Source organism: Bacteriovorax sp. BAL6_X (genome assembly GCF_000443995.1).
Taxonomy (GTDB): Bacteria; Bdellovibrionota; Bacteriovoracia; order Bacteriovoracales; family Bacteriovoracaceae; genus Halobacteriovorax_A.
Map to the genome: position 1 here is coordinate 807,399 of NZ_AUMC01000003.1, position 57,671 is coordinate 865,069.

General features: G+C 36.6%; 54 protein-coding genes (2 of these 54 cut by a window edge). 22 read left to right on the forward strand and 32 right to left on the reverse strand.

What is annotated here, in order from left to right:
• Together M902_RS04030 and M902_RS04035 are read right to left on the reverse strand one after the other, a co-directional pair.
• Positions 1-1,407: the 5' portion of a TolC family protein gene (locus M902_RS04030; RefSeq protein WP_021266472.1), read on the reverse strand. It extends 36 nt beyond the left edge of the window; 1,407 of the gene's 1,443 nt are visible here — the first part of the coding sequence; it begins with the start codon at positions 1,405-1,407; the stop codon falls past the left edge of the window.
• A 99-nt stretch (positions 1,408-1,506) separates the two neighbouring features.
• Complete coding sequence (locus tag M902_RS04035) at positions 1,507-1,866, reverse strand: hypothetical protein (protein WP_040313865.1); 360 nt, start codon at positions 1,864-1,866, stop codon at positions 1,507-1,509.
• Positions 1,867-1,935: 69 nt separating this feature from the next.
• Between M902_RS04035 and M902_RS04040 the strand changes: the two genes are divergently transcribed.
• The 6 genes from M902_RS04040 to M902_RS04065 are packed head-to-tail and all read left to right on the forward strand — an operon-like array spanning position 1,936 to position 6,980.
• Positions 1,936-2,700 carry a 3-deoxy-manno-octulosonate cytidylyltransferase gene (locus tag M902_RS04040; RefSeq protein WP_021266005.1) on the forward strand — a complete coding sequence of 255 codons (765 nt, stop codon included), beginning with the start codon at positions 1,936-1,938 and terminating at the stop codon, positions 2,698-2,700.
• The gene (locus tag M902_RS04045; RefSeq protein ID WP_021265867.1) at positions 2,690-4,294 is read left to right on the forward strand and encodes a CTP synthase; all 1,605 of its coding nucleotides are present in this window, start codon (positions 2,690-2,692) and stop codon (positions 4,292-4,294) included. The genes M902_RS04040 and M902_RS04045 overlap by 11 nt, the downstream gene beginning before the upstream one ends.
• The gene (kdsA, locus tag M902_RS04050) at positions 4,284-5,090 is read left to right on the forward strand and encodes a 3-deoxy-8-phosphooctulonate synthase (protein ID WP_021265921.1); all 807 of its coding nucleotides are present in this window, start codon (positions 4,284-4,286) and stop codon (positions 5,088-5,090) included. Before M902_RS04045 ends, kdsA begins: the two co-directional genes overlap by 11 nt.
• Positions 5,091-5,093: 3 nt before the next feature.
• On the forward strand, positions 5,094-5,669 hold the full coding sequence (locus tag M902_RS04055) for an HAD family hydrolase (protein ID WP_021266398.1): 576 nt from the start codon (positions 5,094-5,096) through the stop codon (positions 5,667-5,669).
• Between the two features lie 13 nt (positions 5,670-5,682).
• Entirely contained in the window at positions 5,683-5,937 is a 255-nt protein-coding gene (locus M902_RS04060) for a DUF493 family protein (RefSeq protein ID WP_021266116.1), read from the forward strand.
• Positions 5,934-6,980, forward strand: a complete 1,047-nt coding sequence (locus M902_RS04065) for an NAD(P)H-dependent glycerol-3-phosphate dehydrogenase (RefSeq protein WP_021266217.1) — start codon at positions 5,934-5,936, stop codon at positions 6,978-6,980. The genes M902_RS04060 and M902_RS04065 overlap by 4 nt, the downstream gene beginning before the upstream one ends.
• Here the strand turns inward: M902_RS04065 and M902_RS15730 are convergent.
• From M902_RS15730 to M902_RS04110, 9 genes are all read right to left on the reverse strand, one after another.
• Positions 6,977-8,611 (reverse strand): ATP-binding protein, encoded by a 1,635-nt coding sequence (locus tag M902_RS15730; protein ID WP_156979709.1) that lies wholly within the window; start codon positions 8,609-8,611, stop codon positions 6,977-6,979. The genes M902_RS04065 and M902_RS15730 overlap by 4 nt on opposite strands.
• A 28-nt stretch (positions 8,612-8,639) precedes the next feature.
• Positions 8,640-9,335, reverse strand: coding sequence for a response regulator transcription factor (locus M902_RS04075; protein WP_021265936.1), 696 nt, complete (start codon positions 9,333-9,335; stop codon positions 8,640-8,642).
• An 8-nt stretch (positions 9,336-9,343) separates the two neighbouring features.
• Positions 9,344-9,961 carry a phosphate signaling complex protein PhoU gene (gene phoU, locus M902_RS04080; RefSeq protein ID WP_021266416.1) on the reverse strand — a complete coding sequence of 206 codons (618 nt, stop codon included), beginning with the start codon at positions 9,959-9,961 and terminating at the stop codon, positions 9,344-9,346.
• Between the two features lie 10 nt (positions 9,962-9,971).
• Positions 9,972-10,739: a phosphate ABC transporter ATP-binding protein PstB gene (pstB, locus tag M902_RS04085; RefSeq protein ID WP_021266530.1), complete on the reverse strand. Its 768-nt coding sequence runs from the start codon at positions 10,737-10,739 to the stop codon at positions 9,972-9,974.
• Positions 10,739-11,599 (reverse strand): phosphate ABC transporter permease PstA, encoded by an 861-nt coding sequence (gene pstA / locus M902_RS04090; RefSeq protein ID WP_021265869.1) that lies wholly within the window; start codon positions 11,597-11,599, stop codon positions 10,739-10,741. The genes pstB and pstA overlap by 1 nt, the downstream gene beginning before the upstream one ends.
• A complete protein-coding gene (pstC, locus tag M902_RS04095; RefSeq protein ID WP_021266296.1) occupies positions 11,596-12,537 on the reverse strand; it encodes a phosphate ABC transporter permease subunit PstC in 942 nt (313 codons plus the stop codon). Before pstC ends, pstA begins: the two co-directional genes overlap by 4 nt.
• On the reverse strand, positions 12,537-13,532 hold the full coding sequence (pstS, locus tag M902_RS04100) for a phosphate ABC transporter substrate-binding protein PstS (RefSeq protein ID WP_021266113.1): 996 nt from the start codon (positions 13,530-13,532) through the stop codon (positions 12,537-12,539). Before pstS ends, pstC begins: the two co-directional genes overlap by 1 nt.
• 102 nt (positions 13,533-13,634) lie before the next feature.
• Positions 13,635-13,850, reverse strand: a complete 216-nt coding sequence (locus tag M902_RS04105) for a hypothetical protein (protein ID WP_021266044.1) — start codon at positions 13,848-13,850, stop codon at positions 13,635-13,637.
• Between the two features lie 118 nt (positions 13,851-13,968).
• Positions 13,969-14,979: an HD-GYP domain-containing protein gene (locus M902_RS04110; protein ID WP_021265938.1), complete on the reverse strand. Its 1,011-nt coding sequence runs from the start codon at positions 14,977-14,979 to the stop codon at positions 13,969-13,971.
• Positions 14,980-15,203: 224 nt separating this feature from the next.
• Between M902_RS04110 and M902_RS04115 the strand changes: the two genes are divergently transcribed.
• Entirely contained in the window at positions 15,204-16,097 is an 894-nt protein-coding gene (locus M902_RS04115) for a hypothetical protein (protein WP_156979710.1), read from the forward strand.
• Here M902_RS04115 and M902_RS04120 read toward each other — a convergent pair.
• Together M902_RS04120 and M902_RS04125 are read right to left on the reverse strand one after the other, a co-directional pair.
• The gene (locus M902_RS04120; protein WP_021265835.1) at positions 16,094-17,101 is read right to left on the reverse strand and encodes a DUF4340 domain-containing protein; all 1,008 of its coding nucleotides are present in this window, start codon (positions 17,099-17,101) and stop codon (positions 16,094-16,096) included. The two genes, M902_RS04115 and M902_RS04120, sit on opposite strands and share 4 nt — an antisense overlap.
• A 17-nt stretch (positions 17,102-17,118) precedes the next feature.
• Positions 17,119-17,796: a hypothetical protein gene (locus M902_RS04125; protein WP_021266435.1), complete on the reverse strand. Its 678-nt coding sequence runs from the start codon at positions 17,794-17,796 to the stop codon at positions 17,119-17,121.
• Between the two features lie 148 nt (positions 17,797-17,944).
• Between M902_RS04125 and M902_RS04130 the strand changes: the two genes are divergently transcribed.
• Positions 17,945-19,639, forward strand: a complete 1,695-nt coding sequence (locus tag M902_RS04130; RefSeq protein ID WP_021266470.1) for a S8 family serine peptidase — start codon at positions 17,945-17,947, stop codon at positions 19,637-19,639.
• Between the two features lie 77 nt (positions 19,640-19,716).
• Here M902_RS04130 and rpmB read toward each other — a convergent pair whose 3' ends face one another.
• The gene (gene rpmB / locus M902_RS04135) at positions 19,717-19,953 is read right to left on the reverse strand and encodes a 50S ribosomal protein L28 (RefSeq protein ID WP_021266376.1); all 237 of its coding nucleotides are present in this window, start codon (positions 19,951-19,953) and stop codon (positions 19,717-19,719) included.
• 233 nt (positions 19,954-20,186) lie between these two features.
• Here rpmB and M902_RS04140 point away from each other — a divergent pair, with 233 nt between their 5' ends.
• Positions 20,187-21,140 carry a hypothetical protein gene (locus M902_RS04140; RefSeq protein WP_156979711.1) on the forward strand — a complete coding sequence of 318 codons (954 nt, stop codon included), beginning with the start codon at positions 20,187-20,189 and terminating at the stop codon, positions 21,138-21,140.
• Here the strand turns inward: M902_RS04140 and M902_RS04145 are convergent, their stop codons facing one another.
• Both M902_RS04145 and M902_RS04150 read right to left on the reverse strand, forming a co-directional pair.
• Positions 21,141-22,142 (reverse strand): radical SAM protein, encoded by a 1,002-nt coding sequence (locus M902_RS04145; protein ID WP_021266133.1) that lies wholly within the window; start codon positions 22,140-22,142, stop codon positions 21,141-21,143. It abuts the gene before it with no gap.
• On the reverse strand, positions 22,139-23,173 hold the full coding sequence (locus M902_RS04150; protein ID WP_021266073.1) for a hypothetical protein: 1,035 nt from the start codon (positions 23,171-23,173) through the stop codon (positions 22,139-22,141). Before M902_RS04150 ends, M902_RS04145 begins: the two co-directional genes overlap by 4 nt.
• Before the next feature lie 74 nt (positions 23,174-23,247).
• Here M902_RS04150 and M902_RS04155 point away from each other — a divergent pair, with 74 nt between their 5' ends.
• Positions 23,248-24,171, forward strand: a complete 924-nt coding sequence (locus M902_RS04155) for an aldo/keto reductase (RefSeq protein WP_021265712.1) — start codon at positions 23,248-23,250, stop codon at positions 24,169-24,171.
• Positions 24,161-24,982, forward strand: coding sequence for a glycosyltransferase (locus tag M902_RS04160; RefSeq protein WP_021266465.1), 822 nt, complete (start codon positions 24,161-24,163; stop codon positions 24,980-24,982). Before M902_RS04155 ends, M902_RS04160 begins: the two co-directional genes overlap by 11 nt.
• Here M902_RS04160 and M902_RS04165 read toward each other — a convergent pair.
• On the reverse strand, positions 24,967-26,088 hold the full coding sequence (locus M902_RS04165) for a saccharopine dehydrogenase (RefSeq protein ID WP_021266351.1): 1,122 nt from the start codon (positions 26,086-26,088) through the stop codon (positions 24,967-24,969). The two genes, M902_RS04160 and M902_RS04165, sit on opposite strands and share 16 nt — an antisense overlap.
• A 171-nt stretch (positions 26,089-26,259) precedes the next feature.
• Between M902_RS04165 and M902_RS04170 the strand changes: the two genes are divergently transcribed.
• Positions 26,260-27,228, forward strand: coding sequence for a histone deacetylase family protein (locus M902_RS04170; protein WP_021266308.1), 969 nt, complete (start codon positions 26,260-26,262; stop codon positions 27,226-27,228).
• On the opposite strand, the gene M902_RS04175 is transcribed toward M902_RS04170, so the two are convergent.
• The 6 genes from M902_RS04175 to M902_RS04200 all read right to left on the reverse strand — a co-directional run bounded on the left by M902_RS04175 (position 27,218) and on the right by M902_RS04200 (position 33,596).
• Complete coding sequence (locus M902_RS04175; RefSeq protein WP_021266178.1) at positions 27,218-28,594, reverse strand: HAD-IG family 5'-nucleotidase; 1,377 nt, start codon at positions 28,592-28,594, stop codon at positions 27,218-27,220. The genes M902_RS04170 and M902_RS04175 overlap by 11 nt on opposite strands.
• Before the next feature lie 140 nt (positions 28,595-28,734).
• Positions 28,735-30,681: a bifunctional 2',3'-cyclic-nucleotide 2'-phosphodiesterase/3'-nucleotidase gene (locus tag M902_RS04180; RefSeq protein WP_021265989.1), complete on the reverse strand. Its 1,947-nt coding sequence runs from the start codon at positions 30,679-30,681 to the stop codon at positions 28,735-28,737.
• Between the two features lie 8 nt (positions 30,682-30,689).
• Positions 30,690-31,106 carry a hypothetical protein gene (locus tag M902_RS04185; protein ID WP_021266110.1) on the reverse strand — a complete coding sequence of 139 codons (417 nt, stop codon included), beginning with the start codon at positions 31,104-31,106 and terminating at the stop codon, positions 30,690-30,692.
• 10 nt (positions 31,107-31,116) lie between these two features.
• Entirely contained in the window at positions 31,117-31,818 is a 702-nt protein-coding gene (locus M902_RS04190) for a phosphorylase family protein (protein WP_021265944.1), read from the reverse strand.
• A 66-nt stretch (positions 31,819-31,884) separates the two neighbouring features.
• The gene (locus tag M902_RS04195; protein ID WP_021266460.1) at positions 31,885-32,646 is read right to left on the reverse strand and encodes a glutathione S-transferase C-terminal domain-containing protein; all 762 of its coding nucleotides are present in this window, start codon (positions 32,644-32,646) and stop codon (positions 31,885-31,887) included.
• Between the two features lie 50 nt (positions 32,647-32,696).
• Complete coding sequence (locus M902_RS04200) at positions 32,697-33,596, reverse strand: DMT family transporter (protein WP_040313869.1); 900 nt, start codon at positions 33,594-33,596, stop codon at positions 32,697-32,699.
• 149 nt (positions 33,597-33,745) lie between these two features.
• Between M902_RS04200 and M902_RS04205 the strand changes: the two genes are divergently transcribed.
• The gene (locus M902_RS04205; RefSeq protein ID WP_021266403.1) at positions 33,746-34,108 is read left to right on the forward strand and encodes a c-type cytochrome; all 363 of its coding nucleotides are present in this window, start codon (positions 33,746-33,748) and stop codon (positions 34,106-34,108) included.
• Positions 34,109-34,146: 38 nt separating this feature from the next.
• On the opposite strand, the gene M902_RS04210 is transcribed toward M902_RS04205, so the two are convergent.
• The 5 genes from M902_RS04210 to M902_RS04230 form a co-directional block, all read right to left on the reverse strand.
• Positions 34,147-34,743: a hypothetical protein gene (locus M902_RS04210; protein WP_021266063.1), complete on the reverse strand. Its 597-nt coding sequence runs from the start codon at positions 34,741-34,743 to the stop codon at positions 34,147-34,149.
• Positions 34,744-34,889: 146 nt separating this feature from the next.
• The gene (locus tag M902_RS04215) at positions 34,890-37,931 is read right to left on the reverse strand and encodes an efflux RND transporter permease subunit (protein WP_021266086.1); all 3,042 of its coding nucleotides are present in this window, start codon (positions 37,929-37,931) and stop codon (positions 34,890-34,892) included.
• An 11-nt stretch (positions 37,932-37,942) separates the two neighbouring features.
• Positions 37,943-38,611, reverse strand: coding sequence for an efflux RND transporter periplasmic adaptor subunit (locus M902_RS04220; protein WP_021265726.1), 669 nt, complete (start codon positions 38,609-38,611; stop codon positions 37,943-37,945).
• A 2-nt stretch (positions 38,612-38,613) separates the two neighbouring features.
• Complete coding sequence (locus M902_RS04225; RefSeq protein ID WP_021265856.1) at positions 38,614-39,909, reverse strand: TolC family protein; 1,296 nt, start codon at positions 39,907-39,909, stop codon at positions 38,614-38,616.
• A gap of 49 nt (positions 39,910-39,958) precedes the next feature.
• Positions 39,959-40,411, reverse strand: coding sequence for a MarR family winged helix-turn-helix transcriptional regulator (locus M902_RS04230; protein WP_021265740.1), 453 nt, complete (start codon positions 40,409-40,411; stop codon positions 39,959-39,961).
• A gap of 108 nt (positions 40,412-40,519) precedes the next feature.
• On the opposite strand from M902_RS04230, the gene M902_RS15735 reads away from it, so the two are divergent.
• The gene (locus M902_RS15735; RefSeq protein ID WP_021266395.1) at positions 40,520-41,041 is read left to right on the forward strand and encodes a TetR/AcrR family transcriptional regulator; all 522 of its coding nucleotides are present in this window, start codon (positions 40,520-40,522) and stop codon (positions 41,039-41,041) included.
• A gap of 1 nt (position 41,042) precedes the next feature.
• Here M902_RS15735 and M902_RS04240 read toward each other — a convergent pair whose 3' ends face one another.
• Positions 41,043-42,317 carry an acetyl-CoA hydrolase/transferase family protein gene (locus tag M902_RS04240; protein ID WP_021265974.1) on the reverse strand — a complete coding sequence of 425 codons (1,275 nt, stop codon included), beginning with the start codon at positions 42,315-42,317 and terminating at the stop codon, positions 41,043-41,045.
• Between the two features lie 113 nt (positions 42,318-42,430).
• Here M902_RS04240 and M902_RS04245 point away from each other — a divergent pair, with 113 nt between their 5' ends.
• Positions 42,431-43,759: an MATE family efflux transporter gene (locus M902_RS04245; protein ID WP_021265857.1), complete on the forward strand. Its 1,329-nt coding sequence runs from the start codon at positions 42,431-42,433 to the stop codon at positions 43,757-43,759.
• On the opposite strand, the gene M902_RS04250 is transcribed toward M902_RS04245, so the two are convergent.
• Positions 43,756-44,139: a response regulator gene (locus M902_RS04250; RefSeq protein WP_021266499.1), complete on the reverse strand. Its 384-nt coding sequence runs from the start codon at positions 44,137-44,139 to the stop codon at positions 43,756-43,758. The genes M902_RS04245 and M902_RS04250 overlap by 4 nt on opposite strands.
• Positions 44,140-44,391: 252 nt before the next feature.
• Here M902_RS04250 and M902_RS04255 point away from each other — a divergent pair, with 252 nt between their 5' ends.
• The 7 genes from M902_RS04255 to M902_RS04285 all read left to right on the forward strand — a co-directional run bounded on the left by M902_RS04255 (position 44,392) and on the right by M902_RS04285 (position 55,650).
• Positions 44,392-44,811 (forward strand): CBS domain-containing protein, encoded by a 420-nt coding sequence (locus tag M902_RS04255; RefSeq protein WP_021265711.1) that lies wholly within the window; start codon positions 44,392-44,394, stop codon positions 44,809-44,811.
• A 450-nt stretch (positions 44,812-45,261) separates the two neighbouring features.
• Entirely contained in the window at positions 45,262-46,695 is a 1,434-nt protein-coding gene (locus tag M902_RS04260; protein ID WP_021265794.1) for an MBL fold metallo-hydrolase RNA specificity domain-containing protein, read from the forward strand.
• 102 nt (positions 46,696-46,797) lie between these two features.
• Positions 46,798-46,944 carry a type IV pili methyl-accepting chemotaxis transducer N-terminal domain-containing protein gene (locus tag M902_RS16810; protein WP_369793799.1) on the forward strand — a complete coding sequence of 49 codons (147 nt, stop codon included), beginning with the start codon at positions 46,798-46,800 and terminating at the stop codon, positions 46,942-46,944.
• Between the two features lie 30 nt (positions 46,945-46,974).
• Positions 46,975-47,808, forward strand: coding sequence for a sensor histidine kinase (locus M902_RS04270; RefSeq protein WP_021266322.1), 834 nt, complete (start codon positions 46,975-46,977; stop codon positions 47,806-47,808).
• A 228-nt stretch (positions 47,809-48,036) separates the two neighbouring features.
• Complete coding sequence (locus M902_RS04275; RefSeq protein WP_021266027.1) at positions 48,037-49,812, forward strand: S8 family serine peptidase; 1,776 nt, start codon at positions 48,037-48,039, stop codon at positions 49,810-49,812.
• A 223-nt stretch (positions 49,813-50,035) separates the two neighbouring features.
• Positions 50,036-50,515 (forward strand): response regulator, encoded by a 480-nt coding sequence (locus tag M902_RS04280; protein WP_021266392.1) that lies wholly within the window; start codon positions 50,036-50,038, stop codon positions 50,513-50,515.
• A gap of 23 nt (positions 50,516-50,538) precedes the next feature.
• Positions 50,539-55,650 (forward strand): ATP-binding sensor histidine kinase, encoded by a 5,112-nt coding sequence (locus M902_RS04285; protein ID WP_021266479.1) that lies wholly within the window; start codon positions 50,539-50,541, stop codon positions 55,648-55,650.
• A gap of 121 nt (positions 55,651-55,771) precedes the next feature.
• Here the strand turns inward: M902_RS04285 and ric are convergent, their stop codons facing one another.
• Together ric and M902_RS04295 are read right to left on the reverse strand one after the other, a co-directional pair.
• Positions 55,772-56,461 (reverse strand): iron-sulfur cluster repair di-iron protein, encoded by a 690-nt coding sequence (gene ric / locus M902_RS04290; protein WP_021265783.1) that lies wholly within the window; start codon positions 56,459-56,461, stop codon positions 55,772-55,774.
• 18 nt (positions 56,462-56,479) lie between these two features.
• Positions 56,480-57,671 carry the 3' portion of a nitric-oxide reductase large subunit gene (locus tag M902_RS04295; RefSeq protein WP_021266481.1) on the reverse strand. It continues 1,082 nt past the right edge of the window, so the window shows 1,192 of its 2,274 coding nt (coding positions 1,083-2,274); its start codon lies beyond the right edge, outside the window; its stop codon occupies positions 56,480-56,482.

A 57,671-nucleotide genomic window follows, 5' to 3' on the forward strand; every position in this document is an offset into this window, starting at 1 on the left:
AGCTTGATCAGGGAGATTCTCGATACCGACAATTTGAGCAAGCTCAACTCTTTTAGCTAGGTATTGAAATTTTATAATAGACTCTCTTGTTAGTGAGTCAAAGTAGTCCTGCATGGCCAGCTGGTATTCTAAGTAGCGAGTTTTTCGATTTGTATACTGGTAAAGGGCCGTCTCCATTCTCTTCTTTAATGAATCGTTACGGGACTTGATAATATTAAGTTGTTCAACCGAAGAATTTAGGAAGTTGAATATATTAACAATGGCCTCTTCAACTTTCCTTCTTGTTAGGCTTAAGTCATACATGGCCTTCTCTTTTTCGAGCCTTGCATTTGCAAGCTTTCTGCGATTGAAAAGCCCGCCATCTCCAAATAGAGTCCAACTAGCGTTTAAACTTGCTACAAGATCAATATTTGAGTTACCCGGCGAAGTTGTGTAGTAGTCGTTTGTCACAGAGCTGCCATCAAATATTTGAGAGTAAGTTCCAAAATTTACAGTGATCTTTGGTAGAGGTAGGTTATCTCTAACAGCAATTTCGTATTCACGGTTTTTGATATTTCTTTCAACCTGCTTATCGAGTATAAAAGGTGAAACTTTTCTTGCTGTCGCTATGGCATTATCTCTACTATAAGTTGATTTTTCATATTGATAATCATCTTTAATGAAGTAGAGAGTCCCTGGGGGGTCATTTAAACGCTTTGCCATATTTTCAGATGCAATATTTTCATTGGTCTTTGCATTTGTATAAGCTTCTTGTGCTCTTAGATATTCAGAACGTGATTGGTAGTACTCATGTTTTGTGACCTTCTTTTGAAGAACTTTTTCACGATTCATTCGATACACAAGAGTTGTTCTTTGTAGATATTGACGAGCAATGATCTTTAAATCCTTTGCATGAATCAGTTTTACATATTCACGAACAAGTTCTTGTTTGAATTCACGAAGTGTTTCCTTGTCGCGATCGATTTGGCGCTCAAGTGATTCCTTTTCATTCTTATAATTTAAGTAATCCTTGCCCCAGTTAAATAGAGTATATTCTCCAAGCTCTAGACCGACGCTTCCACTTGCGCTACGAGATGTTCGAGTAAGATCATTACCACCGCTCTTAAGTGTGCCAATTCGCTGTGGATTTAACTGAAAATTAATCTTAGGGTTTGGTGTCCAAAATTCTTCTTTTGTATCCTTAAGACGATTTTTAAGGATCTCAATATTCTTTCGTCGAATGATATTGTCTTGATAGCTACGCATTCCTTGTTCAATCACTGTTCCTATATCAAGTGGGCGGTAAGCACTTTCGTCAACTTTGTCTTCGCTGGCCTCTTGAATAAAGATCTCTGGAGATTGTTCTATTGCATAAGAAAAGGTTGTTATAAATAGGTAGGCGCAAACAAAGCCTATTGTTTTAGTCATAAATGAAGTCCCTCTCGTTTAGCTAATTGCTAATTTTGTGCGTCTACTAAAATTATGACTTGCGTGATATGAGATGGCAACAGTTGCTAAATGGGAATTCTAGAGAGTTAGTCCTGGGCAGCCACGACGTACAATTTGTTCTTCGAGTTTGATAACTTTTAGATTTGTAATCTTTAATTCTTGAATGACGCGGTATTGATTTTCTCTTAGCTTAGTGGAGATCGACTTTTTGTTCTCAGGTGTCGACTTTAAAAGATTTTTATTTCGATCAAGTAGGAAGAGAAGTCTTTGACGATGTTCAACTTTTTCTTGTCGTTGATTCATCAGTGAGTCACATCGTCTGGAAATACTTGGGTCTGTAATTATGGAATCTGAAATAGTTTGCGCATTAAGTCTATGCTCAATTAAGGCCGTATAAATAAAAGTAATGGCACTGAGTGTTAAGGCGAAGTATTTCATAGATTTATGATATCACACTTTGCAAGTAGCACAGGTATTTGTTATTATTTACTGTCAAAAAGGTAAATAATGAACTTAAAAACTTTGGTATTAATACCATCAAGATTCGCCTCGACTCGTTTCCCTGGAAAACCTCTAGCAAATATCGCCGGCAAGGCAATGGTCTCTCATGTTTATGATGGATGTGCTGGTATTGTTGAAAATTTTCCTGGATCAAAAGTTTGTGTCGTAACGGATAATGATGAAATTGAAAAAATGTTAACAGACTCGGGCCGTAATGTAGTTCGTATCGATGATGATGTGCCTTCGGGAAGTGAAAGAATTTTCTTGGCCTATGATCGTTTCTTTAAAGACGAGAATTATGATTTTGTTATCAATGTGCAAGGTGATGAGCCTCTGATTCAAGCAGATCTACTGAGTGAGCTTCTTAGAATTCACAGTTCTCAAGATTTTGATGTCGCCACGGTAATTAAGGAGATGTCGATTGATAATGATCACGAAGATTACTTAAATCCAAATAAAGTAAAGGCCGTTTTCTCAAAAGAAAAGAATATTTGTCATTACTTTACAAGGAGTCCGCATCCATTCAATCGACAAAATACTCCAGGACTTAATTGGTACCTACATATTGGTATTTATTCATTTAAGCCTGAAGTTTTAAAAAGTTTTTGTTCTCTAGGTGAGTCGACTAATGAAAAGATCGAATGCCTTGAGCAACTAAGGTTACTAGATAACGGCTACACTATTGGTGCAGCAATTACAGATATGACATTATGTGGAGTTGATACTCCAGAAGATATTCCATTTGTGGAGGGAGTGATAAATGGCAAATAGCCAAAAGAAGTACATTTTCATTACTGGTGGTGTGGCAAGTTCTCTTGGTAAGGGACTAGCTGCTGCATCCATTGCATCTTTACTTGAGAGACGAGGTATTCGTATCAATATGTTAAAGATGGATCCGTATATCAACGTTGACCCAGGAACAATGAGTCCTACTCAACACGGGGAGGTTTTTGTAACAGATGATGGTGCCGAAACTGACCTTGATTTAGGTCATTATGAAAGATTTACTTCGCTAACACTTTCTAAACAATCAAACTTCACAACTGGACAGGTTTATCTAGAGGTAATTGAGCGTGAAAGAGAAGGGAAGTACTTAGGAAAAACAGTTCAAGTTGTTCCTCATATTACTGACGAAATTAAGCGCCGTATTCATATAGCAGCAGATGATGCGGATATTCTTATTGGTGAAATAGGTGGAACTATTGGAGATATTGAATCTCTGCCTTATGTTGAGTCAATTAGACAATTTGCACATGACGTTGGACAAGAGAATGTTTTATTTATTCACCTTGTTCTTATTCCTTATTTGACAGCTGCTGGAGAGTTAAAGTCAAAGCCGGCCCAACACTCGGTAAAAGAGTTGCGCTCACAAGGTCTCTTCCCACATATTATTATTTGTCGAAGTGATCGAGAGATTGATCAATCGATTATGGATAAGATTTCTCTTTTTTGTAACGTTCCAAAAGACAATGTATTTCAATCACTCGATTTGGATTCTATTTATAAGGTACCTCTAAATTTTCATTCACAAGGATTAGATGAAAAGATCACAAAAATATTAGGAATCTGGTCTTCTTCACCGAAAGTTGATGACCTCGAGAAGGTCGCATACAATTTTGATCATCCGTTAAGAGAAGTGAAAATTGGTATTGTTGGGAAGTATACAGAATTAGTCGAGTCATACAAATCACTTGATGAGGCGCTTAAGCACGGAGCTCTTGCTCACCAGCTTAAACTTGTTCCGGTCTATGTTGATTCAGAGGATATTGAAAAAGAAGGTGCTGCAAAGCTATTAGAAGATGTACAAGGAGTTCTTGTTCCTGGTGGTTTTGGAGAACGTGGAACAGAAGGTAAAATCTCCGCTATACAATACGCTCGAGAAAATAAAGTTCCATTCTTTGGGATCTGCCTTGGTATGCAGTTAGCAATCGTTGAGTATGCACGAAATATTTGTGGATTGAAAGATGCAACATCAGAAGAATTTAATAATGGTGGTGATCTATTAATTCATTATATGGAAGGCCAAACTCGTGATGGTGCTAAAGGTGGAAGTATGCGCCTTGGTAGTTATGAGTGTGAGCTTCTTGATGGAAGTCATGCCTTCGAAATGTATGGTGAAAAACTTATTCATGAAAGACATCGTCATCGTTTAGAAGTTAATAACTTCTACGTTGAGTTATTAAAAGAAAGTGGGCTAGTTATTAGTGGAAAGAATCCGGAGCTTGATCTTGTTGAAACGATTGAGATTAAGGATCATCCTTTCTTCTTTGCGTGTCAGTACCACCCAGAATTTAAATCGAGGCCATATGCGGCCCACCCAGTATTTAGCGAATTTATTAAAGAGGCAGATAAATATGGAAAATAAAAAATTAGATCTATTCATGGGGACTTGTGTAATCGAGTCTGAACAAATGTGTATGGACGTTTGCGGACGTCTATTAGAAATGCTTGAGCCTGTTAAAGATCAAATCAACTTTTCTTATAAAGGTAGTTTTGATAAGGCCAACCGCTCTTCGATTGATTCATTCAGGGGCCCTGGACTTGAAAAAGGTCTACAGATTCTAGAAAAGGTTAAGAAGCAATACGGTGTCCAACTTATAACTGACTTTCATACTGCTGATCAAGCTGATGCTGTCGCAAGTGTTGTTGACACAATCCAGATCCCAGCTTTCCTTTGTCGCCAGACAGATATGATTCTTGCAGGTGCAGAAGCTTGTAAGAAGCACGATGCTCAACTGAAAATAAAAAAAGGTCAGTTCTTATCTCCAGAAGAGACTGGAAATATTGTTAAGAAGGCCGAAGAATTTATTACGAAAGATAAAATCCTTCTTACAGAAAGAGGTACTTCATTTGGTTACAATAATCTTGTTGTTGATATGGCAAGTTTCCAAATTATGAAGTCATTTGGTGTTCGTGCAATTCACGATGCAACTCACTGTGTACAAAGACCAGGTGGACTTGGGACTTCAACTGGTGGGAAGCGTGAGCAAATTTTAACTCTTGCTCAAGCTGCCGTAGCTGCTGGTGCAGATGGGATCTTTATGGAAGTTCATCCTAACCCAGCTGAAGCGAAGTCTGATGCAGCAACAAGTTTACCGCTTGATCAAGCAGGAGCGATTATCCAAAGACTATTAAGAATCAAAAACGCAATTACGGAATAATTAATGGATTTATTTACAAAAGCACAAAAGTACAAAGAAAAATTAAAAGATATCAAAGTTCTTGCTTTTGATATTGATGGAGTACTCACTCCTGGACATGTATGGTACCAAGATGATGAGATGGGCTTTAACCGCTCATCACATACCTCAGATGGTTATGCATTGAAGCTGCTTATGAGAGCAGGTTTTAAAGTAGGAGTCATTTCTGGCGGTGCTTCAAAAGGTGTTCAAGAGCGCTTTGTGAATAACCTAAAACTTGATTTCGCCTTTCTTGGTGACGAGGATAAGAGAGTTGCATTCAAGAAAGTTCTTGATCTTGGCTTTAAACCAGAGGAAGTTCTTTTCATGGGAGATGAATTCTTTGATGTTCCACTTTTAAAGGCCGCTGGCTTTGCAGCGACAACACCTCATGCATCTCATGAGATTCAAGTTTATTGTGACTATGTCACGCAAAGAGAAGGTGGCCATGGTGCTGTAAGGGAAGTAATTGATATCTTCCGTTATGTGCATGGTATTGTTCCAGAAGTCTTAGACTTTGATGGGAACCCTATTGATTTTAAACATTCATGGCCAAAGTAGGAGTAAATTAAAAATGGATTTAGCAAAACTTAAGTCACTTCTAGATGATCAGTACGAGTGGCCAGCAGTCTATAATTTTAAATTTATTGGAAATGATTCAAACCGTGATGAGTTAATTATGGCCGTAGGTGAAAAACCTCACCATGAAAAACCATCAAAAACAGGTAAGTATATTTCTTTTACATTCAATGTAACATGCAATAGTTCAGATGAAGTGTTAACGATTTATGAACGAGTCGGACGCCTACATGGTATACTTGCACTATGATAAAAGAAAAATTCAAATATAAGACTGCACTAGTCGTTGGTGCCGGTGCATTTGGTACTTCTATTGCATCAATTTTGGCGCATAAGTTTGAAAACGTAATTCTTAAGGTACGTTCTGAGGACATATACAAAGATATAAATGACGATCGTATCAACTCTGTTTACCTTCCAGGAATTAAGCTAGATGCTAATATTAAGGCCATTCTAGACTGGAGTGAGCTGGAGACTAAAGAAGAAGAGAGCTTAGAGCTTATTGTTTCAGGTTTGCCTACTCATGGTATTAGAACTTTCTTTAGTGAAAATCTCGTTCGTTTTAATAGCTATCTTGGAAAAGGGATTCCATTAATCAGTCTTTCAAAGGGGATTGATCCTGATACACTTGAACTCAGCGATGATTTATTAAATGATTTCTTCCCACAATATCGTGATAATATCACATTCTTATCTGGTCCTAGTTTCGCGAAAGAAATTATGGAGAAGCAGATTACTCTTGTGACAATTGCCGGTCGTTCTAAAAGTGTCTTAATGGATGTTGCGGCCAAGCTTGAAACGCCATATTTTAAGGCCCTACCTAATTATGATATTAAAGGAGTACTCTTAGGTGGTGCTCTTAAGAATGTTTTGGCCATTGCTGGCGGTATTGTCGAAGGTCTTGGCTATAATCATAATACACGTGCGGCCATGATTACTCGTGGGATTGTTGAAATGCTACGTTTCGGTAAAGTATTTAATGCACGTCCTGAAACATTTTATGGCCTAAGTGGGATGGGGGATCTTATCCTAACGACTACAGGTGGCCTCTCTCGTAACAAGACTTTTGGACTTGAGATCGCTAAGGGAAGAAAACCCCTCGAAATCATTAATTCTCAACGAACTGTTGTAGAGGGTTATAAAACAACGAAGGCCGCTTTCTTACTCGCCCAAAAGTATGATATCCGCGCAAGAATCTTTACTGGACTCTATGATGTTCTTTACAATGACGCTAATGTTGAAGAAGTGTTAAAGAAGCTAATGGATGCACCAATAAAGTTTGAAATAGACTAAGGCTTAATTGGGAAGAGAACTGTAAAAGTTGTACCCTTATCAATCATACTTTCAACTTCTATTGTAGCTTTCATCTTTTGAGCAGAGTGTTTTGCAATAGCAAGACCTAGGCCCGTTCCACCTGTATTAATACTTCGTGATTGATCGACTCTGTAAAATCTTTCAAAAATTCTAGCAATCTTATCATTCGGGATCCCAACGCCTTCATCAGTAATGGCAATATACTGATGATTATCCCTTTGACCACTTTCAATTGTAATTAAGGTGCTTTCTTTTGAGTACTTGATTGCATTTGAAACTAAGTTTGAAATACAGTGGTAGAGTAGCTTTCCATTGGCCATGATTGTTTCAGGGCCAGCTTGAGTATAGTTGACACTCATATCCTTAGCATTGATCTTGAGTTGCTGATCGTTAATAAGAGCGTTAATAAATGAGGGAAGATTAATTTTTTCTACTTCAATTTTTCCTTCATTCTCAATTTTTGAAAGAGAGAGGATCCCATTGATTAACTCATCAAGACGATCAACATTTTGAATAACAATATCCATAATCTCTTGCTGATCATCATCAGTATTGATGGACTTTAGAGTTTGCGTGTAGCCCTTTATAGATGTTAGGGGTGTTTTAATTTCATGAGAAACATTTTCAAAAAAATCTCTTCTCATATTATTAACATCTTGAAGTTTTGTGATGTCACTAAAGTAGAAAAGAATTTCTTTATTCTTGTTCTTCGATTCTATATCACTAATCTTAAGTTGGAATGAGTTTGTCTTGCCGCTTACTTTTGTCAGAGCAATTTGAGTGTTATGGATAAGATTTGCTTGATAACCATACTTCTTAATAAGGTTGATAAAGTCATAGTCTCTAATAATACTAATGAGATCAGCTCCACGGTAGCGTCCATTAAATGATGCAAATGACTTTCTAAAAGCATTATTACAGAAGATGATTCTTCCTTTGCTATCTGTAACAACGACAGGATCATCAATTGAATTGATAATTACGGAATAGTATTGTTTAGTATTAAATAGATCTCTTTGTAATTTTCTTCTTTTATTGAAGCTTTTAATCGATTTTGATTCGATATAGTCCCAGTAGTCACGGCTATCTGTAGTATCGATAACACCTTTCATTCTAAAAATATGAAAGAGATTATATAGAGGCGTGAAATAGTGACGAAAGAGAAAAAACTGGCCAGCAATAAAGATAATCCCAAGAATTCCCATTGCCATAAAGAGCTTTGAAAATACTTCCGATGAAATTAATTTTAGCGCGTCCGATTCAATTCTTAAAAATAAGGTATAACTTTTACCTTGTGAGTTAAGAACACGATGGTGATAGATATACTTATCATCACTGTCATAACCACCAATTACAATATTTTTGAAGTCTTCAATTTTAAAGCTGGGCGCAGCGCACCTGATTGTGCGATTTGCGTTTAAAATGTAAAATTGCGTACGTTTTGATTGTTTGTCACATATCTGAGCAATACCATCTTGGCGAATCGAATCTAATTCTTGATCAACAATTGAGTGGATAAAACTATCTTTAAAATTAATGATAAAGAATGACCCTAAAAAGAGTAGGGATATACAAAAAATTATTGTTTGATAAAAAATAATATCATTCAAAAACTTTATTTTTAAAAAGTTTAAAAAGTTATTCTTCACTCTTTACTCGATATCCAATCCCACGAACTGTTTCGACCACTTTTGATTTACTCCCAAGCTTCTTCCTTAAGGCAAAGACGTGAGTATCAACAGTTCGATCAGTAACGTAGATATTTTCACCTTTTATTAGGTCAACAATTTGTTTACGTGTAAAAACCTTTCCTGGAGAAGAAATTAATACACAGAGAATTTTGAATTCTGAAACTGTGAGTTTAATTTCCTTATCATCAATAAGTGTTTTTACTCCGTCGACATCGACTTTGATGCCCATATGATTGTAAGAATTCTTATTATTGATAGGTGAACTATCGCGATGGCCTTCAACTCGTCTTTTTAGACTACTAACTCTTGCCTTAAGAATACCGATATCAAACGGCTTTGTAATATAATCGTCAGCTCCCGCATCGAGTCCTTCAATGATTGATTCGCTTGAAGTTAATGCTGTAACAAATAGGATACCGACACTTTTTAATTTCTTAGTATTTCGAATATATTGGCATATCTGAACACCACTTAAATCCGGTAACATTCGATCCAGAACAAAGAGGTCATACTGATTGTTCTCAATGGCGTTAATGGCATCATTTCCTGTATTTGCCATGTCGTAATCAATTCCAATGGCCTTAAGATTAACCCCAATTAATTTTGCAATAGATTGTTCGTCTTCTACGATAAGTGCTTTCATTACTTGCCTTACTGTTCCTCTGTGTGCCTTACGTCTTTACCTGACTCTAGGAAGATAATATCTTCACAAATATTTGTTGCATGATCACCGCATCTCTCAAAGATCTTTGAGACGCGAATGACTGCAAAGCCTTCATCTACTTCTGCTTTTCCATCTTTTAAAAGTTGGTAGAACTTCTTAACAAGATCTCTGTGGAGAGAGTTAACTTCGTGGTCGGCTTTGATAACATCTGTTGCCATTTGAATATTATTTGAAGCAAAGGCAATTAAGCTCTTTCTAACCATTTCAAAGACTTCAGCTTGGATGATACTACAGTGTTTCTCTTGGTTTGAAATTCGCATTAGGTAGCGTTTTAAGTTAACGGCTTCATCACCAAGTCTTTCTAATTCGGAATTGATTTTCATAATAGCAAGGGCCGTTCTAAGGTCAATTGCTGTAGGGGATTTGAGAGCAATAAATTTAAAGACATGATCATCCACAAGCTTATGAAATTCATTAATCTCATTTTCAAGCTCATAAAGATTTTCTATTTTTGATTTTTCATCTACTGCAACGTGGAGAATCTTTTCCACAACTGCTGCCATTTCTGTAATATCTTTTCTTAGTGTTTCAACAGTTAATTCCATTGAATGCTCCTTAGCCAAAACGGCCAGTGATATAATCTTCTGTTTTCTTTTCTCTTGGATTTGTAAAGACATCGCTACTTAGGCCATGCTCAATAAGTTCGCCTAGGATAAAGAAGCTTGTATAGTCAGCAATACGGGCAGCTTGTTGCATATTGTGAGTTACGACAATTACCGTGTAGTCCTTTTTAAGCTCACTCATAAGATCTTCAATCTTTCCAGTTGCAATCGGATCTAGTGCTGATGTTGGTTCATCCATTAAAACGATTGGAGGATTTGTTGCTAGTGTTCTTGCAATACAAAGCCTTTGTTGCTGACCGCCTGAAAGAGAAGTCCCTTCTTGGTGTAGCTTATCTTTTACTTCATTCCAAAGTGCAGCCTTTGAAAGACAGTTGTAGGCTATTTCATCAAGTTCGCTTTTTTTCTTTTTACCCCAAAGTCTTGGGCCAATGACAACATTGTCATATATACTCATGGCGGCAAATGGATTTGGCTTTTGAAAAACCATTCCGATTTTTCTGCGAATTTCAACGGGGTCTGCTGAAGGTGCATAAATATCATTCCCTTCAAGTAGGACTTCTCCAGAAACACGCGCGCCTTGAACTTCTTCGTGAATACGATTTAGAGTTCTAATATATGTTGATTTACCACACCCTGAAGGACCAATTATCGCATTGACCGTATTTTTATGATACTTAAGATCAATTCCTTTCACGGCGTGAAAGTCACCAAACCATGCTTGAATATTATTAACTTCTAAAATGATATCGTTATTAGACATTATGATTTCCTCGCAAAGAATTTCTTAAGTTTCTTTGAATTGAATAAAAACTTAGCACTTAAATTTAGTCCTAGAACAATAATAATAAGTGTAAATGATCCGGCCCAAGCTTGCTGTTGCCATTCTTTATACGGACTAATTGCATAGTTATAAATTTGTACTGGAAGAGAGGCCATTGGGCCCGCTACATTATAGCTCATGTACATACTTCCAAATGCTGTAAAAAGTAGGGGAGCTGTTTCGCCTGCCGCTCGAGAAATGGCCAGAATAACTCCTGTCATAAGAGAGTTTCTAGAACCTTTAAGAATAATATTATAAATCACTCGCCATCTTGGAAGTCCAAGAGCAAGGCCAGCTTCTCTGACGTGTCTAGGAATAAGCTTTAAGATCTCCTCAGTTGTTCTCGTTACAATCGGTAGAATTATTATACTAAGTGCAAAAGCACCGGCCAGTGCCGAGAATGATTTGAAGCTTACAACAAAGATTAAATAAGAAAAAATACCAACAACAATTGAAGGTACACCTGTTAGGAGGTCTATTGTAAATCTAAGAGAAGTTGCAATCTTACCTTTTCCGTATTCGCTTAAGTAGACACCACATAGTGTCCCAACAGGGACCGCTATGAGAGAGCCAATTGAAACCATAATAAGTGTTCCTAAAATGGCATGTCTCATTCCGCCACCAACTTCACCAACTGGTTTTGGATCATTTAAAAAGAAATCGAGGCTAATTGAAGTAGATCCCTTTTGCAGAAGAAAAATAAAGACGAGAATTAAAGGAAGAATGACAAGTAGAGCAGAGAGAACGAGTAGTCCCTTGAAAACTTGATTTTTTATAATTCGACTTTTTGAGATTTTCATTTAGAAACTCCCTTCGTTTGTTTCCATACAATTGTTCGTGCAACAAGGTTAACGACAAAAGTAACAACAAAAAGAAGTAGTCCAACTAGGCATAGAGCTGAAAGGTGTAGATCACTTTCTGCTTCTGCATATTCATTTGCCATAACGGAGGCCATTGTTGAGGCCGGGGCAAAAATTGATTTTGAAATTTGTGGAGTATTTCCAATTACCATAGCAACGGCCATTGTCTCTCCAAGTGCACGTCCTAGACCTAGAACGAGTGCTCCAACAATTCCTGAAAAACTTGGCCTTAATACTGCGATCTTGATCATTTCAAACTTTGTTGCACCTAGACCTAAGGCCGCTTCCTTGTGGAGAATATTAATTGAACGAAAGACTTCACGAGCAACTGAAGTAATAGTCGGAATAATCATAATTGCCAAAATAATTGAGGCCGTAAGAATACCAATTCCAAAGCTTGGACCTTGAAAGAGAGGTAGAAAACCAAGTGTTGCTTTAAGTGCCGGAGTAAGCATTTCTTTTACAAATGGAGCGAGATAGTATAGGCCCCAGAGTCCAAAGATTATACTAGGGACGGCAGCGATTAGTTCAACGAAAGTTCCTAGAATACCCGAAATACCTTTTGGAAGATATTCTGTAATAAACAGTGCCACTGAAATACTAACTGGACCTGCAATAAGTAGAGCTAGTAGAGAAGTAACTACTGTACCAAAGATAAATGGTAGTGCACCAAATTCATCATCAATAGGATTCCAAAAGTCATCTGTGATGAATTTAAAACCAAATTCACTAAATGCCTCACGACTAGCGTAGAATAGCTGACCAACCATAAGTATTAGCAGAACAATGACAATAAGAGAAAAGAATCGAAGTGTTATATAGGCCAACTTATCCTGTTTTGAAGGAGAAGCTGGCCTTAATTTTTTAAGTATGTTCATTAAAGAGATTTTACCCTTTCTAATACCTTTTTGGAAAGTTCTGTAGGTAGTGGAGCGTAGTAAAGTTCTTTTGCATAACTTTGACCTTTGCTGATTGCCCATTCGACAAATTTATATATCTCAACCTGTTTTAGATCTTTTTCTACCATCGGAAGAAGAATATAAGTAAGGGCACTAATAGGGTACGAGTCTTTGGCACTGCTGTTGATTAGTGAACCAGTTAATTCTTTTCCTTCAGTTTTGAATTCTTTGGCCGATGCCGAAACTGCCTCAACTGTTGGATTGATATAAAGACCAGCTTTGTTTTTAAGAGCAACTGTTTTTATATTATTCTTTCTTGCGTGGGCAAGGTCCATATAAGTGATTGAACCCTTCGTGTTACTTACAATTGAAGTTACACCATCATTTCCTTTGGCCCCAACTCCTGTTGGCCAGCGAAGTGACTTTCCTGTTCCAACTCTTTGCTTCCATTCTGTGCTTACTTCCACAAGGTAGTCAGCAAAATTCTTAGTTGTTCCTGAACCATCTGCACGACGAACAACAAGGATGTCGTCTGAAGGAAGTTTGACTCCAGGGTTCAGAGCTAATATTTGAGCAGCATTCCACTTAGTTATTTTACCTAGGTAGATATCAGCAAGTGTTGGCCCATCTAGCTTTAGTTGGTCAGGTACTTGAGGATGGTTATAAGCGATAGCAACGGCTCCTAGAACCATTGGTACGTGAAGAACTGGCCATTTTGCTTTCTTCTTATCCTTTGCTTTCATTGGAGCATCTGAAGCACCAAAATCAACTGTTTCTTTTAGAAGCTGGCGAATACCTCCACCTGAGCCAATTGGTTGATAGTTAAATTGAACCTCTGGATTAATTTTTGAATACTCTGAAAACCATTTTGAATATATTGCGTATGGAAAAGATGCTCCAGCGGCATTAATCTTTAAAGCGAATGTGCTTGTACTTGCCAGTAACAGGCAGAGTGCAACTATTCTCTTAATCATGTGTGTCTCCTAAACTCAGTGTTTTATTGAATTTAGCACATGGTAAATATGGTGTTTATTAAGATTTTGTTAAAAAATGGGCGACGTTGTCGCCCCGCGTGATTATTGTAATGTATTTGAAACGTAAAGTCGGAAGGACTTGTCTTGATTACGACGGATCGTACAGATTCCTTCTTCTCTTTTGTTTATGAGAAAATCGTAGTACTCAGGTAGAGTGTCTTGAATTTCTAAAATTGATTTACCTTCGTGTTCACCAAAATCGATAAAGACGTTTTCTTCTGCGATAATTCCCGTTACCGGGCTTACTTCGTTGGCCATGTTCCCTCCCTAGAATCTGGCAAATGTTGAATTTAAATATATGTAATAAAAATATATTAACCTTAGTCCTTGGTTACTTATAATTGTGAAATATTTAAAACGTTATGAAAAGTTTTTTTTACTTGACTGAAGTTGTAAAGAAATTACGAAAATAATTAATGATAATCTTAAACTCGTGAGGGTAATCCTTACCAATATGTGAACGCACTTTCTCTAAGGCATCAAAGATTGTAAGGGCCTCTCGGTAGGGGCGTGGAGAGATCATTGCCGCTACAATATCACAAATATTTACCATGATTGTTTCAAAACCTGTAACAGTTAAATTTTTTAAGTACTGGTTGTCTGAGTCGTACTTATCTAAAATACTGAACGTGTGATGATTTTCAATAACCTTCATATGGGCCGGACTTAATTGAATTCTTCCTTGTAGTATACGGGCCGAAATAATCGGGTGTTTTGCAAGAAGTACCTTATCCATTTCTGAAAGATTTTCCTTATCGTACTTATCAATTGGAATGGCCGACATTCCAATATCTTTAAAGTAGCTCGTGATAAAAAAATTCTCGATATCCTTATCATTATATAGTTGTGACGTCTTTAAAATCCCCACAAGAAAAATAGATGAAAGTAGGGGCTGTGCAAAAATATAGTGGTGGCCCTGGGCCGCAAAATATCGATAAAGTGCCTCGTGCATTTTTGTATTCTTAATCAAGAAAGACGCCAAAACTTTTAGACTTTGGTATTGCAAATTAAGTGCACTATCATCTGTAGGGTCTTCAAAGAGATAACGAAGATTGATAGTTATAAGATTTAATTGATTCTTACAATTTTGGTAAGTATCACCCATAGAAAATGAGCGAGTTACTTGTCTAAGAGAGTCTTGTTGTAATTCTTTAAGCTCTTGTCTTTGCTCTGTTGTAGCGAAAACAATAGTATGACCTTTTTCAATCATCTCTTTAAGTGTGTCATTTGATACATATGTTCCACGGTAGAGATTGTGCTTAAATTTTCCATCCTCGAAGATATAGACATCACATGGTGTTGTTGGAATATTAAACAGCTCCCTAATAGTAAAAGGGGTTAAGTTTAAGGCCAAATGTGATTTACGGAAGATATCCTCTGCTTTCATAGTTCATATTATAGCTTAAGTCGCTAAAATCATTAAATACCAAGAATAATAGGCAATATTTCGCAATTTTTTTAATTAATAGAAAAAGCCTTAGCTTATAAGTTAAGCACTCGAAATTAATAGAAATTAAAGGCTATTTTGAATAAGTCTCGAATTAATTAACTAAGTTGCTATATTGAATTGATAGAACGAATGTTGAGCTAATTTTGACAAGTGAGAAGGCCATGAGTGCGCTAAAGAATCTAGAAGATTATATTGCTGACCCGAAATTATTTGAATCAATTCAACTATTTGATGACAGTTCGTACAGCCTACATTGGTCGAATTGGTCAAAGTTAATTTGTGCAATGAAAGAGCGACATTTAAATGGTGATTCTTCAATGAGTATTGAGGAAGTAAAAGAAGAACTCGAGACTTTTAAAGAAATACCAGTTTGGCTTGTTAATAAGAAAGGAGAGATGGAGACAACACTCTTTGATCTATATAACTTCTATATTGATCCTAGGCTTAAGCACCTGTGGTTTGATGTGAATAAGCAAACCCTTATTTCTCTTAAGCATAAGGCCGGCCCATTTATGCATCTTCATTCAATGAGATGGGTTGATTATGATATCTATAAATTATTTGTCTATGATCGTCTGCTTAATAATCTTTCTCTAAGTCATCGTGACTTTAGAATGAATACAAGTTTAAAAGCTAAATTTTCATTTTGGAATTCTATTTTAAAACCTGTTGATGGACAGATTGTGCAATTGAGTCGCAAGGGAATCCTTGTATCGATTGAAGGTCATAAGAACTTCTTAAGTCTATCGCAGTCCGACCAAATATCTCTTAGTGCTGAGGTTGGGGGACTCCTCAGTGCTACAGGGAAAAAGTTCGAAGAGTTTGATGAAGTTATTGGAAATTGTACAAAAGCAAAATCTGTAAAAATTGACTTTGATGAAAATATTTTTAAGGATTTAAATGCTCTTGAGACTTGCAAAGGGGAGACCTACTATATGTTCATTCCTTTCGCAAAATTTCCAATCAAACATCATCGCGTAGGTAAGGCCGTTCAACACGTTATTGATGAAGTTGAAGGAGCTGCCTCTAATATCCTAAATAAGCTAATTGCCTAGTAAATAATTTTATTCAAAGGGCTTGGTCTAAAAGATCTTAGCCTTTTGTATAAAACATTTAAGTACTCTTTACTCACTAAGAAAGGGTGCTCTCTATTTGATGCTCGAATAATAAAATTCTCTTTTTTCTCAATGTTTAGATCAGGTAAGCTTGTTAAAACCCAAGAGAGGTCATACTCAATTTCTTCACCTGTTTTGATCTTAACGATGACTTTAAAGTATGGCTTGGCCAGATAGCGCTCAATTGCCTTATCCATTTTATCTGTTCGTTTATCAAGGATAGAGTTGGATTTAAAACTTGTAAGCTTTACTAAGAACTCTTGTACGGCCTCATCATCGAGGGCCTTATTTCCTGAAACCCAGATATCTTTATCATTTCGACTGAATTCAAAGCGTAGTTTTCCAGAATTAATAACTGTAACTCCTCTAATATCACTTGGAGCATAACTAAAGACTCGTGAATCAATAAGAGAGGGAAGATCAATCTTTTCAAGAGAGAACTTTACTGCATTAACGTGATAGATGGCATTGTCCTTATCACTCACGACATAGGTTGAGTTATCAATTGGGTTAATTAAACCAAATGAGATGGTTTCATCAGATCCATCTTCACCTTTTAGCGTGATAATTGAAGTAGGATTATCGAGAGAGAAGTTTGAAAGGTTAATTGGATCCTTTGGAAAAATCTTCTTGATTTTAACATTTTTAAGCGAGTCCAAAAGTTTATTAATGATTGTTTCATTGGCATTAATTCTTCTTGGTTTCGTAATAATCCATTGGTTCTTATTTTTAGCAAGACTAAAGCGTCCTAGGTTTGATTGAAGGGAGATATTATCAACCTTATCAACTTGATCACTTGTGAATAGAAACTGAAGATTAGACAGTTCTTTTGATGTAATAACTGGAGCTTGAAAAAATTCACTAATAACTGCTCCAAAAAGGAGAGTAATAAAGAGTATTGAGACGAGGCTAGCTGAAAAGTAATTACGTTTAATATTTTGCATAAGAAATTCTAGAATTCTTATTCGAGATCGTCAAAGAGATCGAAGTCATCTTCAGCATCTGAGCCTTTTTCTTTGGACGCCGCCGGAGCAGTTGGTTCCTCTCTAACTTCTGGCTCAATAGACTTGATGAAATTTCTAAGTAGGGTACGTTCACCTTCTTTTAGGAATGTAAACTTGATACCTGTTCGGAACGGCATACTCGTTTGGGAAATAATACGGCTCTTCATATTGTAGGTACGTGAGAAGATGACGACGCCATTTAGAATAATTCGATTTGGTATTTGAATATCAACAACAATCGATTGACCTTGAGTAAATTGTTTCTCACAAAAGAAATACATACCATCCATGTAGAGTTCAGATAGGAGAATATTTCCCACATAGACTTTGCCTGCAGGTAAATCAGGAATAAATTGCTTGATAATTTTTGTTTCTTTGATTGGCGTAACGTTGTCTCCAGACATGGCCGCGTCGGCCAAAGCCTGTGGATCAAGAGCAGACTCTTCGTCTTCAATACTATCGTTGATTGGTAGTTCGCCTTTATCCTTGTAAATCTCGATAAGGTCGTCAATATTAGGCTTCTCACCATTTTTATATCGTAGTTTTACAGCTGCTTCCACTTCATCTCGAAGTGTCCAAACGTTAACTTTGATTCTCTTTATTAGGACTGGGTCGCTACTTTTACCGTGTATCATTAACTAACATTTTCTCACATTTTCAATATTTTGTATCTTTTGAAATTTTTGCCTCTGAAAGAGTGTTAAACTAGTTGGTAGACAATTATTCAAAAGTCTTAGCATAGGGTCTCCCATGGAAGGGAGATAAAAAGATTAGGAGGATCTAATGAGATTAAAAGCATTTTTAGCACCCGCTGTTGTTTCAGCAATGGCCCTTTCTCCACTAGCTGCTGATTACGTTCCAGGTGAACTAATTGTAAAGCTAAAGAAAGATGTATCTGTTGAAAGCTTTTTTGGACAATCATTACATGGAAGTTCGCTTGACCGACGTATCGAATTAACGTCTGGTGACTTATATGTAGTTAAGTTTAATGAGTCTCTTGTGTCAATTGATGCAATTGCAAAGCAAATGAATGAAAGAGCAGAGGTAGAGTATGCAGAGCCAAACTTTATCTATGAAATCGTTAAGCCAATCGTACACACAAATGTATTAGAAGAAATCTTAAGCTATAGCACTTCTTCAGATGAAGGTGTTTACTACACGCCAGCTGATGAAAAATTTGGTCAACTATGGGGTCTGAAAAACACTGGTTCAAATGCTCCAAGAGGTGTTTCTGGTGTTGAAGGTGCAGACGTAGATGCACTTAGAGCATGGGAAATTACTCAAGGTGATCGTGCTATTAAGATTGCTGTTATCGATACTGGTATCGATTATAATCACCCAGATCTAAGAGATCAAATGTGGACAAACGAAGGCGAGATTCCAGGTAACGGAATTGATGATGATGGTAACGGGTATGTAGATGATATCCACGGATATGACTTCGCAAATAATGATGGTGATCCAATGGATGGTCACTCTCACGGAACTCACTGTGCTGGTACAATCGGTGCTTCACACAACGCTATTGGTGTTGCTGGTGTTATGAGAGATGTACAATTTGTAGGTATTAAATTCCTAACAGATAGCGGTTCAGGTTCAACTGAAGCTGCAATTAAATCAATTGATTACGCAACGAAAATTGGTGTTGATATTATGTCAAACTCTTGGGGAGGCGGTGGCCGCTCAGAAGCTCTTAAAGAAGCAATTGAAAGAGCTAATGAAGCAGGGATCGTATTTACAGCGGCTGCTGGTAACTCTTCAACAGATAATGATTCACGTCCACACTACCCATCAAACTACAACGTTGATAACGTAATCTCTGTTGCTGCAACAACTGCTGCTGATGAACTAGCAAGCTTTTCTTGTTATGGACGCTCAACAGTACATATCGGTGCTCCAGGACACGAGATTCTTTCAACTGTTAAAGGTGGACGTTATGCATCTTACTCAGGAACTTCAATGGCAACACCACATGTTTCTGGTGTAATTGGTCTATTCCTTTCTGAAAATAAAGGACTTACTCCACTAGAAATTAGAAATAAGGTAATGGTTACTTCTGATCCTGTAGCAGCTCTAAGAGGTAAGACAATCAACGCTGGTCGTATTAATGCTTATAATCTTCTAACTGACACAGTTCCTGAAAGAAATGAGCCAAATCCAGAAGATTGGGAAACTGTAAATGTTTCTTCTTTTGAATCAGAGCATCCATATTTAGAGAACCAAACTCTTGAGACGACTTACACTGTTGAAGGTGCAAAATTTATGAGAGTCAGAGTTCGTAAATTTGATCTTGAGAATCGTTATGACTTTATCGAAGTTAGAGATGCCAGAGGTGTACTCGTTGAGAAGATTACTGGTTCAGGTGAGAACTATACTTCTTTCTTCGCTGAAGGTGATACGCTTAAGCTTGTTTTCAAGTCTGATCGTTCAGTTCAGAAGTGGGGATTTGCTATTGATCAAGTAGATGTTCAATACTAAGAAATATTCAAACTACCCAAATAAAAAGGCCAGCAATATGCTGGCCTTTTCTTTATCTTAAATCGATTTTAATCTAATTAAGCGTTCCAAAGGTGCTTGTACTTCTTAAGGAACTTAGAAAGTGAACCAACTTTATCTAGAGTTCTGATTGCTCTAGTTGAAAGTCTAAGCTTGATTGTTTCACCTGTTACAGGATCAAAAACTCTCTTCGTTTGAAGGTTTGGTTTTTGAGTCATTTTTGTTCTATTTTTAGCGTGAGAAACTTTGTTACCAACAAGTCTTCTTTTTCCAGTTAAATCACATGTACGTGCCATCACTTCATCCTTATTTATTTATATAAACTCTACATTAACATATGGGTTATTAGGTTGTAGAATATAAACATAACGTCATAAAAGTGCAACTACTTTTGTACAAATTGCGTAATATCCTACGGATTTTACTGCAAAAAACCAAAGTTATTTGGACATAGCAGCGGAATATCGTTATCATATACTTATTATTAAATGTAATTCTAGATAGTTAGAACTTTTTTGAGGGAAGAGATTTGAAAAAACGAATATTATTGTTTTTATCAGTCTTGGTCTTAATGGCCCTCGGTTACTATTTCTACACATATTATAATGAGCAATACCATCCTGAGGCCTTGAGAGAACAATATTCTCAGAGCTCATCAATAACGTTTACAGATCGCGCACTACCTAAGAAGAAATTCGTTCCACGAAAGCAATTCCATGAACAAGCAGACTATAAGAGGTCTGATGACCAGGTTGTGGTATTGAGTAATTTTGGCCCAGATGGAGGGGCCTTTTCAGAGCTAAGTGCTAATATTGAAGACCTAAAGAAGAGTAATTCTGACTGTGAGCAGGCTTATAATTCCGTGATGCCACCGACACAAATCATTGACCCTAATTCGGGCTATTATGCACAAGAGAGTAATATCGCTAATCTTGTTAGTGGAGTTCTCGATCAGTTCGTTGGTAATGATGGGAGAGCGATGGCCAGGAATTTTCCTGAACTTGCTCAAGAGGCCCTTGATAGTGTTGATGAGATAAGTGAAGAGGATATGGCCACGATTATGCGAGCACCTCTAATTTGTCGCCAGTCTAATATTACAGTGCTATTTGAGACTATTATTGAAATGTCGAGTGAAGATAGAATTACACAAGCTCAAAGGGCCCAGATAATTGATAGCACAGTTAATAAACTTGTTTCTAGTCTAGAAATAGATAGCCTACAAGATAATATCCTAGTGTCTTTAACTCTCTTAAAGGCCGTAGGGAGTTTATCAAACAAAGATAGTGAGTACTTTTCTGAGCTTGAGTCAATCTATGATGAGATGTCCACATCTCAAACAGGTTTTGAACAGGCATCGGCAAAGAATGCTAAAATCGTAAACCCTGGCGAATTTTATCGTAATTATCGGGAAAGGCAGCGCGGCTTTTCTTCTTCTGTCATTGAGATTCTCTATCTTAATTTTCCAGAATACTTAGACGAGTAACTACTCTTCCATACAGAGATAGGTACTCTTTTCAGATGCACCTGCTCTTAGACAGAGGTCTTTTATCTTGCCCAAAATCCACATTCTCATTGGTCTTGGATAGCGAATTTTTCCGTCTTCACCCTTGGTTAATTCAGAGTGAAAGTAAGTTGTTTGTGGGTAGTTCTTCTTTACTTGTGAATAAACATCTTTGGTAAAGCGTACAACACCAATGGAAATATACTCAACTTTACTTAAGGGGATGACTTCACATAACTCATTAATTAGCTCTTGATATTCACTCTCAAAATCCTCACTGTGAATCACTGGATCAAAGTGAATACCAATAGGGTGACCAGCTTCATAAAGGCGTTTAATGGCCTTAAGACGGGCCGAGAGACTCGGAGTCTTAAGGTCATGAGACTTAATCTTATTCTTTGGTGAAAGAGAAAATGATGTAATAAAATTTGGCAGTGGTGCAAGCTTTAGAAGCTCTTTAATATTTGCGGATTTTGTTCTTAGCTCAATATAGCAGTGAGGATTTTTCTTCGTAAACTCGTGATAGAAATTTAGCTCACCAGTAAGGTGGGTCAGGGCAAGAGAGTCACTAAATTCTCCCGCATGAAACCACATATTTTCATCCGACTTATCTGCCAGCTTCTGCATTTCACTAATAATCTCTTGATGATTTACAAAGAGCACTAGATCTGGAGTATTGAAATACCCTTGCAGATAGCAGTAGTCACACTCATAAATACAATTGTACGCGTGAATAAAATAGTAGTGTGGCTCTCCGGAGATACCGTAAGCATTAGGGGCCTCTTTTATGAGTTGGCCTTGCTTTCTAGCAATAAAGAGGTTTAGTGAGTCTCTCTTTTGTAAGTAAGGTTTTTTTACTCTGCCCCAAATATCTGCATAGTTAGAAATAATTTCAATTTGTGCTTTTGGAAACTTAAGAGGAAGCTGACTTGAGATCAAGGTATCCTTGATTGAGTCTTCAATAAAGATCTTCTCTATTTTCAAAGTTCTTCTCCATTCATGAGAGAATTAAATCTATTCCAATCAATCTTTGAAAGTTTCTTTTGAATACTCATGAGTTCTGTTTCAGAAGTTATTTTTGATCGTATAAAGAGGATAACTTTCTCCAGTGAAGGATCGTAAGTTAGCTCATTTTTTTCTAGGCCTGTATCTTTAACAAAGTTATCAAGTTGTTTAATTATTTTTGTTCGAGTTGGATAGAGCTTTTCTTTCAAGAAGTCTCTAAGCTCTAAGGCCTTCTTCTTTGGAGTTACTTCATGGGCCTTAATATCTTTTATAGCACTTAAGTTTAAAAGTTCTTCCTGATTCATTTCATACTTTACTAGGATTTGCTTTATTAAGTTTGTAACTTCGCGCTCTAGAGAAAGAGTAAAGTAAAAGTTTTTATCATCAAGAAAAGAAAGATCTGCATTGGGTGGCTTCTCTTTTTTCGAAACAGAAGTTAAAAAGTAGCGATACAACTCTTGCGAATAGTCCTGTGCATGTTCTTTTATATATTCACAAATTGGTGCATCTGTAACGTGATCAGAGATTAATTTAAAAGCTCTTAAAGGAATCTGGAATTTTTTTGACACTAACCCAATGGCCCAGGCCTCACGATCAGCAAGTGGTGCAAAATGAGAAAGTGAGTTTGCAAGCTTTGAATCAAGAATTCGTTCATTTGCAGTAATTAGATCTAACTTTGAAGATTCGCAAAGGCACTGAAAGCTTTTAAATTCACCTTGTCCATAGATGGTTCTAATCTCAAATATTTCACCTAGTCGAAGTTCTTTATTAAAAGAAGCACAGATTCCAAGATTAATGAGCTGATTTAGCTTTATTCCTTGTGTTTTTAGAAGGCCCATCGCATAGGTTAGTGCCATCATTACATTCTGTGGGCCTTCTCCTGTTAGGACTAAACCTAAACTTTTATCACCACTTAGATAAAGATCGTTAAATTCAGGATGGGACTTAAGATCCATCTCTTTTAAAAATGTTTGGGCCTCGCCGCGGTGGGCAAATACAAGTAAATCCATAAGTAGGAGATAACGCTTATCTTGTCGGTGCGTCAAGTCTTTACGCATTTAGGCGAAATAGATATTCATGACTTATGAAAATATTAGATCAATTTGGACAATTTGCATTTGGTGGCGCCAGCATCTCAGGAGAGGGCGCAGGTTATGGATTTGGTGATATTAGTAAAGAGGATTCAATTAGTCTTCTTCAGTACGCCTTTGATCGTGGAGTTAAGATCTTCGATACTGCACCTATTTACGGTTTTGGTGAGAGTGAAAAGAGAATTGGTGAAGCATTTAAGAATAACCGTGAAAAAGTTTTTATTGTCTCTAAGTCTGGTGTGACTTGGCATGAGAATAAACGCGTGGATATGACTAATGATCCAGTTGTCACTAAAAAAATGATTGAGCAGTCTCTTAGGGACTTAAATACAGACTATATTGATCTGTATATGGTTCACTGGCCTGATGAAAAAGTGGATATTAGAAAAACACTTGAGGTCATTGCGAAGGCCAAGCATGAAGGGAAAATTAAGCATATTGGATTATGTAATACAACACCTGAAGAGTTTAAGTTAGCTTCTGAAATTGATAAGATCGAAGTGATTCAATCTCAATTTAACTTCTTTGAACAAGACGTAAAAAATGACATCTTTCCAATTGTAAAAAGTGAAGACATAAGCTTCATGAGTTGGGGAACACTTGATAAGGGGATTCTTACTGGAAGAGTGACAAAAGATCGTAAGTTTGACAAAAGTGATTGCCGCTCATGGGCACCATGGTGGAAGGCCATGGATAAAGACAGTCGCTATGATATTGTTGCAAGAATGCAGCCGGCACTTGAAGAGCATGGGCTTAGCGGATTAGACTTTGCAATTCATTTTAATCTTTCTCATGATGAGCTAAGTACTATTCTTTGTGGTGCTAGAAATCATGATCAGCTAGATGGAGTTCTAAATTCTCTTGAAAAAAAGGTAACCAAAGAGATGCTGGAAGGTATCATTAATAGTGTTAGTTAGTGTCATCATTCCTACATACAATCGGGCCAATTTCTTGGCCCGTGCAATTGACTCTGTTTTAAAACAAAGTTTTCAAAGTTTTGAGCTGATCATTGTTGATGATGGCTCTAGTGATAATACAAAAGCTATCGTCGATTCTTTTTCAGATGAGCGTCTTAAATATATCTTTCAAGAAAATCGGGGAGTCTCTGCAGCTCGTAACCTTGGCGTCATCCAATCATCTGGAAGCTATATTGCATTTCTTGACTCAGATGATGAGTGGAGAGAGAATAAACTTCAACATCAGCTAAATCTACTAGAAAGCTCTAAGCTACGTCTGTGCCATACAGGAGAGCATTGGCTAAGAGATGGTGAGGTTGTAAAACAAAGGAAAGCTCATCAGAAAGTTGGAGGGGATATGTTTATTCGCTCATTAAAAAACTGTGTGATCTCACCATCAAGTGTCTTAATGGAGCGTAGCTTATTTGAAGAGATGGGTGGCTTTAATGAAGATTTTGTTGTTTGTGAAGACTACGACCTTTGGCTTAAGATAACGTCTCTATATGAGATTGGTTTCATAGTTGAGGACCTTGTTATTAAGCATGCTGGACATGATGATCAATTGTCATTTAAATTCTTTGCGATGGACTACTGGAGAGTTAAGGCCATGGCCTGGACCAAGGCAAATCGCCAGCTTTCGCAAGAAAGAATAGAAGCGCTATCACAGCTTTGTTTAAAGAAGTGCCAATACCTTATTAAAGGGTATGAGAAATACGAGAATTATGAAAATTACGATGAAGTGAGAGCGATCGAAAATTACATCAGTAATTGAGGCCCATCGACTAATCTCTTTTCTAAACCTAGTTCAATTGTTTTTTGATAGAAAGTTTCTAGAGCATTCTCCCATGGAGAGCCTTCAATATCACCATTAAGTAAATCAATTAGATAAGGTAGTAGTTGCTCAACATACTCCTCTGTACTTTCTCTTGGAAGAAGTGAAGGTAAGTGGTCAATGGCCGTAACTTCGAGAAGTTGATTTAATTTTTCAACTTTGAAAGTCGGTTTATCGATCGTTGTAATATCTGGATATATAGGAAGTGGATTACATGGCCCAGTAGGATCACAGCTAACATCAGAAATTACAGAAAGATTTCTTTCATTCATTAGTATATCTAAATTTAGAAATGGCTCTGCTGGTTTTTTATTTAATGTACAATTAACGAGTATATCGTAGTCAAGAATCTGCTTTATTGGCCTAGCGACTTTCGTATCGGCCCTTCCCCAGCCGGCCATCTCGACTCCAACAGCATCTAGAAGCTCTTTTGCTCCACGTCCGCAACGTCCTTTAATTCCAATGACTAGAACTCTTGGTCTTGAGCCAAGTTCGTCAAGTTCTTTACATAATTCGTTTATAAGATCATGCTGAGATGAATACGAGCGAAGTGGTGCACATTCATTAAAATCAGTTCCTTGTTGCTGGCAGATCCAGTTCTTAAGTCCCAGAGCTGCTCCAACAAAACCGGCCCACTTTCCAAAGGCAGCAATTCTTTTTCCATTGCTATCAGTGAGGTATTCAAGGTCGTATAGCTTTCCATCTCCTTGAATGAAACGGTCAAGCATTTCTTTTGAGCCTACTTGATTTTTATAAACGTGAGCAAAGTGAATATGACGGTGAGTTAGAGGAAAGTCGTGAGTATCAAGCTCTTTTAGTCCAAGGATAAAAGCATTTGCTGGTGCGAAGTTTATCCATGAATTTGTAGGCATCATCTTAAGTCCAACGGCCTCAAATTCTTCGTCTTTAAAGATACGGTTTGGTGAGCGTTCAATAATTACTTCATGACCAAGCTCCTTTAGTTTTAAGGCCGCTTGAGGTGTTAGAGCACTACGCTGCTCAAATGGTTTAGTTTCATGGCGAAGCCAGATCGTCCTATTTGTCATGAAATTTAATCTCCCAAATAAATCATATACTTATAGCAGAGCTAATAGATTACTATAGCAAAGGGCCTTGTCTCATTCTTAAATTTGTAAGATTTACAGGCGATTTTAAGGTATAACTATATAATATTAGGATAATCAAGCAAGCTAAGTTTCATTAATAAAGGAATGATTATGAAATACCATCTAGAAAAAAGTCGACTCTATTACATGGAAGAGTCCCTTGGAAGCTATACTGATTACGGTATTGGTGTTCCTTTAAAAGATGAAAGAGTGACAAAAATTTTAAAAGAATTTAAGAATTCTCCTTTTCTTGAGAGAAGAAGATTAACTCATTTTTTCTTAAGCGACCTTGCTCTTGTTCATGAACGTGATTTCTGTGCACGTACAAAGCTTGATCCCACTGGACTTGTCCTTGAAGCCTATGAGCTTATTAATGATGATGGAAGTTACCATCGTTATGAACCAACGGCCGCAACAAAACCATTAAGTGATTTCGTCAATCGTGCTCTTTCTCATTGTGAAGGAACATTTCTTGCTGCTTGTAACGCTCTTGAATCTGGTTTTTCGTATCACTTAGGTGGAGGCATGCACCATGCAAAGAGTGATGGGCCAGGTGGCTTTTGTATGTTTAATGATATTGTAATTGCTATTAGAAAGCTTCAAAAAGAAAAAGGTTTAGGGAAGTGCCTTGTTGTGGATATGGATGCACACAAAGGTGATGGAACGGCACAAATTGTGGCCAATGATGAATCAATAGACTGTGTCTCAATTCATATGAAAGATGGTTGGCCTCTTGATAATCCTGACAAAACAAACTCTAGCTATATTCCAAGTACTCTTGATATTCCGGTAACACCCGAAGATAACTACCTAGAGAAGCTTAAGCAGATAGGAATCTTTGTTAAAGATGATTATGATCTTTGTATTGTCGTTCAAGGTGCGGATGTTTATGAAAAAGATATATTGGAAAGCGCGAAGGGAATTCAGTTAACTTTAGAAGAATGCCTTGAAAGAGATAATTATATGTATGAATTACTTGAGTCGAAAGGCATCCCCCAAGCATGGGTTATGGCCGGGGGATACGGTGATGAAGTCTACCGAGTCTTTCAACAATTTGTACAATCTAAATTTAAAGCATAGTTGAATCTTCGTGGGCCAAGATTCTCTTCTTTGGCCTAAAGTAAGTACGTGGAGTGTACTCTAGAAGATCCGTGATCTTTGCCATATAGAAACATGCATACTTCTCAACTTGATCAGCAAAGCGTGATTCTTCAAGACCTGCTCTCATCATCTCTCCCCAATGAGGATTAAAGAATCGACGGTAAGTTTCCAGGTGTTGTGAAATCTTTGAGTTAATTTTATCAATCTCACCAAAGATCTTACCTATATCTTCTTTATTATATTTTTCAGGGTCTTCATGTTTGAGAAGTTCAAGCTTATTTAATTCGTGCTCTAGTTTTTCTTTTTGTACCATCTCTGCATCAATAAGAGCTTGTGTCGGAGTTGACTGTCTGATTGCTTCAATCTCTGCTTCAAGTGGGTCTAGAATTAGTGCTGTTCTCCAGTTAAATGTTTTCTTTAATGTTAGAACGTCGCCGTAAATATGGTCTCCAAGATAAAGGATTTCTTCACCTTCAAGGCCTAGGTCTTTTTGTAGTTTACCGGCCCATCCACCTTGGTAAACCTTGTTTTGTTCAAGTGTCCCTTCGGCGTTTGTCATAAGACCTGTATCCGTTTGGATTTCTAGAAACATATTGCTTACGTTAAAAAATCTTGGCTTACACGCAAGACAGATTGAAATATCAAATAGGTCAGTCCAAGTCTCGTGTTCTTTTAAGAATGGATTAATTGTGTATTCCATTAATCTCTTCGTCCATGTCCATTCACTATTTGTAATAAGAATTAGCTTCTTTCCAAAACGCTTAAATCTCTCAAGAAGTTTTGCTACTTCTGGATCTTTGATAATGAAGTCTTCAAGATGCTCTTCAACATATCCCTTAAGAGAGTTGTCAGAGTGAGCGATATCAATAACTTCTTTGATATCATGAGAGAGTGTTTCGTAATCAGGAAGCTTCATTCCTTGGTCTTTTAGATCAACAAGATTTGCAAACATTGCTCCATTTGAAATAGAGAAGTTTGTATCCAATGATTGATACTGATCAGAGTTTAGATCAATGATACTATTTCCGTAGATTTCATTTTGATCGTGAAAGTCCATTGGCTTTGTACCGTGCTTGGCAATCTTCACTTTTCCGTAGCGATTTGTTTGTAGAATATTTCCACGAAGACGATCGATAATTAAACCTTGAATAACTTGGTTAAAATCAAATTTTAATTCTGTTACTTCTTTTGGATAATTTTTTACATCCACTAACTTTTTAAGTACTAATTCAAAAACAAATTTTTCGAATGCTTCTGTTTTATAGCGAACTAATGTGTAGTCCATATCAAAGCCAATGGCCTTGATCTTTTTCATATTCAATGTTCTATTGACGTATACTGACATATAAAATCCTTTTAAATCGTTTGAGAATTTAATCCTCGGACCGTAGATTTTATCTAAACTTTGTGTAAATGTCATATGATTAATACGTTAAGGCGTAAAATCAGCATCTTACGCCTTAGTATACAGAGGAAGCGATGTGTCTAATTGAGGATAATATAGTACTTTGCAAAGCCTTCATCATCTAATTCTTTAATACGATTAAGCTTAAACTTCGAGTTTTCTCTTATGTACCTTGTTGCTTTCTTTGAAGGTGATGTTTCAAAATAAACTTTTAGCTTTTCTGCGTTTGGAACTGGTTTAATTCTCCAGTTTTCATTTGGGCGTGCATCCACAAAGCCTTTCTCATTTGTTTCTTTTCTAATGTAGTTTATAAGAACTTGGCGATTACTATCAGGTGCGGTGAAAACTACATTGGACTTCTTAGCTCCCGGGAATTTTCCACCTGTTGCACGAAAGCTATTTGTAGCAAGAATAAACTCTTGGCCATCACTTACGGCCTTACCTTGATACTTTAGATTCTCGATTCTAAATGAATCCTTGTTTAAAACCTTACAGTTTTCATCGTAGTGACGTCTTTTTGTAATATTGATTTCGTATGTTAGGCCATCAATCATGTCGAAGTTATACGAACGAAAATTACCCCAATTTATAAGTGGCTGGTCTTTACTATACTTAGGATCGATATGAGCGAACATTCCCGCCGAACACTCAAGCCACATCCTCACTTCCTTACCCGTAAGTTTAAGAGCATAGAGCATATTAGGGTAGAGGTATAGGTCTGCGGCATTTCTTAAAGTAAGAACTCCCTTTTCTACAGTTGTATAACCATTAGGGTCATTCTTTCTCCCTCCCGTTTTAAAAGGTGCAACGGCCGATAAGACTGGAAGGCCACTAAGGTTTGCATCACCTTGGATTGCTTTTTTTACATAATCAATTTGTGCATTTGAGATAATTTGAGTAACTGCATCGTCTTGAATTAGTGATAGGAAGCTGTAGAACTTCTCTTTAGAGAATCCGACTTTTTCGCCGGCCAATTTAACTGTTCTTTTGTGGTCATCTTCAATGATTTCAGTTAGCTCTAGATCTGGTTTTACGCTAGTGTCTGACTCTTTGTCATAAATTGAATAAACTGATGATTGGCCATCGATGACATGCCATTTACTTCCATCAAAATTTAGTTTTAAATCTATAATACCAAGATGAGAGCCCCATTTTCCAGGCATAACTGCGGCCACACCATTAATTGTTCCTTTCTTAGCATCAATACCTTGGATACCTTCATAGTCTTTAGAAGGGAATAGGGCATGTGTATGGCCAAAGGCAATGGCATCAATATAAGGCACACGGCTTAAGTAATAAACAGAGTCTTCCGCGTAGAGCTTATATTCGTCTGTGCTAATACCTGAGTGAGGAATTGCAATAATGACGTCAGCACCTTCGTTTTTCATTTTGGCGGTTAATTCTTTTGCGACTTCAACAATATCGCGGGCCACGACTTTTCCTTCAAGGTTGTTCTTATCCCAAATCATGATTTGTGGCGGAACAAAGCCAATATAGCCAATTTTAATCTTGTGAGGAAGGCCTTTGGTGTCCTTCACTTTCTTTTCTAAAATAACGTATTGTTTGAAATAGGCTTGACCTGGTTTACCATTTTCATCTTTATAGACATTGGCATTAATATATGGAAATTTTGCATCTTTAAGAGAGGCCTCAAGAAATTCTAGGCCGTAGTTAAATTCATGGTTTCCGATATTACCAACATCATACTTAAGATGATTCATTAGTTTAAAAGCAGGGTGAACTCCTTCTTTCCCATGCGTGGCCACAAAGTCGGCCATAGGATTGCCCTGAAGGAGATCACCATTATCAATTAAAGTATAATTATCTGCTTGTGCGGCATACTTCTTAATAAGTGTCGCAGTCTTTACAAGTCCAAATCTTTTACTTTCTTCGTTCTTATAATAATCGTAGTCTTTGTAATAACCATGAAGATCAGTGGTTTCAATAACACGAAGTTTTACTTGTGTTTGTTCCTTACAGCCTACAATTACAAAAAGAGACAGTGAAAGTAATAAGATTTTTTTCATATTAATCCCTAGTAATAACGACCTGAAGAGTAAGTAGCGTCAAACATACGTGCTTTTCCATATACTTTTACATTTCCTTTTAGGCCTGCAAATCCGTAAATGCGAGATTCACCAAAAGCTTGAGCATTATCCCAAACAGACGCTTCATCGTATACTTGTGCATTCTCATACACATGAGCATTGCCCCATACTTTTGCATAGTCTGAAATAATTGCGTTTCCTGTGATTTTTGCAAAACCTGTTACCTGGGCCTTATCACAAACTTGTGCATTTTCCCCAATGTAAACATTCTTTGATACATATGCAGTGTCGGCAACGAATCCACCTTGTGTTCCATCGTTATTGATCCAGTATTGACCTTCTTGGCCAGCGCATGGTGCAGCTAAAACAGGAAGAATAAAAAGTATAGCAGCTAGTAGTTTCATAAATCACTCCTTAGATTTTTTCGATTAGCTCAATTAATTTCTTACCTAAATTATCCGATGCTAATCTCAAATTGGCAAAGAACTCTTCCTCTGTTGGATGCTCTCCGTCAACTATGTCTGTCACAGACTTTAAAAAGAGTGTTGGAGTATTAAATTGATCAACTACCCAGCCAATAGCTCCTGCTTCCATATCTTTTAGTACAGCTTGGCTTGCCTCAATTCGTTTCTCATCTTCTGCACTCATATCAAGTGAATTTCCCGTTGAAATAATTGCAGTCTTTAAGTTTAATAGTTTTCCATATTTTTGAGCAATAACGTGAGTTGTCTTATAAACTCCGTAACTTTCATAACCTGGGATTGGGATTCTACGATCATGAAATACAGTCGTATCGACCGTATAGACATCACCAACTTTTGCACCGCGCTTTCTAAAACCGCCAGCAGTTCCAGCATTGATTATCATCTCTGCTCCTAACTCTCTAATTGCTAGAAGTGTAGAGATAACCGCAGGGGAAGTACCAACATTTTGTACCTTGTGGTGCTTACATTCACCACTAATGATAATTGAGATCTTGTGCCCGTGAAACTCTGTTTGATATAACTTCATTGGTAGGTTTGGGTCTAGTTTCTTGTCTTGGTCTGTGATACCTAGTTTCTCAAGAAGAGGTGTTGCTTCTGAGTCCATGGCCATAATGATGGCAATATTCTTCATAATGTCTCCATTTAATAACTATTATCTAATTTTAATAGAAAAAGGTCATAAATAGAAATATTGTATCTACTTTTCTAGGTGTATTGGGTAGATATTATCTTTCGAACGAGTTTGGGCAGCAACTCTTTGAAGCCACCTGATGATACGATGATATTTTTGTTTGATTAAATTCGCAGGAGGTAGTCCAGTGATAAGAATTCGATTTAAATGGCAATAGAGTAGTATATCAATATACTTAATTTCATTTCCAAAAATAAAATTCTTAGTACCGAGTATTTCATCAATATGAGAAATTTGTGAATCAAAATAATCTAGGGCACTTGCTTGGTCTTTATGAAAAATTTCATATTCAGAGATTCGATTGACGATTACCTCCTTGATAGAAGAAATAATATCATCAGCTGACTCATCAATATCTTGTACGAATTTAGCCTGCTTTACTAGTTTCTTTTTCATTGCATTAAGTCCGCTTGTATCTTTATAAGAAAAATAAACGATACTTGCCCATAATGAGTTAATACACCAGTCCTGTAGTAGCTGTACCTGCATTGACTGGTCTCTAGTAAAGATGAAGAGGTCTGATTCTCCACGTAACTCCTTGAAGTGGTTAATACAATTCCTAATGCCTAGGATTTTCTTATCCCCATCGATGATAGCAGGTAGACTACTCAGTTTATTAGGTACACCTTGGATTTGAGAATTAACGTGGACTACTTTTAATTTAAAGTCGATATTTAAAAATGAGAGAATTCTATTGACTGTAGCACAGTACGGAGAAAAAGATTCTACTTCATCATTGCCGGCCCATGATATTAATACTTTATTCATGTGATAACTGTCGGAGGATTATCTTAAAAATTTAACTAAAATTTGATGTCTTATGAAATATCTCTAGCTCTTTTTGGACGCGATAAATGAGTTCCTAAATATATACAAGTTAAGAGGATCGAAGCTCCAACAATTTCAAGTGAAGAGAAAGGTTCATTAAATAAAAAGATACTAAGGGTCTTAGCAATGACCGGTTGAAGTAGAATAATAAGGCCCGAAACAGATAAGGGTGCAGTTTTAAGGCCATAGCTGATTAGAGACCAGCCCACGATTTGGCACAGTACGGCCAATCCAAGTATTGAAGGTAAGTGCTCTGCTCTTAATCCATTGTGGCCGTGTTCAAACTGGGCACTTATTAGTAGAAGGCAGCTTGTCACAAGAGATGAATAAGTAATAATTTCTAAAGGACTAATCTTTGCCTTAAATATTATCAAAGATGTTTTCTTTATCGACGTAGTATAGAGTGAATAGCACAGGCCTGTAATCAGACCAAAGAGAACGCCCCAAAAGAACTCCTCTGATTGGTAAAATTGTACTTGGCCCTTCAGAATGAGAAACACACCAAAGAAGGCGAAGAGGAATACTAATAGCTTTTTTACAGTTATTTTTTCTTTGTAGAGGATTAGGCCGAATAAAAGCAAGTAAAACACTTGGGTATTACCAAGAATTGTCGCCATACCTGCTCCGATTAAGTGAACAGAGCGATGCCAAAAAAATAAGTCCATAGCAAAGCAGAAACCTATGACGGCCGTCATAGTATAGAATCGTTTATCTTTGATATAATTTTTCTTAATAAGAAGTTGGTAAATAAGAAGAATTGATCCTGCAATTCCGCAACGGAGTGCTCCAATCATACTCGGAGAGATATCGCCACTTAAGTTTTTTACAAAAATGGGTGCTAATCCGATGCATATTGTTCCTAGAACGAGGCTTATGACACTTGTGTTCATCTCTTTACTCTCTCTTTTACTTGTCACTACGTGCAAGAGAGTATAGCTCAATTAAAGGCCCTAGGGGTATATTTTCTTTTAAATTTACTGACGATTTGACGATAATTGCATAAAGTATAGCTACGCTATAAATATAAAGGAGATATATTGTGAATTTATTTAAAATCACTGTTGTTGCTGCTTTGCTAAGTGTAAGTGCATACGCTGGTGACGCTGCTAAAGGTAAAGCAATTTACAAAAAAGTTAACTGTGCTCTTTGCCACAATGCTGACGGTATGGGAAAGGCTAAAAATGGTAAGCTTGCGATTGTTAAAGGTCCAAGAATTGCAGGTCTAGATGCTGCTTATATTATTGAGCAAGTGACTGCAATTAAGACTAAGAAGAGAAAGACTAAGAACACATCAATGATGTGGACCAAAGTTCGTGGCCTATCAGATCAAGATATTAAAGATGTTTCAGCGTATGTTTCAACTATGTCTAAAGATAAGTTTAAAGGTATGAATCAAAAATAAAACAAATATTAAGGGCCTCAGATGAGGCCCTTTTTTAATTATTTAATTTCCAAGAATATTCTAAATCCACCGTAATTCTGATCATAAATACCATTAAAATCATTACCTGATATTTCAATAAGACGTTTTAGGCTAAAGTCTAAGCTTGTAATTACATTTTCACCATTTTGATACTGCTCGTACTTTTGTTTTGTTAGTAAGTCTTTTACATTGAAGCTTGCCGTGATTTTTGAGAGATCTTGATTATCAATGATATTGACTTGAGAAAGCTTTTTATAAACTCCATCTTGATAGAAGAGGATATTGGCACCCTTTGTTCTTACTTCCATTTCAAGATTGCGATATGTTTTATAAGTAAATAGATCAAATATATTCTGATCTTTAAAAGCAAAGCCTTTGTCGGTTTCACTACATTGAACCATCTGAATATTAAGTGTTATCTCAATATTATCGCCATTTTGTTGCGAGCTATAATTCTTAATTCGATATGCTTGAAGCTTATTTCTATACAAGTCTTTTTTTGAGTTACAATTTGCCTTGGCCCCATCTGATAACTTTACAACACCCTTTGAAGGTACTGGCATTGCTTGGCAAATTCCTGAACATAGGATTGAAGTAAGGATAATAGATCTCATAGTTTACTCTCTTTTAATTTGAGCTAAATAAATAATGAGAACTTATAACATTTATTGAGGTGAATATGTTCGAACATGAAAGAATTACATACAATGTCTGATTTTGAGTCATAAAGAAGGCCCCTTTATGGGGCCTTCTAAGTGTTTTAAGCTTTTGAATTTAATAGATTAGATAACCATGTCTTTACTCGGTAAATTAGTAAGTGAATCGTTGGTACGAGGGTATAAGTGAAAAATATTGAACCCAGCATCCCTCCAATTAAAACAGCTCCCATGGCCGACTTCATCTTATCGATCATAAATAGCTGGGGCATAGTTCCTGCGATAATAGCAATAGAAGTCATAAGGATTGGCTTAAGTTTTTCTTGTGCTCCCAACCACAGAGCTTCCTTAATTTCAATTCCCTCATCTAGTTTTTGCTGAGTGTATTCAATCATGAGAATGGCATTGTTAACTGCTAGGCCAACAACCATTACAATGGCCATCATGGAACCAATATTTACAGTCTGCTCTGTGTAGAACATCATTAAAAACGACCCTAGGAATGATGTTAGAATTGCTGAACCAATCGATACAGGGAAGACAAATGAGTTAAGAATAGCAACAAGTAGCATATACGTTAAGATAACTGCTAGCATGAAGGCCTTACCCATTTCTTCTTGTGACTCTTTCTGACTTTCTGCTTGCCCGGCAAACATAAACTTTGTCCCTTCTGGAAGTTGTGCCTGATTAAACTTTTGACCTAGGTCTCCCATAATCGCACCAACGACACCTTTTACAACGAAGGCCTTAATTTGAATGATTCTTTCCTTGTCACGTCTTTTTAGTGGTGAAGTTGCTTCAACAACTTGAACCTTACCAAGGCTTGAGATAGGAATTAGTCCATCCTTTCCGTGAATTAGAAATTTATCAAAGTCTGAAATATTTCTTTTAAACTCAGGGGCAAGAGTAACGTTAATGTCATACTCCTCACCATCTTCTTTATAAACAGCATCATCATTCCCGTTTACAAGTGCGCGAATAGTTCCACCAAGGCGTGAACTTGAAAGGTTTTGACGAATAACTTTTTGTGGCTCAGAAACAAATTGAATTTCCATCTTTGGAATTCGATATGAGCTTTCAATAGAACTAAAGTAACCAGAGTCCTTCATGATCTTTTGCATTTTTTCCGATGCGATAACCATATTATCAAAGTCATCACCAGTTACGTTAATCGTGATGTCTCCATCATTACTTGCATTTCGACTACCTCCTGTAAGAGTAATCTCAGCTTCAGGTATATTAGATACTTTAGGAAGTAGGTCATCCATTATCTCTTTATAGTCTCTCTTACGTTTTGTTGCAGACGTTAAGTTAACAGTAATACGAGATCTTTCTTCACCGTCATAACCAATATCCGAAAGAGTTGAGACAACTTCTGGATACTTTCTGATGATCTCATCAACTTGCTTTGTAATTTGAGCAGTTTTTTCAACTGGTGAACCATCTGGCATTAGGATAAACGCCTTAAACTCATCACGGTCAGATTTTGGCAGGAATTCATTCCCAACACGTTTTGCTGGATACACAATTGTAAAGAATAAGGCCATGAGAACAATGATTGAAGTAATTGGCCAATTCATAAATTTATCAAAGAACCAACGGTATTGTTTTGTTACCCATGCAAGAAGGCGATCGACAAGACCAGCAAGCTTAGGAAATGGCCCTTTTAGAGTATCTGGATCTTTAAGAAGAAGGGCACAAAGCATTGGTGTTAATGTAACAGATGCTAAGATAGAGAAGATTGTTGCAAAAACAACTGTCATCCCAAATTGCAGCATGAATTTACCAACGATACCACCCATAAATGCTAGTGGAGTAAATACAACTAGGTTTGTTCCAGAAGAGGCCATTACGGCAAGTAAAACTTCTTTTGTACCGTCAATGGCAGCGGATTGAGAATCCTTTCCCATTTTAAGGTGTTTGTAAACGTTTTCAATAATGATAAGTGCATTGGCAATAAGTGTTCCCAGACATGTACCAAACGCAAGGAGAGTCATAACGTTAATTGAAAACGAAGACATATCCATAAGAAAGAGAGTTGAGATTATCGAAGTTGGAATTACGATACTTGCGATTAAAGCACCTCGCCAGTCTCCTAGAAAAGTTAGAAGAATAGCGATCGTTAAACCAATCCCCATGAAGATCGAGTTAATTGTACCTTTTGTGTCATCAAGAGTAATCCTTGTTGTATCAACAACTAGTTCTAGTTTCATTCCGTCTGGAAGTTCACTTTGAACTGTATCAAGTGATCCTTTTAGGTTCTTAACAATTTTGATGGCATCACCGTCTGAAAGTTTTAAAACAGATAAACCAACAACCTCTTTGTCATTAAAGCGTGCCATTGTTTCAACTTCTTTAAAGCTATCTGAGACATTACCGATTTCTTGAAGCCTGAAAACTTGTCCTTCTCGTGAAACTACTTCTAGATTTCTAATTTCATCAACATTGGCAAACTCACCGACAAAACGGACACTAATCTTTGAGTCTGTCGTATTTATTGAACCACCAGGGATATTTAAGTTCTTTCTTGAAATTGCTGCAAGAACATCTTCAATAGAAAGATAGTTTTGTATGAGAAGGTTATTATCAAGCTCAATATTAATTTCTCTTTCACGTCCTCCAAAGATATCAACAGAGGCAACACCATTAATCGAAGATAGGCGAGACTTAAGCTTTTTATCGGCATATTCATATACTTGAGTTAGGTCATGCTTTGTACTTGAAAGGGCCAGGGTTGCAATCGGTTGAATGAGTGGGTCAAATTTTGCAATAATCGGACGATCGGCTCCATCAGGAAATTCATTTAAAATTGCTTCTACTTTATCTTTTACTTCAATTGACTTGATGTTGGCATCAGCTTCAATATCAAATTCAATAATAACAATTCCAAAACTATCACGGGCATCAGATTTGATTTTCTTAATCTGAGAAACTTCTGAAATTTCATCTTCAATTTTCTTTAGAATTTGAGATTCTATCTCTTCCGGTGAAGCACCAGCGTAGATTGTTTGTACTGTAATAAGAGGGAGCTCTACTTTAGGGGTAGGCTCAATAATTAAATTACCAATTGAAACAAGTCCCATTACCATAAAAATAGCAATGAAAATAATTGTTGTGGCAGGTCGTTTTACAAATATTTCAATCATCTTCTAACTCCTTAATCCTGATCCACTAGTGCTTCGATAATATTAACTTTTTCGCCATCGTTTAGATAACGCTGATCACTTAGCACAACAGTGTCGCCTTCACTTAAACCACTTTTCACAACAAAGAAGTTTTCGTTGCTATCGCTGACTTCAATATTTCGCTTCATAACAATGTTGTTTTGATCAACTATGAAGACATTATGTGAACCACCACGCTCTGAAACAGCTTCTCTTCTAACCGTTAGAGCATTCTCAAGTTTGTGAGTTTCAATGTTCATAATATAGAGGTTTGTTGGGATCTTCTTATTTGCAAAAGAGACAATAATCTTATGTAGACCGGAAAGGTAATCGGCCTTGGGGTCAACTGAAACAACATTCCCGTAAATCTTCTTGTCTTTTAATCTAATACTCACAAGAGCACCTGGGCGAATTAAATTTGCTACTTTTGGGGCCACCGATGCATGAATTTTAGGGCCGATATTACTACCAGTAACAATAACAAAATTAGAGAATGCTCTTCTTGTCACTTTTGTTGTATTGACCGGAGTTCCCGACTTAGCACGAATTGTATACATCGTGGCCGTCTCTTTTCCTTTTTTTCTTTGTAGATCGAGGTCTTTTACGTACAAGCTGCCCGCATAAAGTAAGCCTACGACTAGAACGAAGATTAGTTGCTTCATCGTTATTTCTCTCCCTTCGTTGTTCTTGTCAGAAGTCTATCCATTTCTGCACGTGTTACTTTTAGTTGAAGTTTTGTTTGGGCAAGATTTAGGCGATGTTGAGTAAGTTGGATTTCACTATCATTCAATTGAAGTTGAGATACTCCACCTGATCTAAATGAACTAAGAGCTACTTTATAAGAAGAAGCTGCCAACTTAACGGCCTCTGACTCAGCTTCAAATCTTTCCTGTAGTCCTTCATAATCTTGCTCAAATTTTAAATATTGTGTTCTTATTTCTCTTCTCAGTTGGTTGAATTTTAGACGTGCAATATTTGCATCACTTCTTTTAATTGCAACTTCTGAGTTCTTGCTTCCACCAAGGTCCCAATCAAAAGTAAATTGCAGTCCAAATGAGAGATCGTTTTGGTTGTGAGAAATATCACCTGTAAATGGTTTATCCTCACGATAAGTAAGAGGTGAGTAGGCAACAAATAGTCCTAGGTCAGGCAATCGCTGACTTTTTGCAAAATCTACAGTGAAGTCTGAAAGCTGAACACTTTCTTTTAAAATTTTTACATCAATAGTTTCATCAAGCATCTTTAGATTTGATGGTATTGTTGCTATTTTATCCTGTGCATCGAAATTATCATTTAGTACTTGAACATTATCTTCAGGTTGTAATGCTAGAAAGTTTTTTAAGTCTAGGATTGCATTTTTAAGGTTCTTTTTTGCAATAATCCAATTTGGCTTACGACTGGCAAGGTCTGCTTGCATCTTTATATTGTCGTTTCTCGAAATTCGTCCGTAAGAAACACGTTCCTCAAGTGCCTTCTTATTCTTGACAGCATTCTTATAGGAATCATTTGTGATTCTAACTAGCTCTTGATTAAAGAGTACTCTGTAGTAGAGCTGTCTTGCAACATTTTCAACTTCTGCTTTTGTGACAACTGTCTTTAGCTCTCCAATTCGACTTGCAGATTCCGCAATGTCGACTCCACTTGAAATCTTTCCAAAAGTGTATAGTGGTTGAGTTAGTTGCACTCTGGCATTATGGTTCCAGTCGTATCCATGTGGCATGATATTTCCCTTACCATCACTCTTTGATACGCCGGCCGATATTGAGAGAACAGGAAATAAGTTAGAGGTTGCACTACTTAGTGACTCTCTTGCTTGTTCTAGTTCTTGTCTTGCAATCCCAATATTCTCATTTCTTTTCGTTGCAAGTTCAACTACTGATTGTTCGCTTAATTTGTACTGAGCAGCACTTACGCTACTGACCAGTCCAAACAAGGCGATATAGGTCTTGATCCTTCTCATGAGTGTCGTTCTCCTGTCTTTTATGTCTCTTTTTTGATTCTTAGATGTTTTATCTCTTCGATTGGTAGAACTCTTCAATCATTCCAAGTTGGCAAAGAAGTTTAGATTTTTCTTCTTGGCTAAATCTTGATACCAATTCTTGGCCCATACTAAAGTAGCGTGGAAGTACTTTATTAATTAAGTCAAGGCCGTCTTGAGTAAGGGTAATCTTCTTTGATCTCGTATCATTCTCGTCGATGGCCTTCTTAATAAGATTGGCCGCCTCAAGTCTTTTAACGATTCCTGTGATATTAGCTTTTGAAACAAGTAGCTCATCTGCTAATTGAGTCGTCGTTACGGACTCTTGATCTGTTAGGTGTAGAATGACAAGAACATCAAACTGAGGCTTCGTTAATTTAAAGTTAGATACTTCTTCGGATACCATTTTATCGAGAATTCGAGTTGTACGGATCATGCGTCCGATAATGCTTTCTTGTACAAATTCACTCTTTATTATTGACATTCTAACTCCAGATTTGTTAACGTGTTAACTATATAGTTAACATGTTAACTAAGTTGAATCAAGAAAATTATTCGATTTGACAGTAAGTTAACAAAAGGTAGCAATTAGATGAATAAGACTAAGCAGAACTTGATTAATGTTGCGATCCCTTTAATGGCCAAGAATGGCGTCTACGGTGTGAGTCTAAGAGATATTGCAAAGAAGGCCGAGATTAATGTTTCTTCGGTTCTTTATCATTTTGGCTCTAAAGAAGAGTTCATAACAACTTGTGGAGAGCATTGTATCAACCTCCTTGCAGATCAAATTAAGGAAATTTCAAAATTAACATTTGATTCTGTTGAAGAGCTGAATCAGGCCATCAATCAAGGTGTCGAACAAGGAAAAGAAGCTATCGCAATTTGTGTCATGCTACTCGTTATCGACTCGCCAGGTTTTAGAGAGATCTATGAAGGCTATATTTCTGATTCATATGTTTCTGTTCACGGTCAAGAGAACCCGTTCTTATTAAATTTAAGATCATTTATTTCGTATATGATATTTAAGAGAGTTGACTTAAAAGTTGCAAAAGAAAAATATGAGGGAAGTGGCATGGTTGAGTTATTATGCCAATCCCCAGTAGCTGCACTGTAGATTATCTTCTACAGTGCGTTTCGTGCCACATCTTTTCTAAGTTTTCTCTATCATCTGGATGAGCAATTTTAATTAATTCTTGTGCTCTCTGACTTAGACTCTTTCCGTATAGATCTGCAATTCCATACTCAGTAATCACGTAGTGCATATGTGAGCGTGTTGTTACAACACCTGCGCCAGATCTTAAAGTTGGAACGATTTTTGGAAAACCTTTCGCACTACGCGAGTTGATCACTATAATTGGCTTTCCACCTTCAGAAAGAGAGGCTCCTCGCATAAAGTCCATTTGTCCACCAACTCCAGAGATAATATGATGGCCAATAGAGTCTGCACAAACTTGTCCCGTAAGATCAATTTCTACGGCACTATTAATAGCACAAACTTTTGGATTTCTTTTAATGATGCTTGGATTATTTACGTAATCAGCTTCTAGCTGGATGACACTTGGGTTGTCATTAATAAAGTCATGTACATCTTGGCCTCCAACAATAAAGGCACTAACAGTTTTCCCTCGGTGAACATTTTTTAGAGAGTTATTTACGGCACCACTTTTTATGAGATCAAGAGCTCCGTTTGACCACATCTCTGTGTGGATACCAAGGTTCTTATGATTCTTCAGGCTTGTCAAAACTGCATCTGGTATTGAGCCTATGCCCATTTGTAGAGTAGAGCCATCTTCAATAAGTGTCGAAGTCAACTGACCAATTTTCAGGTCCTCATCACTCAAGAAAACCTCTTGTTGACCAACTATCTTTTCATCGATTTCAATAGCATAGTCGATATCATTAATATGGATAAATCCATCACCATGAACTCGAGGCATATTTGGGTTGATCTGGGCGATAACTACTTTGGCACTACTTACTGCTGCCTTAGCAACATCAACCGAAGTTCCTAGAGTACAATGGCCATGTTGATCAGGTGGACTTACATGAATAAGAGCGAAGTCTAGTGGGATTCTTCCGCTACGAAATAGGTTTGGAATTTCAGATAAAAAACATGGTAGGTAGTCGACTCTTTGGTAGTCAATATGCTTTCTAACATTTCCACCTACAAAGAGATTGATAATTTTAAAATTGTCACAATATTCTTCATTTGCATACTTTGCATCACCATGAGTGTGTAGGTGAGTAAGGGTTACATTTTTTAGTTTGTGAGCATTTTCAAGTAGGCCATTGATTAATGCCTGTGGTGTTGAGTCTCCACCGTGAATAAAAATATTTGAGTTAGAATAGACTATTGATAAAGCTTCCGCTGCATTTGATATAATTTTCACAAGCACTCCTTTATGATCATATATTACGAATTTATGGCCGGGATTTAAAGTATATTTGGTTACAATTTTTATATGCCATCTATTAAAAAATTGAGGTATAACCTCTAACTAGTATGGTAGTTGCAACAACGAGAAAGAGACTCAAAGAACTCATTTATTTTACAATTCCACTTGTTATCGGCCAAGTTGGTCAGATGCTTTTTAACGTTGGTGATATTTTTGTGGCCGGACGTTATTCTACGTCAGCAGTTGCTTCCATTGGTGTTGCGGCAGGAATTTTATCTCCGTTTATTATGATTGGAATTTCAACTCTGTTTTCTGTTAGTGCTGTTACAGCGAGGATGCGTGGAGAAGATACTAATCCTCATGAAAATGGTGTATGGGGAAGTGGAATGACCTTAGCGCTTCTTTTAGGAAGTGTTATTTGTACGGCCCTTTATATCTTTACATATTTCGTTGATCATATTGGTTTAAATAAAGAGATTGTTCCACTTGTAAAAACTTATCTATATTGGGTTAATATCTCTATTATTCCGGCCCTGATTTTTCAAATGATTAAGGAATATCTTCAGGCCTTTGATAAAACAATTTTTTCAAATTCTCTAATCATCATTATGAATGTTGTTAACCTCATTATGAATTACTGCTTAATGTTTGGTATCGGCCCTATTCCTGAAATGGGAATCAAGGGAGCGGCCGTTGCAACTGTTATAACACGTTTTCTTCTCGCCATTATCATTTATGTTTATGCCTATCGTGTACTTCCAATTGAAACGCACTTTAGAAAGAAGTCGTTCAAAGAACTTATTAGGCTTGGAATTCCTGTTGGACTTGGAACTTTCATTGAAGTTCTAATGTTTTCAACTGTAACGGTTTTAATTGGCCGAATGAGTCTTGTAGCTTCTGCTTCTCATAATATCGTTTTAACAATTGCTGGCTTAACTTTCATGGTTCCGCTTGGTATTAATGGAGCGGCAGGAGTTAAGGTTGGCTATGCTCTAGGACGAAAAGATATGGAGATGATAAAGAATTATTCTTACGGATGTATCTTTATGGCCGTTTCTTATATGGTTCTTACTGCTATTTTCTATTTTTTCTTCCATGAATTCATAATGGGACTTTTTACAACTGATCAGGCCGTCGTTTTATATGGTTCGGGACTTTTCTTATATGTAGCACTCTTTCAAATCCCTGATGGCCTACAAGTTGCCTTGTGGGGAATTTTAAGAGGTCTTGGGATGAGTAAACAGCCAATGCTTTATTCATTTTTTGGTTATTGGCTAATTGCAATTCCTGTCGGAGTCTACCTTAGCTATAGTCATGGAATGGAGGCCGCTGGCCTATGGGCCGGGTTAGCGATTGGACTGACAATCGTCTCAATGATTCTGTCTTTCCTATTTAAGAAGAGAATAGGAGAGCTTTCAAAAGAATGGAGAATTTAGGCATTTTCTTGTTGGCCTAGTTTCTCTTCGATATAGAGAATGACCTTGTCGAAATCAAAAGGTTTTGTAATCAGGTCAACTGCACCAAGTTCTTTGGCCCTTTTTGCATTTAGCTCATCGATGAAGCCCGTGATAATTAAAACAGGTGGTGCTTGAGCATTAAGCTTGCGAATCTCTTCTAAGAGCTTAAGTCCATCCATTTTTGGCATTTTTAAGTCAGTGATCACGAAATCAACAGGGTTGTGTTTTGTATAGTCTAGGGCCATCTCACCGTCTTTTACGCCAATGGTTTCGTAACCAAATGACTCAAAGGTTTCCACGTAGATGTCGTTCAATGTTGGTTCGTCCTCTGCAACGAGAACCCTTTTCTTAGCTAACATATATAAAAATTGTATGTAATCTTTTTGTCTAAGGCAAATTTATTGTCGAGCTAATAATAGATACATTAGATATAATCTAATTCTAGGTAGTTAGCTATATAAGTGAGAGCTTGTAGATTTTAGTGCCTTGTTCAATTCTCGCTTTTATTAACAATATGACTTCTCACAAATATGTTTTTTTTGTGAAAACTGACTCCTGTCAGTTACCAATAAGGCCATTGTGCTAATCTTGTTTAAAATTAGGAGGCATATATGAAAAATATATCAGTCGAAGAATTTACTACTCCTGCTGTTCACGTTGTTGATCAAGCGGCAAGTATTGATATTGCTTTTAAAATTATGAAAGATAATGGAATTAGGCATCTTCCTGTAAGTGATGGGAGTCAAATTGTAGGGATCATTTCTGAAAGAGATGTCATGTCGATTTATGGAAAGAGTTGGTGTGATGGAGTTCTTGTTAAAGACTTTATGAATGAATCTGTTCTTGCTGTTAATAAGGACGATAGCTTAGGTGAAGTTGCCTACCAACTAGCAAGTCATAAAGTTGGATCTGCAATTGTTCTCAATAATAGAAATCGTGTTTATGGTATTTTTACAGTAACAGATGCACTAAATGCACTTGTTGAAGTCTTTGTCGACGATGCTTATAAGAGAAGTGATATTAGAAGTTAATCTCTTCTAATGAATTTATTTGCTTCTTTAAATAGTCATCAACGCTCATCCCATCTTTCATGGTGTAAGACTGCGCTTCCATATGAGTTAAGCTATGAGTCTTCAGAAGGTGGGCATCATAGTTTACGGGAGGACCTTTTGGATCATTTATCGTGGCGTGATGATGTAAAAAAGGTCAGTGTTAAACTGACCCTTTTGTTGATAGATTAATTTTTTCTGTAGTTCTCATAATGTTCTCCTTGAGTTGTTTTCCTATGAAATGAGTATACGACTCTAAAAATATTTAAAGGTTTGTTTCGGGTCCAATTTTTGCAAAGTGATTGTAAGGTTTTTGTTAGTCGAATTGATTGATCAACTATGATTACCATTCTTTAGTCAATATTAAACATTCTTAACTGTTAAAACGTCGATAGGTAGTACACGAGAATTAATTATAAAAAGGATCTATCGATGAGAATTACTTTTCTTGGTGCTGCCGGAGGTGTAACCGGTTCAAAGACGTTACTTAAAGTGGGAAAGGACTACAAAGAACAGTACTTAGTTGACTATGGACTCTATCAAGGGGCCAAGGAAAATCGTGAACGAAATTGGATGAGCTATCACGGTGCAAGTAAGTTAAGTGCGGTCTTTCTAACTCACGCACACATTGATCATTCAGGCCTTCTTCCTCGTCTTTATCGTGATGGATTTCGTGGGAAGATCTATTGTACAAAAGAGACATTTAGACTTTGCCAAATCTTACTTATGGACTCGGCCCGTATCCATGAAGAAGATGCAAAGTATGCGAATCGAAAAAAGATTTCTAGGCACAAACCGGCACTCCCTCTATATACAACCGAGGAAGCTCAAGCTGTTCTTAAGCACTTTGAAGTTGTCGATTTTGAACAAGAACTTACAATCTCTAAAAATATCGCAATTACTTTTTTCTGGGCCGGTCATATTCTTGGGGCCAGCTTTATTCGTATTCGCTATAAAACAAACGAAGGAGAAGAGAAGACTATCGTTTTTTCTGGTGATATTGGCCATAAACGAAATATTCTCTTAAACGAACCACAAGATATCTGTGAGACAGATTATCTTGTTTTAGAGTCAACCTATGGTAATAAGCTACATGCTCGAATACCTGCTAAAGAAGTTCTTGGGATGTATCTCAATACGATTTTAAAACGTGGTGGAGTTGCTGTTATTCCAGCTTTTTCTGTTGGACGAACACAAGATATTCTCTATCTAATAAAAGAGCTTATGAATGATGAGGCGATCCCAAGTGTTCCAGTTCATCTAGACAGTCCTCTTTCTAAAAAGGCCAATCGTATTTTCAACGACTGTTTTAATAAAGGTCATGTAAAAGATTATGTGACAGAGGATATTGATATTTACCCCGATACCTTTGTTGAGGTAGAAGATGTTGAGGATTCGAAGGGCTTAACCCAGATGGCAGGCCCACGAATTGTTGTTAGTGCGTCTGGAATGATTGATGGTGGGCGTGTTGTCTACCATGTCATGAAGCATATTGTGGATGAAAATAGCGGAATTATTTTAGTTGGGTTTCAGCCTGAAGGAACGAAAGGACGTATTCTTATTAGTGGAGAAAAAGAGCTCCATATGCACAAACAAAAATTTCCTGTACGAGCAAGTATTTTCTACATAGACTCTTTATCAGCACATGGTGATTATCTCGATTTTATTGGTTGGATAAACGAATCACGTATCTCTCCAAAATTAGTTATCTTGAATCACGGAGAGGAACAGGCAGCAGGCCATCTGAAAATACTTCTTGAGTCACAATTAAACTTAAGAACAACAGTTGCAACTTTTGGAGAGGAGTTTGACTTAGAGAATATCTATGATAATCAGACTAAGACTGCAAGTAAGATAGCAGCATGAGGTAAAAGATTAATGAAAATTGATGATGAGAGACGAATTACATTTAAGTATCTTATTGCTTTCGTATCAATTGTCTTATTCACTATCATTGCTCAAGCCTTGATGCAGTTTTTCATTCTCCAACAGGAAAGTTACTCACAAGTTATTAACTTGGCCGGCCGCCAACGCATGCTGAGCCAAAGATTGGCCAAACAGGCTTTAATCTATTCATTTAATACTAGTGATCACTCAAGGAATTCTTTAAGGTAAGAGATCTTTGTAACCAAGGATTTACTCCTTTTGACTCATGAGGATTTAAAGAACGGAAGTCGAGAAAAGGGAATTGCACCCGCATTCACAGATAACATAAAAAAACAGTATACAGCTCTTGATCCTATTTTAAGGAATATCAGTAAAGATATTAATTGTATTGTCAATTTCTGTGATGATCAAAAACGAAGTCTTGAAGGCATCGTTAAAGACACTGATGTATTTTTAAAAAATATGAATAGGATTGTTTTTGAGTCTGCAGACTATTCAAAATCAAAAATCTTAAACTTAAGTAAAATTGAATTTATTCTATTCTCGTTAATCATTCTTCTATTAATTTACGAATTCTTCAAAATACTAATTCCTATTAAAAGAAAGCTCGTTAATCAAGTAAAAGAATTACAGCAAAAAGATCAAGTGATCGCACATAGTTCAAAACTAGCGGCAATAGGTGAGCTTGCTGCTGGTGTTGGACATGAAATTAATGGGCCACTTACAATTATCAAAGGCTATCTTTCAAGATTAAAGAAGGAAGATTATGAAGCCAGTGAGCATGAAGAGTATATTTTAAAATCATTAGATAAGATTGAATCATCGGCAACGCAGATTGAAAATATTGTTAAAGGGCTTAGAACTTTTTCCCGCAAGGACGGACAAGGATTAATTCTTTTTGATCTATCTGAAGTTTTAAGTGACTGTGTATTGATGATTGAAGAAATTTATGACTACTATGGAAAGGGAAGTGGACTTGGGCTTTCTCTTTCTTTTAACTTCATAAAAGAGCATGGTGGTAATATCTCTATCGACTCAGAAATTGGGCAAGGTACTACTTTTAAAATAGAAATACCTCTTTCGTCCTTATAGAGTAGCTATCGTATACTCCGGTGTAAAACTTGCCGTGTTTCTTGCGAATTAGTGTCAGTTATTTAAACAGTTACAAAAGTAATGTACACTCACGCCGCTTATAATCTGTAAAATTTATTGAAAACAACATAACCACCTGAAATATCAAATGAGTCTCATCGTTTATAAATTAATTCATTGGCATAAAGCTTGCTTAATTATTAGGAATAACATTTTTGGAGAATATTTATGAGAAGTTATGTCCTTCTAGCTCTATCTGCAATCTTAAGTCTACAAGCGAATAGCTCTTTTGCCAGCAGTCAATTATTTCATGGCCTAAATGATTATCTTTCTCCTTATTGGGCGCAAGAGCTTGTAGGTACTGATTTAATTAGACAAGAGATCAGAAATAAAAAGATCAAGATGAGAAAGGTTAAGGTTGGAACTTTGGAATTTGTTGATTTAGCGACTCTTCCTGAATCGAGCTTATCTTCTGAATATAGAAAGTGTCTTAATCGACAAAACAGCAGAAGTTGCAGAGATTTATTTCAAAAAGACTCAAAAGATAGCTCACTCATACAACAACAAAATCATGGCTCCTTAATGATGAATTTAGCGATAGGCCATCCAGATGTTGCTATTGGTGTAAGTGGTGAGCTCGCTGCAATGAATATATATAGACGGGACCTTCATAAAGTTGGAAAAGATTTTAAGAAACGTAACGTTGAGGTGGTTTGCTCTTCAAATTCTCCAGCTTTTTCTGGACCACACAATTCATTTCAAAAAATTTATGATGAGTTTAAAAATAAAAATACTATCTTTGCTTTTGCCACGGGAAATAGCTTTCCATATGAAACTAATGACGATCTTGATAAGAAAGAGTTTTTCTTAGTCGAGTCCTTTTCGCCAACAGGTTTTAAAAGCTCATTTTCTTCACCAAAGAAACATACAACGATATTTGCACCATCTGATCGATTTATAAACTCCAGCCTAGGTGGAGACTTAGTTCAGTTTGGTGGGACGAGTGGAGCTCAGCCCGTTGCTTGTGGCGCAATGATTAATGTCGTCTCTTTACTTCCTGAGATAACAAGAGAGGAATTAAAACAAATTATTTTAAAAACTCAGATATCATTTATGAATTCTTCTACAGGTATTATTAACGCCTATAAGATGTTTAAAGTTGCTAATAGGCTAAGCGAAGGTTGGCCTAGGAATAGAAAAGAAATCTATAAGACTGAAGTCTATGATTTTAATGAAGAGATAAGTCAAATATCAAAAAATAATACGGAGTTAGATCGTGAGCAAAAACTACGCAAAAGATTCCTATTGGCATCTAATAGTAAAAAAGATGCATTTGAACTTTCTCGTTTTTATGACCAAAGTGGTTTAATTGCAAACTCATATCTTTATCGAAATTTACACCAAGAAGTTGATGAAGATGCCCTCATTGATCTACTTAAGCTTACAGATGATTTACCTTGGCAAAACTCTGTTCTTCGAAAGTCATTAGAGAGCAATAATTTTCACAAGAATTCAAAGGATTATTTTTTTGAAAATGAAAGACTGTCATTTGCTGTAATTGATATGGCCAAAAGATTTAAGGCCATTGATCAAAGTGAAAGAAACGAATTATTCGTTCAATTATACATGGACCCTAGCATCTCCCACAAAGATAGATACTCGATTCTAACCACTCTTTGGTATGCTGCCGAAAATAATCCAAAGAGCTTAATTACAGTAGGAGAGCATTGCTTATACAACTTAAAAGATTGTGATGTTGAAAATGTGATCGAAATATTTAGCTTGAGTAGAGGTGAAGGGAAGGAGACACTGCAGACGATTATCCGATTCTTGGAGCATTCAGACAAAGATCTTTCAAGAGTATTAGAAAATCCACGACTATATAGTTGGGGTAGTGAGCTAAAAGAGAATTGGGATTTAATCTTTGATTCTCTGATTGAGAGTGACAAAGTCTCTAGCAAATTAAAGGGGAAGATTCATAAGATCATTGATCAAGTTATGTAATGTAGAGGCCTCATTTTTCAAGGCCGACAATTAAATACTGTTTATTATTGGAAATTAATAAAAAATTAACCTTTGTTGATGTCTTATTAGTTACTTAGGTTATTTCTGCGTCGCTAGATTTTATTGACCACGTTAATTGTGTGCGTTATAAGTTATTTATACAAATAATACTTAGCTCTGATGAGGATTTATCTGTACTCAAACAGGCTTTATTGGGGAGTTAATGCTTAGACGCATCTTAATAGTTGATGATAATGAAGATATTCACGAGCTTATGTCAATGTGTCTTGTAGATCTAGAAGATGATCTAAAAGAAGATTTGACCAATAGTGCTTATCAGTCATGCCAACTTAAAATTGATAGTGCTTTTCAAGGTGAACAAGCAGTGGCCATGGCCAACAAAGCCTATCTTGAAAGTAGTCCATATGACGTGATTTTTATGGACGTTAGAATGCCGCCTGGAATTGACGGAATTGAGGCCATTTCACGTATTGTTAAACAGTACCCAAAGCAAAACTTTGTTATATGCTCTGCGTATAGTGATTATACGTTAGAAGAGATGGTAGGTCGTATAACGTCAAAAGAACGAAAAATTTATTATCTACCTAAGCCGTTTACGATGAAAAACTTCTGTAGCCTAACTTCAGGCTTACTATACCCTGAACTAATTGAGCAAAATATTGAAGATAAGTATCTATTATAAACCTTAGGTAGAGATGTAATATCATGCAAGAGATTTCAAGTTTTCAAATTTCTAATGAGCTTCATCGAAGTAAAAACTCTACTGTTTATCGAGCAAAAGATAGAAATAGTGATCAGAAGGTAATTATCAAGGTTTATAAAAAACCGTCTCGTAATAAAATTGGTTTTATAAAGAATGAATATAATATCCTATCTAAATACAATAGTGATTCAATGGTCAATTGTATCGATCTGTTTCAATCAGAAGGTGACTGGGTCCTAGTCTTATCTGATGACGATTCGGTCTCACTAGATAAGAAAGGGCTTAATGCAAACTTATCAACAACTGAATTTTTAAAATTAGCAATTAAGATAACTTCTGTGATCGAAGAAATTCATTCGAAGGGAATTACGCATAAGGATATTAATCCTTCGAATCTAATTGTTGACCCAAGTGGTGAAGTTAAAGTAATTGATTTAGAACTTGGTTCGTTAAGAGATAGTGATTTTATCACTTTCTCTCCCGTAAATAAGCTTGCTGGAACCCTTGCTTATATGTCTCCTGAACAAACTGGACGCATGAACCGATCGATTGATTATCGTTCTGACTTTTATTCGCTAGGGATTACATTCTTTGAGCTACTAACTGGAGAGTATCCATTTATGGTAGAAGATAAACTAACTTGGGTTTATCACCATATTGCGACAAAGGTGGATGTAGAAAGTCGTTTAGCTAAATATCCAAAGATAATTGCAAAAATTATTGATCACTTGCTAGAAAAGAAAGCGGAGTCTCGTTATCAGAGTGCATCTGGAATTAGGTTTGACCTTAAAAAGTGCTTGGATGCGATTGAAGCTGGCCAAGCTGAGCCTGATTTTGAAATTGGTACAAGAGATGTAAAACATATATTTTCTATTCCAGAAACTCTTTATGGGCGCGAAAAGGAAATTAACCTTTTAGTAAATAATTTCCTATCAAATGAAAAGAAGCAGGCGAGTTTTATTTCTGGCCCTTCTGGAATTGGTAAAACAGTATTAGTAAATGAACTTCTAGGACCAATTACTAAAGAGAATGGTATTTTTGTCACTGGAAAATTTGATCAGTTTCAAGGAGATATTCTTGGAATTGCACTTGTGAACGCTGTTTCTGATATTTTAAAACTTGCCCTAACTAAGAGTGATAAAGAAATAGCTCATTTAAGAGAGAGCTTGCTTAATGCATTTGGGATTAATGCAAAAGTGATGACTGATATTCTTCCCGAGCTGGAAATGATTATTGGTAAGCAAAAAGAGCCTGCACCTTTAGGCCCAATTGAGGCCCAAACGAGATTCGAGCTACTCTTTATTGAATTGTTTAAAGTTTTATGTGAAAGGCTTGGTCATATTGTTATGTTCATTGATGACCTTCAGTGGGCAAGTGCTAGAAGTATCCACTTATTAGAACTTCTACTAACGAACGATAAAATAAAGCCTCTCTATTTTATAGGTGCTTTCAGGGATAACGAAGTTGATAAGAACCATCCTCTTACGGCCCTAATCGATTCAAATTCTTGTATTAATCAATCTGAAATTAAGCTTACACCTCTAAATCAAAACAATATTAAAGACATGATTGATGGAACTTTCACGTCTAAAAGAGACTCATCAGAATTAGCTAAACTAACACTTCAAAAAACTGCTGGAAATCCGTTTAGTGTCGACCAATTTCTTAAGGTACTTTATCAGAAAAAGATTTGTATTTTTAATAACAAAGAACTTCAGTGGGAATGGGATTTTTCTGAAATTAAAAAAAGCCAGATAAGCGATAATGTTGTTGATTACTTAATAGGGATGATGAAAGAACTACCCGAATCTGCCCAGAAATTACTTAATCTATCTGCATGTATTGGGAATAGATTTAGCATACAATTATTAAAAAATGCTACTGGTCTTAGTGAAGAGCAGATTCAAGATGAATTAAATTCAGTTGGATTTGCAGCACTCATTAGACCTCTTAATAATAGTGAATATAAATTTGCACATGATAAGATACAGCAATCAGCTTATGAACTGGTTTCTAAAGAAGAACGTTCGCAAATACACCTGAGAATTGGAAAACAACTTTTATCACATATTGTTGATGGATATGTCGATTCGATCACTGTTGTTAGTCATTTGAATCACTGCGAGAGTATTATTGATGATGGTGAATTTCGACTTGAACTCGCTGAAATGAACTTTGAGGCATCTCAAAAGGCAAAGTCTTCGACGGCCTTCGATCAGGCAAGTGTTTTTTTAAGGTATGCATCTAGATTTCTTCCAAGTAGTGCCAATGAAAAATGTCATGATACTTTTTTCAAGATAGAAAAGGAGAGAGCAAGTCTCTATTATCTCTCTGGAAACTATATTAAGTGTGAAGAACATGCGAGATGGTTACTTGAACATTTAGAAGATCCTATCGAGAAAGCCGAAGTTCACAATATCTTAATTATCCAATACACAGCACAGGGTGTATATAATAAGGCGATTAGTGAGGGCCGTTTGGCGCTTAGTTGTCTAGGTATTACATTACCAAGTGAAAACTTAAAAAATCTTGTACCTAAGGAACTTGAAGCTGTAAGAAAGCTAATTCCATTAACTGGAATTGAATCTCTATATGATGCTCCTGAAATGAAAGATAAGCTTAATCGCGTTGCGGTTGAAACTCTTATCAATCTCGATTCCCCTTGCTATTTAAGTAATATTGACCTGTACTGTATTGTCGTAGCTAAAATAGTTCAGCTGTCACTTGCTTTTGGGCCAGTACCTGAGTCTGCAAAAGGTTATGCATCATATGGAATAGTACTTTGTTCATTTAATGAGTTTTCCTTAGGATACGACTTTAATGCACTTGGAATTAAATTAGCTGAACGTTTTTCACATCTTGGACAGAAGTGTCGAGCTTGCCATACAATGGCAAATCATGTTCAATTCTGGACTCAACACATAAAAGAAGGTGATGCCTTTAATGAGGAAGGTTTTAAGGCAGGACATGATGCTGGAGAACACTTATGGGCCGGCTTTATCAAACTATTTAAACCATATAATCAATTCTTTCGTGGCCGAAATCTAGAGGAACTACAAAAAGATATACATACTGGAATTGAGTTTTGCACTGAACACCCAAATCAAATTGGTATAGATACTTTAAGAGGCCTTAATATTGCAATTTCTCAACTTCAAGATGCTGAGAAAGAAGATGAAGAACGCTATATTGAAGAATGCCAACAAAATCAAAGCCTAATGTCCTTGAGTATGTATATGTCCCTTAAGGTTCAAAATGACTATATTCTTCAGCGTTTTGATGAAAGTTTACAAGCGTCACTTAAATCGCAGGAACTTTTACCTTATTCATTCTCTGTCATAACAAATGTTACACACTACTGTTTTCAATCATTGGCGATTCTTGCAGTTGCTAAAAATAAAAAAGTTGATGATACGTTAATGACAATAGTGGAGTCGAACCAAGAGAAATTGAAAAGATTCATGGATAATTGTCCAGGAAATTTTGCTCATATGTACTATCTGGTTGAAGCAGAACGATTACTACATAAAGGTGATATGTACTTATCTTTGGAACTTTATGACAAAGCAGCAGCTTTTGCTCAGGAGAGTGAATACGTTAATATCGAGTCTGTTATACGAGAGAGGATGGCAAGAGTATGGAAAGTTCTCAAAAATGATGATTTTGCTCGATTGCAAATTCAAAAAGCTGCTGGACTTTACCGTGCATGGGGAGCTTGGGGGAAGAGCTCTCAATTAGAGACAGAGTTTTCTTTAACAACTCGCGATCAAGATGAAGATATTGATAAAACAACGACAATAACAACTTCTTGGGAAAACTTTGATGTAAAATCAATCCTACTTTCGTCTCAAGTAATTTCTAAGAATTTAATTAAGGAAGACTTACTCGAGGCAATGCTTGATATTATGGTTATTAATACTGGTGCAGCTAAGGGGTTCATTGTTTTAAATAAAGATGAAGAACTATTCGTTAGTTCTCAAAGTGGCACTAAGAGTCTTGTTTCTCTACCTGTCTCCCTAGATGATTACAGGGAAATACCTCATTCTCTTATTAATTACGTTTGGCGAACAAAGACTCCTATTCTTTATGGAGATAGTCTCTTTGCTGATCAATTAGTAAAAAATTCGAGTTACTTTTCAAGTAAAGAGAACCTTTCTGTACTTGTCGTCTCAATTGCTGATAAAGGGATTCTTTATCTTGAAAATAATGAGATTAATGGTGCATTTACAAAAGGCCACTTTGAACTTCTTGATATGCTTGTAGGGCAGCTTGCTATTTCTTTAGAGAACTCAGAGCTGTATGAGAGACTTTCACGCTTTAATTCTGAGCTTGAATATGAAGTTCAAAAGAGAACAATTGAACTGATAAATGAAAAGGAAAAAGCTGAGGGGATAAGTAACGAACTACGAGCTGCTCAGAGACAACTAATTGATACTGCTCGAAATGCAGGCCGGGCCGATATCATGTCTAATATCCTACATAATGTTGGAAACTCTATAACATCAATAATGACAGTTATTTACCGTATGGATAGAAGACTTCGTAAAAAAATCTTATCTTCTGAAGACCTGTTTGAGGCATTAGGAAATGATGTAAAGGCGCTTAAGAAGAAAGGGGAGTCGGTTTCAGAGCTTCTTGTCACTCATCTTGAGCATGGTATAACTAAGAATATTATTGAATCAGTCAATGTTAAAGAATTAATTGAACAGGCCATTTCTATGTTGGAAATGGATCACCTTGATTATATTAATATAGATGTCGATGTTGAAGAGTTGGTTAAGATTGACTATGGAAATACACTGACAATCTTAATGAATCTACTTAATAATGCAAAAACTGCTTGTGAACGTTCACTAAACCCATCACAAATAGATATCCATGCATCATTGAAAGACAAAACACTTATTATCGAAGTTTTTGATAATGGTGTTGGCTTTAGTAAAGAGGCCTATAAAACTCTTTTCAAACCTGGCCTACAATCCAACCGTTTTGGAAAAGGATATGGATTACACAACTCGTCGAACCTTGCTAAGCAACTACAAGGGTCTTTGACTGCCGTTAGCTATGGAGAGAATCAAGGGGCACGTTTTAGATTAGTTCTTCCTTTGAACTAAATATATTTTTTGCCTGTTCTTCGATTCACTTATTGAGTGTGATAGGCCAAGACTCATTTTATGTCCTTGTTAAAACAGAGGTGTAACAAAAGTTAAACGAGCTGATAATCTTTCTGGATTACTAACTACAACTTCCACAACAGCCATCAACTCGAGTTAAGGCTTTAGGGAATAAGATATTATTTTCTATTCCAATGTGTTCCATTAGTTCACGTTCTAAGGTTTGCGCTCCTTGGTATAGGCTTATCCAGCTTCCACATGCATCATCAGGGGTCTTAAAGTTGTGTGCTAGTTTTCGTAATTCAAGTAGACTCTCTCTATGACTCACATGCTCATGTGTCATTATTGTAATCGGCCCTTGGGCCATTGAAGATTGACCTGATTTTATGATAGGAAAAAGAATTTTTTCTTCTTTTTGCATATGCATTTCTAGCTCATACATCAACTTCTCTAAATAAAGAGAAAGTCCAGTTGGACACCCTGGATTTCCAGAGTGTACCGACTCGACTTTTTTAGCTAGAGGAATTAAGTACTCTATGTCCTTTCTATGTTTTTTATGAAACCTTTCTAAAATTTCATCGATAAGCTTTTCAGGGGGCATATCATTCCATAAAAGACTTTCTACATCTTTTGAGTGTTCCTGAATTTCTGTTATTAACTCTTCAATATCAAGATTATTCTCTATGCAGGCATCTTCTAATTTTACGTTTCCTTCACAACAAAAATCTAAGTTATTTTTTATAAAGACTCTACTTGCACTTGAATGGCACGCGGCCCATTCTCCTAAGGAGTTGTTTTTTCCTAATTTCATAGTATTCTCCTTTTCGTTTTAGTTCTCTATCACCAATTCACTGTCAAATGTCGCTTCACTTGACTTTAGTTTGTATAGGCCCGTTTTATCTAATATCGCCAATGCATAAGAAATAGCGCCAATCGCAAAAACCACATCTCCTATAACTCTTAACCATCTCAGGTCCTGTATCAAATTTGACTGCATCACTTCACTACCTCTTGCGTACCATAGACCAACCTTTAAAGACGCATCAAATTGAATCAAACCGATAGGAAGAAGGCTTAAGAGAATCATTAGCCCTAGACCTATATTCATTCCCCAAAAACCATATCTCATTATTTTGTCGTTCCATTTTCGATCTTGAAATGTTGTTTGTACTATAAATAAAATTAGACCAAGAGAAAGAAGGCCATAGACACCAAATGTTGCGCCATGGGCATGAACAGCAGTTGTATTTAATCCTTGTAGATAATAAAGAGCAATTGGAGGATTTATTAAAAATCCAAATATTCCAGCACCTACTAGGTTCCAAAATGCTACACCTACAAAGAATGTAATTGGCCATTTATAATTCTTTGTCCAGTTCGTAAGCTTTTGAACTTTAAATGTATGAAATGCTTCAAAACCAATTAGAACAAGAGGAACAACTTCAAGAGCTGAAAAACATGCACCAATTGCACTAATTGATATTGGAGTCCCACTAAAATATAAGTGGTGAAATGTTCCTGGAATACCACCGATTAAAAATATCGATGTCGATAGTAATGATGCTTTAGTTGCAGACCTTGGTTTTATTAGACCAAGTGTAACGAAAATAAATGCTAACGCTACTGTGGCGAATACTTCAAAAAATCCTTCAACCCAAAGATGGACGACCCACCATCGCCAAAACTCCATTATACTTATGTGAGTCCTTGCTCCGTAAAAAAGACCTCCTCCATAAAATAGTCCAATTGCAATTGTCGAAGCCGAAAATAAAAGAAGTAATTGCTTATTATCATTAGCAATCTTAAGTGCTGGGGCAATACATCTTAACATCAAAATTAGCCAAACACCTAGTCCCACTAAAAGTAGTATTTGCCATACTCTTCCTAAATCAACGTACTCGTAACCTTGATGACCAAACCAAAAACTTAAATCAAAATCTAATAGTTGGTGAATAGCGAGAGCTTCCCCAGTTAACGAACCAAAAACAACTACAAGTAATGCACCAAAAAGAAAGTTTACT

What these genes read in the sequence shown, in the direction of transcription:
- pstS (WP_021266113.1), bottom strand. Translation starts at nt 13,532, where the DNA reads ATGATTAAGAGAATAGTTGCACTCTGCCTGTTACTGGCAAGTACAAGC.
- M902_RS04165 (WP_021266351.1), bottom strand. Translation starts at nt 26,088, where the DNA reads ATGACAAATAGGACGATCTGGCTTCGCCATGAAACTAAACCATTTGAG.
- M902_RS04060 (WP_021266116.1), top strand. Translation starts at nt 5,683, where the DNA reads ATGGATTTAGCAAAACTTAAGTCACTTCTAGATGATCAGTACGAGTGG.
- M902_RS04255 (WP_021265711.1), top strand. Translation starts at nt 44,392, where the DNA reads ATGAAAAATATATCAGTCGAAGAATTTACTACTCCTGCTGTTCACGTT.
- M902_RS04150 (WP_021266073.1), bottom strand. Translation starts at nt 23,173, where the DNA reads ATGGATTTACTTGTATTTGCCCACCGCGGCGAGGCCCAAACATTTTTA.
- M902_RS04175 (WP_021266178.1), bottom strand. Translation starts at nt 28,594, where the DNA reads ATGTCAGTATACGTCAATAGAACATTGAATATGAAAAAGATCAAGGCC.
- M902_RS04110 (WP_021265938.1), bottom strand. Translation starts at nt 14,979, where the DNA reads ATGAAAGCAGAGGATATCTTCCGTAAATCACATTTGGCCTTAAACTTA.
- M902_RS04230 (WP_021265740.1), bottom strand. Translation starts at nt 40,411, where the DNA reads ATGTCAATAATAAAGAGTGAATTTGTACAAGAAAGCATTATCGGACGC.
- M902_RS04275 (WP_021266027.1), top strand. Translation starts at nt 48,037, where the DNA reads ATGAGAAGTTATGTCCTTCTAGCTCTATCTGCAATCTTAAGTCTACAA.
- M902_RS04225 (WP_021265856.1), bottom strand. Translation starts at nt 39,909, where the DNA reads ATGAGAAGGATCAAGACCTATATCGCCTTGTTTGGACTGGTCAGTAGC.
- M902_RS04045 (WP_021265867.1), top strand. Translation starts at nt 2,690, where the DNA reads ATGGCAAATAGCCAAAAGAAGTACATTTTCATTACTGGTGGTGTGGCA.
- M902_RS04105 (WP_021266044.1), bottom strand. Translation starts at nt 13,850, where the DNA reads ATGGCCAACGAAGTAAGCCCGGTAACGGGAATTATCGCAGAAGAAAAC.
- M902_RS04185 (WP_021266110.1), bottom strand. Translation starts at nt 31,106, where the DNA reads ATGAAACTACTAGCTGCTATACTTTTTATTCTTCCTGTTTTAGCTGCA.
- M902_RS15735 (WP_021266395.1), top strand. Translation starts at nt 40,520, where the DNA reads ATGAATAAGACTAAGCAGAACTTGATTAATGTTGCGATCCCTTTAATG.
- pstB (WP_021266530.1), bottom strand. Translation starts at nt 10,739, where the DNA reads ATGTCTAATAACGATATCATTTTAGAAGTTAATAATATTCAAGCATGG.
- M902_RS04215 (WP_021266086.1), bottom strand. Translation starts at nt 37,931, where the DNA reads ATGATTGAAATATTTGTAAAACGACCTGCCACAACAATTATTTTCATT.
- M902_RS04120 (WP_021265835.1), bottom strand. Translation starts at nt 17,101, where the DNA reads ATGCAAAATATTAAACGTAATTACTTTTCAGCTAGCCTCGTCTCAATA.
- ric (WP_021265783.1), bottom strand. Translation starts at nt 56,461, where the DNA reads ATGAAATTAGGAAAAAACAACTCCTTAGGAGAATGGGCCGCGTGCCAT.
- pstC (WP_021266296.1), bottom strand. Translation starts at nt 12,537, where the DNA reads ATGAACATACTTAAAAAATTAAGGCCAGCTTCTCCTTCAAAACAGGAT.
- M902_RS04260 (WP_021265794.1), top strand. Translation starts at nt 45,262, where the DNA reads ATGAGAATTACTTTTCTTGGTGCTGCCGGAGGTGTAACCGGTTCAAAG.
- M902_RS04285 (WP_021266479.1), top strand. Translation starts at nt 50,539, where the DNA reads ATGCAAGAGATTTCAAGTTTTCAAATTTCTAATGAGCTTCATCGAAGT.
- rpmB (WP_021266376.1), bottom strand. Translation starts at nt 19,953, where the DNA reads ATGGCACGTACATGTGATTTAACTGGAAAAAGAAGACTTGTTGGTAAC.
- M902_RS04130 (WP_021266470.1), top strand. Translation starts at nt 17,945, where the DNA reads ATGAGATTAAAAGCATTTTTAGCACCCGCTGTTGTTTCAGCAATGGCC.
- M902_RS04075 (WP_021265936.1), bottom strand. Translation starts at nt 9,335, where the DNA reads ATGAAAGCACTTATCGTAGAAGACGAACAATCTATTGCAAAATTAATT.
- M902_RS04280 (WP_021266392.1), top strand. Translation starts at nt 50,036, where the DNA reads ATGCTTAGACGCATCTTAATAGTTGATGATAATGAAGATATTCACGAG.
- M902_RS04125 (WP_021266435.1), bottom strand. Translation starts at nt 17,796, where the DNA reads ATGATACACGGTAAAAGTAGCGACCCAGTCCTAATAAAGAGAATCAAA.
- M902_RS04055 (WP_021266398.1), top strand. Translation starts at nt 5,094, where the DNA reads ATGGATTTATTTACAAAAGCACAAAAGTACAAAGAAAAATTAAAAGAT.
- M902_RS04200 (WP_040313869.1), bottom strand. Translation starts at nt 33,596, where the DNA reads ATGAACACAAGTGTCATAAGCCTCGTTCTAGGAACAATATGCATCGGA.
- kdsA (WP_021265921.1), top strand. Translation starts at nt 4,284, where the DNA reads ATGGAAAATAAAAAATTAGATCTATTCATGGGGACTTGTGTAATCGAG.
- pstA (WP_021265869.1), bottom strand. Translation starts at nt 11,599, where the DNA reads ATGAAAATCTCAAAAAGTCGAATTATAAAAAATCAAGTTTTCAAGGGA.
- M902_RS04170 (WP_021266308.1), top strand. Translation starts at nt 26,260, where the DNA reads ATGAAATACCATCTAGAAAAAAGTCGACTCTATTACATGGAAGAGTCC.
- M902_RS04245 (WP_021265857.1), top strand. Translation starts at nt 42,431, where the DNA reads ATGGTAGTTGCAACAACGAGAAAGAGACTCAAAGAACTCATTTATTTT.
- M902_RS04190 (WP_021265944.1), bottom strand. Translation starts at nt 31,818, where the DNA reads ATGAAGAATATTGCCATCATTATGGCCATGGACTCAGAAGCAACACCT.
- phoU (WP_021266416.1), bottom strand. Translation starts at nt 9,961, where the DNA reads ATGGAATTAACTGTTGAAACACTAAGAAAAGATATTACAGAAATGGCA.
- M902_RS16810 (WP_369793799.1), top strand. Translation starts at nt 46,798, where the DNA reads ATGCAGTTTTTCATTCTCCAACAGGAAAGTTACTCACAAGTTATTAAC.
- M902_RS04115 (WP_156979710.1), top strand. Translation starts at nt 15,204, where the DNA reads ATGAGTGCGCTAAAGAATCTAGAAGATTATATTGCTGACCCGAAATTA.
- M902_RS04035 (WP_040313865.1), bottom strand. Translation starts at nt 1,866, where the DNA reads ATGAAATACTTCGCCTTAACACTCAGTGCCATTACTTTTATTTATACG.
- M902_RS04155 (WP_021265712.1), top strand. Translation starts at nt 23,248, where the DNA reads ATGAAAATATTAGATCAATTTGGACAATTTGCATTTGGTGGCGCCAGC.
- M902_RS04065 (WP_021266217.1), top strand. Translation starts at nt 5,934, where the DNA reads ATGATAAAAGAAAAATTCAAATATAAGACTGCACTAGTCGTTGGTGCC.
- M902_RS04195 (WP_021266460.1), bottom strand. Translation starts at nt 32,646, where the DNA reads ATGAATAAAGTATTAATATCATGGGCCGGCAATGATGAAGTAGAATCT.
- M902_RS04040 (WP_021266005.1), top strand. Translation starts at nt 1,936, where the DNA reads ATGAACTTAAAAACTTTGGTATTAATACCATCAAGATTCGCCTCGACT.
- M902_RS04220 (WP_021265726.1), bottom strand. Translation starts at nt 38,611, where the DNA reads ATGAAGCAACTAATCTTCGTTCTAGTCGTAGGCTTACTTTATGCGGGC.
- M902_RS04250 (WP_021266499.1), bottom strand. Translation starts at nt 44,139, where the DNA reads ATGTTAGCTAAGAAAAGGGTTCTCGTTGCAGAGGACGAACCAACATTG.
- M902_RS04180 (WP_021265989.1), bottom strand. Translation starts at nt 30,681, where the DNA reads ATGAAAAAAATCTTATTACTTTCACTGTCTCTTTTTGTAATTGTAGGC.
- M902_RS04210 (WP_021266063.1), bottom strand. Translation starts at nt 34,743, where the DNA reads ATGAGATCTATTATCCTTACTTCAATCCTATGTTCAGGAATTTGCCAA.